Annotated in this window: 38 protein-coding genes and 1 tRNA gene (1 of these 39 running past the window's edge); 11 read left to right on the forward strand and 28 right to left on the reverse strand. The window is 66.4% G+C overall.

The window, feature by feature from the left end; genetic code table 11:
- The 4 genes from proB to rplU form a co-directional block, all read right to left on the reverse strand.
- A protein-coding gene (gene proB / locus NQV17_RS03125; RefSeq protein WP_044844216.1) for a glutamate 5-kinase crosses the window boundary here: on the reverse strand, nt 1–1,089 show its 5' portion. The gene continues 30 nt to the left of window position 1, outside the view; 1,089 of the gene's 1,119 nt are visible here — the first part of the coding sequence; the start codon lies at nt 1,087–1,089; the stop codon falls past the left edge of the window.
- A 90-nt stretch (nt 1,090–1,179) separates the two neighbouring features.
- Nucleotides 1,180–2,292, reverse strand: coding sequence for an Obg family GTPase CgtA (gene cgtA, locus NQV17_RS03130; RefSeq protein WP_044844217.1), 1,113 nt, complete (start codon nt 2,290–2,292; stop codon nt 1,180–1,182).
- 188 nt (nt 2,293–2,480) lie between these two features.
- Nucleotides 2,481–2,744 carry a 50S ribosomal protein L27 gene (gene rpmA / locus NQV17_RS03135; RefSeq protein WP_006476999.1) on the reverse strand — a complete coding sequence of 88 codons (264 nt, stop codon included), beginning with the start codon at nt 2,742–2,744 and terminating at the stop codon, nt 2,481–2,483.
- A 24-nt stretch (nt 2,745–2,768) separates the two neighbouring features.
- Nucleotides 2,769–3,080 carry a 50S ribosomal protein L21 gene (gene rplU, locus NQV17_RS03140; RefSeq protein WP_006025184.1) on the reverse strand — a complete coding sequence of 104 codons (312 nt, stop codon included), beginning with the start codon at nt 3,078–3,080 and terminating at the stop codon, nt 2,769–2,771.
- 210 nt (nt 3,081–3,290) lie between these two features.
- On the opposite strand from rplU, the gene NQV17_RS03145 reads away from it, so the two are divergent.
- The 9 genes from NQV17_RS03145 (at nt 3,291) to NQV17_RS03185 (ending at nt 11,262) form a co-directional block, all read left to right on the forward strand.
- Entirely contained in the window at nt 3,291–4,286 is a 996-nt protein-coding gene (locus tag NQV17_RS03145) for a polyprenyl synthetase family protein (protein WP_044844218.1), read from the forward strand.
- 148 nt (nt 4,287–4,434) lie between these two features.
- A tRNA-Pro gene (locus NQV17_RS03150) sits at nt 4,435–4,511 on the forward strand.
- 149 nt (nt 4,512–4,660) lie between these two features.
- Nucleotides 4,661–5,947 carry an HlyC/CorC family transporter gene (locus NQV17_RS03155; protein WP_257768736.1) on the forward strand — a complete coding sequence of 429 codons (1,287 nt, stop codon included), beginning with the start codon at nt 4,661–4,663 and terminating at the stop codon, nt 5,945–5,947.
- A gap of 82 nt (nt 5,948–6,029) precedes the next feature.
- On the forward strand, nt 6,030–7,307 hold the full coding sequence (locus tag NQV17_RS03160; RefSeq protein ID WP_257768738.1) for a GspE/PulE family protein: 1,278 nt from the start codon (nt 6,030–6,032) through the stop codon (nt 7,305–7,307).
- A 5-nt stretch (nt 7,308–7,312) separates the two neighbouring features.
- A complete protein-coding gene (locus NQV17_RS03165) occupies nt 7,313–8,518 on the forward strand; it encodes a type II secretion system F family protein (RefSeq protein WP_257768740.1) in 1,206 nt (401 codons plus the stop codon).
- Nucleotides 8,519–8,563: 45 nt separating this feature from the next.
- A complete protein-coding gene (locus tag NQV17_RS03170) occupies nt 8,564–9,475 on the forward strand; it encodes an A24 family peptidase (protein ID WP_124488226.1) in 912 nt (303 codons plus the stop codon).
- An 84-nt stretch (nt 9,476–9,559) separates the two neighbouring features.
- Nucleotides 9,560–10,168, forward strand: coding sequence for a dephospho-CoA kinase (coaE, locus tag NQV17_RS03175; protein ID WP_124488225.1), 609 nt, complete (start codon nt 9,560–9,562; stop codon nt 10,166–10,168).
- A gap of 109 nt (nt 10,169–10,277) precedes the next feature.
- Nucleotides 10,278–11,033, forward strand: coding sequence for a cell division protein ZapD (gene zapD, locus NQV17_RS03180; RefSeq protein WP_044844223.1), 756 nt, complete (start codon nt 10,278–10,280; stop codon nt 11,031–11,033).
- 28 nt (nt 11,034–11,061) lie between these two features.
- Complete coding sequence (locus NQV17_RS03185; RefSeq protein WP_039317342.1) at nt 11,062–11,262, forward strand: DNA gyrase inhibitor YacG; 201 nt, start codon at nt 11,062–11,064, stop codon at nt 11,260–11,262.
- 63 nt (nt 11,263–11,325) lie between these two features.
- Here NQV17_RS03185 and NQV17_RS03190 read toward each other — a convergent pair whose 3' ends face one another.
- From NQV17_RS03190 to secA, 4 genes are all read right to left on the reverse strand, one after another.
- Nucleotides 11,326–11,769: an NUDIX domain-containing protein gene (locus NQV17_RS03190; RefSeq protein WP_257768745.1), complete on the reverse strand. Its 444-nt coding sequence runs from the start codon at nt 11,767–11,769 to the stop codon at nt 11,326–11,328.
- Complete coding sequence (locus NQV17_RS03195; RefSeq protein WP_257768747.1) at nt 11,766–12,635, reverse strand: ATP-binding protein; 870 nt, start codon at nt 12,633–12,635, stop codon at nt 11,766–11,768. Before NQV17_RS03195 ends, NQV17_RS03190 begins: the two co-directional genes overlap by 4 nt.
- Nucleotides 12,636–12,654: 19 nt before the next feature.
- Complete coding sequence (gene argJ / locus NQV17_RS03200; RefSeq protein ID WP_257768749.1) at nt 12,655–13,896, reverse strand: bifunctional glutamate N-acetyltransferase/amino-acid acetyltransferase ArgJ; 1,242 nt, start codon at nt 13,894–13,896, stop codon at nt 12,655–12,657.
- A gap of 143 nt (nt 13,897–14,039) precedes the next feature.
- Nucleotides 14,040–16,838, reverse strand: a complete 2,799-nt coding sequence (secA, locus tag NQV17_RS03210; RefSeq protein ID WP_124488223.1) for a preprotein translocase subunit SecA — start codon at nt 16,836–16,838, stop codon at nt 14,040–14,042.
- Between the two features lie 267 nt (nt 16,839–17,105).
- Here secA and NQV17_RS03215 point away from each other — a divergent pair, with 267 nt between their 5' ends.
- On the forward strand, nt 17,106–17,585 hold the full coding sequence (locus tag NQV17_RS03215; protein WP_044844228.1) for a DUF721 domain-containing protein: 480 nt from the start codon (nt 17,106–17,108) through the stop codon (nt 17,583–17,585).
- 92 nt (nt 17,586–17,677) lie between these two features.
- Here the strand turns inward: NQV17_RS03215 and lpxC are convergent, their stop codons facing one another.
- The 18 genes from lpxC to coq7 form a co-directional block, all read right to left on the reverse strand.
- On the reverse strand, nt 17,678–18,595 hold the full coding sequence (gene lpxC / locus NQV17_RS03220) for a UDP-3-O-acyl-N-acetylglucosamine deacetylase (RefSeq protein WP_044844229.1): 918 nt from the start codon (nt 18,593–18,595) through the stop codon (nt 17,678–17,680).
- Nucleotides 18,596–18,836: 241 nt separating this feature from the next.
- Nucleotides 18,837–19,343 (reverse strand): peroxiredoxin, encoded by a 507-nt coding sequence (locus NQV17_RS03225; RefSeq protein WP_044844230.1) that lies wholly within the window; start codon nt 19,341–19,343, stop codon nt 18,837–18,839.
- Nucleotides 19,344–19,532: 189 nt separating this feature from the next.
- Nucleotides 19,533–20,726: a cell division protein FtsZ gene (gene ftsZ / locus NQV17_RS03230; protein ID WP_044844231.1), complete on the reverse strand. Its 1,194-nt coding sequence runs from the start codon at nt 20,724–20,726 to the stop codon at nt 19,533–19,535.
- Nucleotides 20,727–20,837: 111 nt separating this feature from the next.
- On the reverse strand, nt 20,838–22,070 hold the full coding sequence (gene ftsA / locus NQV17_RS03235) for a cell division protein FtsA (RefSeq protein WP_044844232.1): 1,233 nt from the start codon (nt 22,068–22,070) through the stop codon (nt 20,838–20,840).
- Between the two features lie 26 nt (nt 22,071–22,096).
- Complete coding sequence (locus tag NQV17_RS03240) at nt 22,097–22,849, reverse strand: cell division protein FtsQ/DivIB (protein ID WP_257768755.1); 753 nt, start codon at nt 22,847–22,849, stop codon at nt 22,097–22,099.
- 19 nt (nt 22,850–22,868) lie between these two features.
- Nucleotides 22,869–23,810 carry a D-alanine--D-alanine ligase gene (locus NQV17_RS03245; RefSeq protein ID WP_040143319.1) on the reverse strand — a complete coding sequence of 314 codons (942 nt, stop codon included), beginning with the start codon at nt 23,808–23,810 and terminating at the stop codon, nt 22,869–22,871.
- Nucleotide 23,811: 1 nt separating this feature from the next.
- Entirely contained in the window at nt 23,812–25,209 is a 1,398-nt protein-coding gene (gene murC / locus NQV17_RS03250; protein WP_257768759.1) for a UDP-N-acetylmuramate--L-alanine ligase, read from the reverse strand.
- On the reverse strand, nt 25,206–26,309 hold the full coding sequence (gene murG / locus NQV17_RS03255) for an undecaprenyldiphospho-muramoylpentapeptide beta-N-acetylglucosaminyltransferase (RefSeq protein WP_257768761.1): 1,104 nt from the start codon (nt 26,307–26,309) through the stop codon (nt 25,206–25,208). The genes murC and murG overlap by 4 nt, the downstream gene beginning before the upstream one ends.
- Nucleotides 26,306–27,589: a putative lipid II flippase FtsW gene (ftsW, locus tag NQV17_RS03260; protein ID WP_257768763.1), complete on the reverse strand. Its 1,284-nt coding sequence runs from the start codon at nt 27,587–27,589 to the stop codon at nt 26,306–26,308. The genes murG and ftsW overlap by 4 nt, the downstream gene beginning before the upstream one ends.
- Nucleotides 27,586–29,097 (reverse strand): UDP-N-acetylmuramoyl-L-alanine--D-glutamate ligase, encoded by a 1,512-nt coding sequence (gene murD, locus NQV17_RS03265; RefSeq protein ID WP_257768765.1) that lies wholly within the window; start codon nt 29,095–29,097, stop codon nt 27,586–27,588. The genes ftsW and murD overlap by 4 nt, the downstream gene beginning before the upstream one ends.
- A gap of 28 nt (nt 29,098–29,125) precedes the next feature.
- Nucleotides 29,126–30,295 carry a phospho-N-acetylmuramoyl-pentapeptide-transferase gene (mraY, locus tag NQV17_RS03270; protein WP_006752439.1) on the reverse strand — a complete coding sequence of 390 codons (1,170 nt, stop codon included), beginning with the start codon at nt 30,293–30,295 and terminating at the stop codon, nt 29,126–29,128.
- Between the two features lie 16 nt (nt 30,296–30,311).
- Nucleotides 30,312–31,718 (reverse strand): UDP-N-acetylmuramoyl-tripeptide--D-alanyl-D-alanine ligase, encoded by a 1,407-nt coding sequence (murF, locus tag NQV17_RS03275; protein ID WP_257768768.1) that lies wholly within the window; start codon nt 31,716–31,718, stop codon nt 30,312–30,314.
- Entirely contained in the window at nt 31,715–33,253 is a 1,539-nt protein-coding gene (locus tag NQV17_RS03280) for a UDP-N-acetylmuramoyl-L-alanyl-D-glutamate--2,6-diaminopimelate ligase (RefSeq protein WP_257768770.1), read from the reverse strand. Before NQV17_RS03280 ends, murF begins: the two co-directional genes overlap by 4 nt.
- The gene (locus NQV17_RS03285; RefSeq protein ID WP_257768772.1) at nt 33,250–35,097 is read right to left on the reverse strand and encodes a penicillin-binding protein 2; all 1,848 of its coding nucleotides are present in this window, start codon (nt 35,095–35,097) and stop codon (nt 33,250–33,252) included. Before NQV17_RS03285 ends, NQV17_RS03280 begins: the two co-directional genes overlap by 4 nt.
- Entirely contained in the window at nt 35,094–35,435 is a 342-nt protein-coding gene (gene ftsL, locus NQV17_RS03290; protein WP_044844241.1) for a cell division protein FtsL, read from the reverse strand. Before ftsL ends, NQV17_RS03285 begins: the two co-directional genes overlap by 4 nt.
- Complete coding sequence (gene rsmH / locus NQV17_RS03295) at nt 35,432–36,373, reverse strand: 16S rRNA (cytosine(1402)-N(4))-methyltransferase RsmH (RefSeq protein ID WP_044844251.1); 942 nt, start codon at nt 36,371–36,373, stop codon at nt 35,432–35,434. Before rsmH ends, ftsL begins: the two co-directional genes overlap by 4 nt.
- 23 nt (nt 36,374–36,396) lie before the next feature.
- Entirely contained in the window at nt 36,397–36,825 is a 429-nt protein-coding gene (mraZ, locus tag NQV17_RS03300) for a division/cell wall cluster transcriptional repressor MraZ (protein ID WP_006400450.1), read from the reverse strand.
- Nucleotides 36,826–37,213: 388 nt separating this feature from the next.
- A complete protein-coding gene (gene coq7 / locus NQV17_RS03305; RefSeq protein ID WP_124488218.1) occupies nt 37,214–37,840 on the reverse strand; it encodes a 2-polyprenyl-3-methyl-6-methoxy-1,4-benzoquinone monooxygenase in 627 nt (208 codons plus the stop codon).
- A 273-nt stretch (nt 37,841–38,113) separates the two neighbouring features.
- Here coq7 and NQV17_RS03310 point away from each other — a divergent pair, with 273 nt between their 5' ends.
- Nucleotides 38,114–39,271: a porin gene (locus NQV17_RS03310; RefSeq protein WP_257768781.1), complete on the forward strand. Its 1,158-nt coding sequence runs from the start codon at nt 38,114–38,116 to the stop codon at nt 39,269–39,271.
- 464 nt (nt 39,272–39,735) lie between these two features.
- Here NQV17_RS03310 and NQV17_RS03315 read toward each other — a convergent pair whose 3' ends face one another.
- Together NQV17_RS03315 and NQV17_RS03320 are read right to left on the reverse strand one after the other, a co-directional pair.
- A complete protein-coding gene (locus NQV17_RS03315; protein WP_257768783.1) occupies nt 39,736–41,409 on the reverse strand; it encodes a long-chain fatty acid--CoA ligase in 1,674 nt (557 codons plus the stop codon).
- A gap of 136 nt (nt 41,410–41,545) precedes the next feature.
- Complete coding sequence (locus NQV17_RS03320) at nt 41,546–43,621, reverse strand: molybdopterin-dependent oxidoreductase (RefSeq protein WP_257768785.1); 2,076 nt, start codon at nt 43,619–43,621, stop codon at nt 41,546–41,548.
- Between the last annotated feature and the right edge of the window lie 374 nt (nt 43,622–43,995).

Consider the following 43,995-nt stretch of genomic DNA (forward strand, 5'->3'; position numbering starts at 1 on the left):
CAGCTCCGGCTCCAGCATGTAGCCGAGCACCGTCTCGATCTCGCCGCTCGGCTTGCGGTGAATCAGCTTCGTTTCCGCGCTGCTGTAGTTCGTGAGGCCGCGCGCCACTTCACGCCCGTCGGGGCCGACACACGCGATCACCTCGCCGCGTGCGAACGCGCCCTGCACGCCAGTCACGCCGATCGGCAGCAGGCTCTTGCCGCCGGCCGTCAGCTTCTCGACCGCGCCCGCATCGATCACGACGTGCCCGCGCACCTGCAGGTGATCGGCCATCCATTGCTTGCGCGCGGCCATCCGCGCGGTGCGCGCGATCAGCTGCGTGCCGATCGCCTCGCCCGCCGCCAGCCGCACCAGCACGTCGGCTTCGCGGCCGCTCGCGATCACGGTGTTCGCGCCGCTGTGCGCCGCGCGCTTCGCCGCGAGGATCTTCGTCAGCATCCCGCCGCGGCCGAGGCTCGAGCCTGCGCCGCCGGCCATCGCCTCGAGCTCCGGCGCGCCCGCGCTGGCTTCCGCGACCAGCGTCGCATTCGGATCCTTGCGCGGATCGGCGGTGAACAAGCCCGTCTGGTCGGTCAGGATGATCAGCGCATCGCCTTCGATCAGGTTCGCGACGAGCGCGCCGAGCGTGTCGTTGTCGCCGAACTTGATTTCGTCGGTGACGACCGTGTCGTTCTCGTTGATGATCGGCACGACGCCGAGCCGCAGCAGCGTCAGCAGCGTCGAGCGCGCATTCAGGTAGCGCTCGCGATCGGCCAGGTCGGCGTGCGTCAGCAGGATCTGCGCGGTGCGAATATCGTGCTCGGTAAAGCGGCTTTCATAGACTTGCGCGAGCCCCATCTGGCCGACCGCGGCGGCGGCCTGCAGCTCGTCGATCTCGCGCGGACGCTTGCTCCAGCCGAGCCGCTGCATCCCTTCGGCAATCGCGCCCGAGCTGACGAGCACCACTTCCTTGCCCTGCGCGCGCAGCGCGGCGATCTGGGCCGCCCAGCGGCCGATTGCAGCATGATCGAGCCCCTTGCCGTCGTTGGTCACGAGGCTGGAGCCCACCTTCACCACCAATCGCTTCGAATCCGCGATGATCGAACGCATCGTGCGCCGTCTCCTGTATCTGATGCTTGCCCGGCCGGGCGCAATTGAATTCAGGCACCGGACGCGATGCCCGGTGCGTGTCGGGCCCGCTCAGGCGTCGTCGCCGGGCGTCGCGCCGCCATCGGCTTGCGGCGCATCGCGGAACCGCACGTCCGCGGCCAGATCTTCCTCTTCCGCCGCACGATGCGCGTCCGAATGCTCGGCGAGGTAATCGTAGATCGCGTAGCACAGCGCCTCGCAGCCCTGGCCCGTGAGCGCCGAAATCTCGAACACCGGGCCGTCCCAGCCGAAACGGTCGAGGAAATCGGCGACGCGCGCCTCGCGCTCGTCTTCCGGCACCATGTCGAGCTTGTTGAGGACGAGCCAGCGCGGCTTCTCGTACAACGCCTCGTCGTACTTGCGCAGCTCGCCGACGATCGCGGTCGCTTCCGCGACCGGATCGACGCTTTCGTCGAACGGAGCCAGGTCGACGAGATGCAGCAGCACGCCGGTGCGCTGCAGGTGTCGCAGGAACTGGTGGCCGAGGCCCGCGCCTTCGGCGGCGCCCTCGATCAGCCCCGGAATATCGGCGATCACGAAGCTCTTGCTCGGGCCGACCCGCACGACGCCAAGGTTCGGCGCGAGCGTCGTGAACGGATAGTCGGCAATCTTCGGCTTCGCGTTCGACACCGACGAGATGAAGGTCGACTTGCCGGCGTTCGGCATGCCGAGCAGACCGACGTCGGCGAGCACCTTCAGTTCGAGCCGCAGCATGCGCCGTTCGCCGGGCTTGCCGTCGGTTTTCTGGCGCGGCGCGCGGTTCGTGCTCGACTTGAAATGCAGGTTGCCGAGACCGCCTGCGCCGCCCTTCGCGAGCATCACCTGCTGATCGTGCTCGGTCAGGTCGGCGATCAGCTCGCCCGTGTCCATGTCGGTCACGACCGTGCCGACCGGCATGCGCAGCGTGACGTCGTCCCCGCCCTTGCCGTAGCAATCCGAGCCGCGACCGTTTTCGCCGTTGCGCGCCAGGTGCTTCTTCGCGTAACGGTAGTCGATCAGCGTGTTGATGTTGCGGTCGGCGATCGCGTAGACGTTGCCGCCCCGGCCGCCGTCGCCGCCGTCCGGCCCGCCGAACGGAACGAATTTCTCGCGGCGCATCGACGCGCTGCCATCGCCTCCGTCGCCGGCGATGACTTCGATTCGTGCTTCGTCAATGAACTTCATTCGTCACTCCGACCAGTATTTCCGCTATTGTGCCGCGCGCCGGCATGCTTGAACAATCTGCCGTTCGGCCGATTGCCCGCCAGTGTCGCGACAGCCGCCGGCGCGCACATGCGCCCGGCGGCCAAATAAAAAAAGGCCCCGCGAAGACTGCGGGGCCTTTCGGCTACGAAGCCCGTGGGTGCCTGAACTTAGGCAGCCGCCGGGACAACGATGACCAGATGCTTCTTGTCCGCGCCCTTGGTCGCGAACTTGACGTGACCGTCGACCAGCGCGAACAGGGTGTGATCCTTGCCCATGCCGACGTTCTCGCCAGCGTGCATGCGCGTACCGCGCTGACGCACGATGATGCCGCCAGCGTTGATCGCCTGGCCGCCGTACACTTTCACGCCGAGACGTTTCGACTCGGAGTCGCGGCCGTTCCGGGAAGAGCCGCCTGCCTTTTTGTGTGCCATCTGATTGCTCCTTTACCGAGGCGCTTACGCGTTGATCGCGTCGATGCGCAGCTCAGTGTAGTTCTGGCGGTGGCCGCCGTGCTTTTGGTAGTGCTTCCGGCGACGCATCTTGAAGATGGTGACCTTGGCATGACGACCGTGCGACACAACGGTGGCCTTGACGGAAGCCCCACTGACCAGCGGCGTACCGAACTTAATCGATTCGCCTTCGCCCACTGCGAGAACCTGGTCGAGCGTGATTTCAGCGTCAATGTCAGCCGGTATCTGTTCTACTTTGAGTTTTTCGCCAACGGCAACCTTGTACTGCTTGCCGCCGGTTTTTATGACCGCGTACATTGAGAACCTCACTCTGGATCCAATTTTTCCGCACACCACGCGCGGAAAACACGTGATTATACATGGGCTTAGCACCCAAGTCAAAGCCGATCCACGATTGCCGCCCGCAAGCCCTGGCCGGACGGCCAAAATCACCGGGCAGACACGTCCGACAGACCGGCATATCGCGGATTCGACTTATAATCCGCGGCATCACCCATTTCGATCATCATGTCGTCGTCCACCGCCTCCCCCACCCTCAGCGCCGCCCACCTGCTCGCCCCGATCGCCAGCGACATGGAGCAGGTGAATCGCGTTATCCGGCAAAGCCTCGCGTCCGACGTGCTGCTGATCAACCAGATCGCCGAGTACATCATCGGCGCGGGCGGCAAGCGGCTGCGTCCGGCCCTGCTGCTGCTCGTCGCCGGCGCGCTCGGCGAGACGTCGCACCAGCGGCACGTACTGGCCGCCGTCGTCGAGTTCATCCACACGGCCACGCTGCTGCATGACGACGTCGTCGACGAATCCGAACTGCGGCGCGGCCGCCAGACGGCCAACGCGCTGTTCGGCAACGCGGCGAGCGTGCTGGTCGGCGACTACCTCTATTCGCGCTCGTTCGAGATGATGGTCGGCGTCGGCAAGATGCGCGTGATGGAAATCCTGTCGGAAGCGACGACGATCATCTCCGAAGGCGAAGTGCTGCAGCTCCTGAACATGCACGACGCGGACGTCGACGAGACGCGCTACATGCAGGTGATCCGCTACAAGACGGCGAAGCTGTTCGAGGCATCGGCCCGCCTGGGCGCGGTGCTCGCCGGCGCCGATGCGCCGACCGAAGCCGCCGCCGCAGAATACGGCCGCCGGATCGGCACCGCATTCCAGATCATGGACGACTGGCTCGACTACGCGGGCACGGCCGAAGCGATGGGCAAGAATGCCGGCGACGACCTGCGTGAAGGCAAGCCGACGCTGCCGCTCATCTATCTGATCGAACGCGGCACGCCCGAGCAGTCGGCGCTCGCCCGCGAGGCGATCGAACAAGGCGGCACCGATCGCTTCGACACGATCTTCGACGCGATCACGCGTTCGGGCGCGCTCGACCATACGCTCGAATGCGCGCGCCAGGAAGCACAGGCCGCTGCGGCCGCGATCGCCGCGTTCCCGGATTCGATCTACAAGGAAAGCCTGCTCGCGCTGTGCTCGTACTCGACGTCGCGACAGTCGTAAGCGCGCGGCGACCACGACGCGAACCGCTTTTCGAAAAATTTCTTCATCAAGGTATTCCCTTTTCGAAAAAACATCGTTATAGTTACGTTCTTGCTTGTGACGACGCAGCGATCTGAGCGAAAGCGGCGAAGTCGGAAGAGCAAAAAATCGGGGTGTAGCTTAGCCTGGTAGAGCGCTACGTTCGGGACGTAGAGGCCGGAGGTTCGAATCCTCTCACCCCGACCAGATTTTGAAAAAACCGTGCACCGTGTGCACGGTTTTTTTTTGCCTTCTTCTGCCTGGTCTCGCGGGCGCGCGTGTCGCGCACGACACATCCCGGCCGCCGGCCTCTGCTATATTCCCTCCATCCCTGTCCTTCACTGCCCTTCTGACGCGTGGACCAAATTCCCTTATGGGCGCAAATCGGCGCCGTCTTCCTGCTTCTCCTCTGCTCCAGCTTCTTTTCCATTTCCGAGACCGCGATGATGGCGCTCAACCGCCATCGGCTGAAGCATCTCGCCGGCCAGGGCGTGCTCGGCGCGAAAACCACGCAGGGTCTCCTCACGCGCACCGACCTGCTGCTCAGCGTGATCCTGATCGGCAACAACCTGTTCAACACGATCATCCCGGTCCTGACGACGTCGCTCGCGCTGCACACGTTCGGCCGTAACAACCTGGCGCTGTCGATCGCGACCGGCATCGTCGCGTTCCTGATCATCGTGTTCGCGGAAATCGCGCCGAAGATCGTCGGCGCGACCTTTCCCGAACGCATCGCGCTGCCCGCCAGTCTCGTGATCGCGCCGCTGATGCGCGTGTTCAAGCCGGTCGTCTGGTTCGTCAATGCACTGGCGAACGGCGTGCTCTGGATGCTGCGCATCAATACGAAGAAGGGCCGCGACCAGCGAATGTCCGCCGACGAGCTGCGCGCGATCGTGCTCGAGTCGAGCAGCTTCATGCCGACCAAGCACCGCAGCATCCTGCTCAACCTGTTCGACCTCGAGAACATCACGGTCGACGACGTGATGGTGCCGCGCCGCCAGATCGAGTCGCTCAACTTCTACGCGCCGCTCGACGACATCCTGCATCAGCTCGAGACCTGCTATCACAACCGCCTCGTCGTCTACGAAGGCGACATCGACAAGGTGCTCGGCGTGCTGCACGTCCGCAAGACGCTCACCGGGCTGCACAACCAGGATTTCGACCGCGAAACCTTGCGCACGCTGCTCGCCGAGCCGTACTACGTGCCGTCGGGCACGCCGGTCGTCCAGCAGCTCCAGTATTTCCAGGAAAGCCGGCAGCGGACCGCGCTCGTCGTCAACGAGTACGGCGAACTCGAGGGGCTCGTCACGCCCGAGGACATCATCGAGGAATTGATCGGCGAATTCACGACGTCGATGCCGCGCGGCGAACGCGCGGGCGGCTGGAACGAGAACGGCGAATGCATCGTCGCCGCCAGCATGCCGCTGCGCGAACTGAACCGCTGGCTGCACCTGCAACTGCCGACCGACGGACCGAAGACGCTCAACGGCCTGATCCTCGAAATCCTCGAGGAAATCCCCGAAGGCGACGTGTGCCTGAAGATCCGCGACGTGATGCTCGAGGTCATGCGCAGCGACGACCAGGCCGTGCGCACCGTCAAGCTCTTCAAGCCGCGCAGCACGCGCGCACGCGGCGCGCGCTAGCCGAACGGCCGACTGTCGCCGCCGCGCACGATACGCGACCATTTGCCGGTCACGATCAACAGGCGGCCGAGCGCCGGCTCACATGCACTTCCCACTTCCCGGGGCGCCGCTGCGCACGCAGCGGCCGCCTGTTTCCACCGACGCATCGCCCGCTGAAACACCGCGGTCGCTCGATGCGGCACAACTCGACGACTCGCCCGCCGTACGGCTGCTGACCGACACGCTGCACGCCGCCCGCGTGCGCGACGCGTCCGACATCCACGTCGAACCGTTCGAAGCAGGCTGGCGCATCCGCCTGCGCATCGATGGCGTCCTGCATGAACACGCGCGGCCGCCCGCTCATCTGCGCGATGCGCTCGTGACGCGAATCAAGGTGCTCGCCCGCATGGACATCGCCGAGCGCCGGCTTCCGCAGGACGGACGGCTGCGCATCGTGGTCGATGGCGGCACACGCGGCGACTACCGGGTCAGCTCGCTGCCCACGCTGTTCGGCGAGAAGCTCGTGCTGCGCCGCCTCGAAACGCTGCCGCCCGATCTCACGCTCGCGCGTCTCGGCTTCGACGCGCGGCAGGCCGCGGCGATGGAAGCCGCGATACGCGCGCCGCACGGTCTCGTGCTCGTCACCGGACCGACCGGCAGCGGCAAGACGCTGTCGCTCTACTGCGCGCTGCAGATGCTCGACCGCGATGCGCACAACGTATGCACGGTCGAGGATCCGGCCGAGATCCAGCTCGACGGCATCAACCAGGTCGGCGTCGCCGAAAAAGCCGGGCTGACGTTCGCCACTGCGCTGCGCGCGCTGCTGCGTCAGGATCCGGACGTCATCATGGTCGGCGAGATTCGCGATGCGGAGACGGCCGACGTCGCGATCAAGGCCGCACAGACCGGGCACCTCGTGCTGTCCACGCTGCATACGAACGACGCGCCGGCAGCCGTCGCGCGACTGCTCGACATCGGCGTCGCGCCATACAATCTCGCCGCCGCGCTGCGCCTCGTCACCGCGCAACGCCTCGTGCGGCGCCTGTGCCCCACCTGCCGCGTGCGTTCGGACGCGTCGGTGCGCGCGCTGCGCGAAGCAGGCTGCAATCCGGCAGCACTGGAATCCGGGTGGCGCCCGTTCGTCGCGCGCGGCTGTGCCGCCTGTCACGGCATCGGTTATCGAGGCCGCATCGGCCTGCATCAGACGATGCCGGTTTCACCGGAGATGGCGGAACGCATCGTCGCGCGCGCAAGCGTCGGTGCGCTCGCGCAATGCGCGGCAGCCGAGGGCGTACGCAGTCTGCGCGACGCGGCACTCGCGCACGTTCGCGACGGTACGACGAGCATCGCGGAAGCGCTAGCCGCGACGCCCGACGCGTGATCGCGATGCCTGTACCGCCGCACGAGACGCGTTTCGCGTGGCGTGGCCGTCGTCGCGACGGCACGCGATGCCGCGGGAACGTCATCGCCTTCGATGCCGCCGCCGCACGTGCGGCGCTCGCGCGCGACGGCGTCACGGTGCTGTCGCTCGATGTCCGCGGCACGGCCCGGCCGCCGTCGGCCGGCGCGCGGGAGGTCACGCGCTTCACGCGCCAGCTCGCGAGCCTGCTGCAGGCCGGACTGCCGCTCGCACCGTCGCTCGAGATGCTCGCGCGCACCCGCACACGCGACGGGCTGCCGCGCATCGCCGCCGGCCTCGCACGCGAGATCGTCGGCGGGCAGCGCTTCGCCGCCGCGCTCGCACGCTACCCGTCCCAGTTCGGCACGCTGTATCGCCAGTTGATCGAGGTAGGCGAAGCATCGGGCGCGCTCGGCACCGTACTGACCCGCGTCGCGGAGCACCGCGAACGCGCCGACGCGCAATGGCGCAAGCTGCGTGCCGCGCTCGCCTACCCGGTCGCCGTCATCGTGTTCGCGTTCGCGATCTCGGCCGCGCTGATGGTGTGGGTCGTGCCGACGTTCCGGCAGATCTTCGACGGCTTCGGCGCGGCCTTGCCGGCGCCGACCCGCGCGCTGCTCGCCCTGTCGTCCGCGACCTCGGCCTGGGGCGGCGCGTTCGTCGCCGGGGTAGCGGTGGCGGGGCTCGCCGCGCGTCACGCGCTGCGGCGCTCGCCATCGCTGCGCTACACGGCCGCGCGGCACGTGCTGGATGCGCCGCTCGTCGGCGGCGCGCTCACGCGGTTCGCGACTGCGCGCTGGTGCCGCTCGCTCGCAACGCTGCTCGGTGCGGGCGTCCCGCTCGCCGACGCATTCGCCACGCTCGAACGCACCGCCGGCCATCCGGTGTTCGAGCAGGCCACCGCGCAGATCGCGACGCGCGTGCTGCGCGGCGCGCGTCTCGCCGATGCGATGCACGCGGCGGGCTGCTTCCCGGACGACGTCGTGCAGCCGATCGCCGTCGCCGAGGAAACCGGCGCGCTCGACACGATGCTCGCCGATATCGCCGCGCTATGCGAACGTCAGCTCGACGCACGGCTCGATGCGCTCGCCGCGCTCGGCGAGCCGCTGATCGTGATCGTCCTGGGTGCGCTCGTCGGCGGCCTCGTGATCGCGATGTATCTGCCCATCCTTCAGCTGGGCAACGTGGTGTAGCATCGCAACCGATTCTGTCGCCTTTCAAGCCCGAACCCGAGCCCCATGACGCCCGCGCCCCTGACCACCGTTTTCGACTCGCCCGACAGCACGTTGCACGCGCTGGCGATGCTGCCGCTCGCGGTGCAGTATGCGTTCGCCGTCGTGCTCGGCCTGTGCGTCGGCAGCTTCGTGAACGTCGTCGTGCACCGGGTCCCGGTGATGATGCAGCGCGCGTGGCAGGCCGAAATCGCCGAAGCAACCGGCAGCGCAAGCTCGCCGCCGGACGACGGCTATCCGCCGCACTACGATCTGTGGCGCCCGCGCAGCGCCTGTCCGCATTGCGGTCACGTGCTGCGCGCGTGGGAGAACATCCCGCTCGTCAGCTACCTGCTGTTGCGCGGGCGCTGCCGTCAGTGCGGCCATGCGATCGGCGTGCGCTACCCGCTCGTCGAGCTCGCCGGTGCGCTGCTCGCCGCCGGTTCGCTCGCCGCGTTCGGCCCCACCGTTGCCGCACTCGCCGCGTTCGGACTGTGCGCCGCGCTGCTGGCGATGAGCGCGATCGATATCCAGACCGGCTACCTGCCCGATTCGATGACGCTGCCGCTGCTGTGGGCCGGGCTCGCACTGAATCTCGGCGGCACGTTCACGTCGCTGCGTTCGGCCGTGGTCGGCGCGATGGCCGGCTACCTGTTCCTGTGGTCGGTCTACTGGCTGTTCAAGTGGCTGCGCGGCATCGAGGGCATCGGCTTCGGCGACCTGAAGTTGCTCGCCGCACTCGGCGCATGGATGGGCTGGGCCGCGCTGCCGCAGGTCGTGCTGTTCGCCGCGGTGACGGGTGCGCTCGTCGGGCTCGTCGCGACCTGGCGCGGGCGCATGCGCTTCGAGGAGCCGATTCCGTTCGGCCCGTTCCTCGCGGCAGGCGGCGTCGCCACGCTGTTTTTCGGTACCCCTTTCTATTCGGCGCTCGGCGGCTGACATGACACGCTGCCAGCGTCCGCCATGTTCGCTGCGTCGCGGGGAGGCGCCTCGCTTCCGTGCGGCGGCCCGGCGGAGGCTCACATGTTTGCAATAGGACTCACCGGCGGCATCGGCAGCGGCAAGACGACCGTCGCCGACCTGTTCGCCGCACGCGGTGCATCGCTCGTCGACACCGACCTGATCGCGCACCGCATCACCGCACCGGCCGGTCTCGCGATGCCCGCGATCGAACACGCATTCGGACCGGACTTCGTCGCGGCCGACGGCTCGCTCGATCGCGCGAAGATGCGCGCACTCATTTTCAGCGACGACGATGCACGCCGGCGCCTAGAAGCGATCACGCATCCGCTGATCCGCGCCGAGACCGATCGCGAGGCCCGCGCAGCGCAGGGCCCTTACGTGATCTTCGTCGTGCCGCTGCTCGTGGAGTCAGGTAACTGGAAGGCGCGCAGCGATCGTGTGCTCGTGGTCGACTGTCCGGTCGAAACGCAGATCGCACGTGTGATGCGACGCAATGATTTCACGCGCGAACAGGTCGAAGCGATCATCGCGAGACAGGCAACGCGCGAAGCGCGTCTCGCGGCGGCCGACGACGTGATCGTCAACGACGCGACGACACCCGATGCGCTCGCCGCGCAGGTCGATGCACTGCACCAACGCTATCTCGCATTGGCGGCTGCCGCGCACTGACCGCGGCGCGCGATCGTGATGGTGTACGAAATTGGTGCGTTGCTAGGGTAGACAGTGAGCATTAGAATGTCCTGCATTGTTTCAATCCCTACCCTAGAGGCGAGCGCGCTTGATTCTTTACGAGTATCCGTTCAACGAGCGAATTCGCACGCTGTTGCGCCTCGAAGACCTGTTCGAGCGCTTCGCGTTCTTTTTGGCTCAGGAGGACCCGCGTGAGCATCACGTCGCGCTGACGACGCTGTTCGAAATCGCCGAGGTCACGGGCCGCGCGGACCTGAAATCGGATCTGATGAAAGAGCTCGAACGTCAACGCCAGACGCTCGCCCCCTTTCGCGGCAATCCGGGCATCGAACAGAATGCGCTCGAGTCCGTGCTCGGTGAAATCGAGCAGACGCTCGCCAATCTTGCGCAGATGCAGGGCAAGACCGGGCAGCATCTGGTCGACAACGAGTGGCTCGCCAGCATCCGCAGCCGCGCGGTGATTCCCGGCGGCACGTGCAAGTTCGACCTGCCGTCGTACTACGCGTGGCAGCAATGGCCCGCGGAACAGCGGCGCCAGGACATCGCGAAATGGATCCTGCCGCTGCTGCCGCTGCGCGATGCCGCGGCGATCGTGCTGCGGCTCGCTCGCGAATCGGGCCAGGCGTCGAAGGTGATGGCGATGCAGGGCAGCTACCAGCAGATGCTGTCGGGGCGCACCTATCAGCTGATGCAGGTGCGCGTGCCGCCGGAGCTGCGCGTGATTCCCGAAGCGAGCGCCAACAAATACATGTTGTGGGTACGGTTCACCATGCAGGACGGCGATGTGCGGCCGCGCGCGGTCGACATCGACGTGCCGTTCCATCTGACACTGTGCAATCTGTAACGGCCGTGTGCCGGTTCGACGCTTTCGTATGACTACCGTTGTGAAATGTCCTTCGTGCGGCGCAGAAGTGCGCTGGACGCCTGAAAACAAGTTCCGTCCCTTCTGTTCGGCCCGCTGCAAGCAGCTCGACCTCGGCGCATGGGCCGCGGAAAAGTACCGGATCGGCGGGTCCTCCGACGAGGGTCCGTCGTCGGAGGAAGACGGCACCGACGGCCGCCGGGACAGCTGAGCGGCGCACGGCACCGCCCATGGTCGGGGATATGGCCCGCCTTTCAGGCGAGCCGTCACGGCGTCATTGCGACGCCGCTTCCTTCTCGAGCAGTTCCAGCACCGGCAGCGCCGCCGGCAACAGCGGCGCGACCTCGACCGGCAGTTGCTGCCATACGAACGCCTGCCCTTCCTTGCTGTGCGGCTCGCCCGTCCAGCCCGTCACCTTGCAGAAATAGAGCCGCACGTACGCGTGCGGATAATCGTGTTCGAGCGTATGCCAGCGGTGGCTGGCCGTGACTTCGATGCCGAGTTCCTCGTGCAGCTCGCGCGCCAGCGCGTCCTCGACGCTCTCCCCGGCCTCCAGCTTGCCGCCCGGAAACTCCCAATAGCCTTCATACGGCTTGCCCTGCAGCCGCTGCGCGAGCAGGTAGCGGCCGTCTGGCTGCACCATCACGCCGACCGCGACTTCCGTCACCTTGCGGCCGTCGGGCGCGCGCACGGCGCTCGTTCCGGAATTCGTGCTCATGCCTGCTCCTTGCGGCCCGACCAGTCGCGCGCGAACTGCCATGCGACACGCCCCGAACGCGAACCGCGCTCGAGCGCCCAGACGAGCGCATCGCCGCGTGCCGTCTCGATCTCGGCGTCCGCGCAGCCGAAATGGCGCAGCCAGTGCGCGACGATGTCGAGGTAGTCGTCCTGCTTGAACGGGTAGAAGCTGACCCACAGGCCGAAGCGCTCCGACAGCGAGATCTTTTCCTCGACGACTTCACCGGGGTGGATCTCGCCGTCCGGCAGATGCTTGTACGACTCGTTGTCGCTCATGTACTCGGGCAGCAGATGGCGGCGATTCGACGTCGCGTAGATCAGCACGTTGTCGGACTGCGCGGCGATCGAGCCGTCGAGCGCGACCTTCAGCGCCTTGTAGCCCGATTCGCCGTCCTCGAACGACAGGTCGTCGCAGAACACGATGAACCGCTCCGGACACTGCGAGATCACCTCGACGATGTCGCCGAGATCGTGAAGATCGTCCTTGTCGACTTCGATCAGGCGCAGCCCGTCCTTCGCATAGGCGTTCAGGCACGCCTTGATCAACGACGACTTGCCGGTGCCGCGGGCGCCGGTCAGCAGCACGTTGTTCGCCGGCTTGCACTGCACGAACTGTCGCGTGTTCTGCTCGATCAGCCCTTTCTGCCGATCGATGTTGTGCAGGTCGTCGAGCGTGATCGTCGACGCTGCCGGCACCGGCTGCAGATAGCCGCGCCCCTGCCGCTTGCGCCAGCGAAACGCGGTCGCGGCGTTCCAGTCGACGGCCGCCGGCGCCGGCGCCAGCATCCCTTCGAGGCGGCCGAGCAGCGCTTCCGCGCGCGTCAGAAACTGTTCGAGCTTGTCCATGTCGTTCGAGCGCTCCCGATCAGGAGCGGTAGTCCGCGTTGATGCTCACGTAATCGTGCGACAGGTCGCACGTCCAGACCGTTGCCTGCGCGTCGCCTCGGCCGAGCAGCACGCGAATCGTGATTTCGCTCTGCTTCATCACGCGCTGGCCGTCCTCTTCCTGATAAGCCGGGTTACGGCCGCCGGCCTTCGCGACGAGCACGTCGTCGAGATAGAGATCGATCTTGCCGACGTCGAGATCCGTGACGCCCGCGTAGCCGATCGCCGCGAGAATCCGGCCCAGGTTGGGGTCGGATGCATAGAAGGCCGTCTTCACCAGCGGCGAATGCCCGATCGCATACGCGATCTGGCGGCACTCGGCGACGCTCTTGCCGCCCTCGACCTGCACCGTCATGAATTTCGTCGCGCCTTCGCCATCGCGCACGATCAGCTGCGACAGCTGCTGGGCAACCTGCGTGACCGCATCGCGCAGCGCCGCATAGGCCGGCGAGTCGGTCGACGTGATCGCGGGCAGCGTGCTCTTGCCCGACGCGATCAGGATGAACGAGTCGTTCGTCGACGTGTCGCCGTCGATCGTGATGCAGTTGAACGAGCGGTCGGCCACTTCCTTCACGAGCGTGTCGAGCACCGGCTGCGCGACGTTCGCATCGAACGCGAGGAAGCCGAGCATCGTCGCCATGTTCGGCTTGATCATGCCCGCGCCCTTGCTGATGCCCGTCAGCGTGACCGTGTGGCCTTCGATCGTCACCTGGCGCGACGTGGCCTTCGGCAGCGTGTCGGTCGTCATGATCGCCTGCGCGGCGTCGTACCAGTTCGCGGCCTTGCAGTTCGCGAGCGCGGCCGGCAGCCCGGCCTTCAGGCGGTCGATCGGCAGCGGCTCGAGAATCACGCCGGTCGAGAACGGCAGCACCTGCGCGGCGTCGAGGCCCGCGAGGCGCGCGAGTTCCGCGCAGGTTTCGCGGGTGTTCGCGAGGCCCGGCTCGCCGGTGCCCGCATTCGCGTTGCCCGTGTTCACGACGAGCGCGCGGATGCCCGCGCCGCCCGCGCGCACCTTCGCGAGATGCTCGCGGCACACGATCACGGGCGCGGCGCAGAAGCGGTTCTCGGTGAATACGCCGGCGACCGTCGCCCCTTCGTCGACGGAGATGACCAGCACGTCCTTGCGATTCGGCTTGCGGATGTTCGCTTCCGCCCAGCCGAGCGTGACGCCGGCGACGGGATGGAGTTGGGCGGGATCGATCGACGGAAAATTGACAGCCATGGGGCACACCTGCCGGATGGAAAATGCCGGCACGCGCCGGCATCGATTGGAAGAACCGGCGGCCGCACGCGCGGGCCGCCGCAACTCACGTCACTGACTCGAAGCTGCGAACGAAGCGGCACGCGGATGCGCGCCGCCGCCGATCATGACAGCTTCCCGTGACATTGCTTGTACTTCTTGCCGCTGCCGCACGGGCACGGGTCGTTGCGGCCGACCTTCGGCATCTCGCCGCCGGGGCCGCTGTGGGTCATCGCACTGCCGACCATGTCGGCCGTCGCCGTGGCCGCGGTGGCGGCCGCGACGTTCGCGACCGGCGCGCCGGATTCCGCGTAGTCGGCGTGCTGAAACTCGACGTTTTCGAGATGACCGCCGCGCTCCTCGATCTGCTCGGCGGCTTCCTCGAGCTGCTCCGGCGACTGGATCTGCACGTTCATCACGATGCGCGTGACTTCCTGCTTGATCGCGTCGAGCATCGCGGCGAACAGCTCGAACGCTTCGCGCTTGTATTCCTGCTTCGGGTTCTTCTGCGCATAGCCGCGCAGGTGGATGCCCTGGCGCAGGTGGTCGAGCGCCGCGAGGTGCTCGCGCCACAGCCGGTCGACCGTCTGCAGCATCACCGAACGCTCGAACGCGCTGAACGATTCGCGGCCGACCAGCGCGACCTTCGCCTCGTACTGCTCGTCGGCGGCGGTCGTCACGGCTTCGAGAATCTCCTCGGCCGTGATCGACGACGACTCGTTCACCATTTCCTGGATCGCGAGGTCGAGCTGCCAGTCGTTGCGCAGCGCCTCCTCGAGCTCGGGCACGTCCCACTGTTCCTCGATGCTGCCTTCCGGCACGAACTGGCGGACGACTTCGGTGATCACGCCGTGACGCATCGCCGAGATCGTCTCGGTGATGTCGTGCGCTTCGAGCAATTCATTGCGCTGCTGGTAGATCACCTTGCGCTGGTCGTTCGACACGTCGTCGTATTCGAGCAGCTGCTTGCGGATGTCGAAGTTGCGCGCTTCGACCTTGCGCTGCGCCGATTCGATCGAACGCGTGACGATGCCGGCCTCGATCGCCTCGCCTTCCGGCATCTTCAGGCGATCCATGATCGAGCGCACGCGGTCGCCCGCGAAGATGCGCAGCAGCGGATCGTCGAGCGACAGGTAGAAGCGCGACGAGCCCGGATCGCCCTGGCGGCCCGCACGGCCGCGCAGCTGGTTGTCGATCCGGCGCGATTCATGGCGCTCGGTGCCGATGATGTGCAGGCCGCCCGCGGCCTTCACCTGCTCGTGCAGCGTTTCCCACTCGTCGTGCAACTGCTTGATGCGGCGCGCCTTTTCGTCGGCCGGGATCGCTTCGTCGGCTTCGATGAACGCGGCCTGCTTCTCGGCGTTGCCGCCGAGCACGATGTCGGTACCGCGACCGGCCATGTTGGTCGCGATCGTGATGCGCTTCGGACGGCCGGCTTCCGCGACGATCGCCGCTTCACGCTCGTGCTGCTTCGCGTTCAGCACCTCGTGCGGCAGCCCGGCCTGCTTCAGCAGGTGCGACAGCAGTTCCGAGTTCTCGATCGAGGTCGTGCCGACCAGCACCGGCTGGCCGCGCTCGTAGCACTCGCGAATGTCGCGGATCACCGCGTCGTAGCGCTCCTTGGCCGTCTTGTAGATCTGGTCCTGCTTGTCGATCCGCTTCGGCGGACGGTTGGTGGGGATCACGACCGTCTCGAGGCCATAGATCTCGTTGAATTCGTATGCTTCGGTGTCCGCCGTGCCCGTCATGCCCGCGAGCTTCGCGTACATCCGGAAGTAGTTCTGGAACGTGATCGACGCGAGCGTCTGGTTCTCGCTCTGGATCTTCACGTGCTCCTTCGCCTCGACCGCCTGGTGCAGGCCGTCGGACCAGCGGCGGCCCGCCATCAGGCGGCCCGTGAATTCGTCGACGATCACCACTTCGCCGTTCTGCACGACGTAGTGCTGGTCCTTGTGGAACAGCGTGTGGGCGCGCAGCGCCGCGTACACGTGGTGCATCAGCGTGATGTTCTGCGGCGCGTACAGGCTCTCGCCCTCGCCGATCAGGCCCCACTCGGCGAGCAGCCGCTCGGCCTTCTCGTGGCCCGACTCCGTCAGGAACACCTGGCGCGACTTCTCGTCGAGCGTGTAGTCGCCCGGCTTCTCGACGCCCGTGCCATCGGCCTTCTCCTCGCCGATCTGGCGCTCGAGTAGCGGCGGCAGCGCGTTCATCCGCACGTACAGCTCGGTGTGGTCTTCCGCCTGGCCCGAGATGATCAGCGGCGTACGCGCCTCGTCGATCAGGATCGAGTCCACTTCGTCGACGACCGCGAAGTTCAGGGCCCGCTGCACGCGCGCGTCGGTCTCGTAGACCATGTTGTCGCGCAGGTAGTCGAAGCCGAACTCGTTGTTCGTGCCGTAGGTGATGTCAGACGCGTAGGCCTGCTGCTTCTGGTCGTGCTCCATGCCGGACAGGTTGATGCCGACCGACAGACCGAGGAAGTTGTAGAGGCGCGCCATCCATTCGGCGTCGCGCTGCGCGAGGTAGTCGTTGACCGTCACCACGTGCACGCCACGGCCGGCCAGCGCATTCAGGTACACGGGCAGCGTCGCGACGAGCGTCTTGCCCTCGCCGGTGCGCATTTCCGCGATCTTGCCGTAGTGGAGCACCATGCCGCCGATCAGCTGCACGTCGAAATGGCGCATCTTCAGCACACGGCGGCTCGCCTCCCGACAGACTGCGAACGCCTCGGGCAGCAGCTTGTCGAGCGACTCGCCGCCCGCGATCCGCTGGCGGAACTCATCCGTCTTGCCGCGCAACTGGTCGTCCGTCAGCTTCTCGATCTGCGTTTCGAGCGCATTGATCGTCGCGACGGTCTTTTGGTATTGCTTGACGAGCCGCTGGTTGCGACTGCCAAAAATTTTCTGGAGAAAACCGGTTGTCATCGGATCGGATCCTGCGTCGCAGCACCGGCGCCCGGCGCGTGTTGCGCGCCCCGACGCCCGAGCCTCGGCGGCTTAGCGAATTAGTGGAATCAAACGAGGAATTTTAGCACGCGAGAAAGCATGCGCCGGTGTCCCGGCCCGACCCACGCCGCACGCCGAACCCGTGCAGGCAACCGCGCGCACGGCCCGAAAGCCGCCCGTGCGGGAGCCGGCGCGGGTACAATCGGCGTCAACGTCCGCGCCCGTGCGCGCCCGAAGAATGCCTCGATGAACCGATTTTCCAAGCGTTTCGGCCCGCTCCCCGCGTATCGCCCGCAACCCGTGTCCGAAGTGCTCAACCGCACCGACGCGTTCGCGGCGCTGCGCGCCGGCGTCGAACAGGTCGCGTCGCTGCAGCGCGACCTCGCCGCGCTCCTGCCCGACTATCTTGCGAGTCATGTCGAACCGGGCTCCATCAAGGACGGCACCCTGACCCTCTTTGCCGCGCACAATGCGCTCGCGGCCCGCTTGCGGCAGGTCGAGCCGCGCCTGCTCGCCGATCTCCAGAAGCGCGGCTGGCCGGTCTCGGCGCTGCGCGTGCGCGTGCGGCCGAAAGACGCGCCGGAACCGCCGCACGTGAAGCAGGCGCGGATGACGACCGTCGGCGCCGCGGCGTTGCGCGAGCTCGCCGATCACCTCGAGCCGTCGCCGCTGCAGGCCGCGCTCGCGCGGATGGCCGCACGGCACGGCGCGAAGTCGTCGCGCTGAACGCGCACCGCCGCCGCCCGAGCGGGCCGGCCGCCCGATAAAAAAAAGCGACCCGAAGGTCGCTTTTTTTATCGCGGGGCGCCGGACGCCGATCAGGCGAAGGCCGTCTGCGCGTCGAACGCGAAGCCCTTCGGCGCAGCCTGCGGATCGTCGAACGTGACGATCTCGTACGCGTCTTCGTGCGCGAGCAGTTCGCGCAGCAGCGCGTTGTTCAGCCCGTGCCCCGACTTGTATGCGGTGTACGACGCCAGCAGCGGATGGCCGACCACGTACAGGTCGCCGATCGCATCGAGCATCTTGTGCTTCACGAACTCGTCGTCGTAACGCAGCCCGTCGTTGTTCAGGATCCGGTACTCGTCGAGCACGATCGCGTTGTCCATGCTGCCGCCGCGCGCGAGACCCAGCTCGCGCATCATTTCGACTTCATGGGCAAAACCGAACGTGCGCGCACGCGCGATCTCGCGCACGTACGACGTGTTCGCGAAATCGACCTCGAGTTCCTGGCCGGTCTTGTCGACGGCCGGGTGACGAAAGTCGATCGTGAACTTCAGCTTGAAGCCGAAATACGGATCGAGACGCGCGAACTTGTCGCCGTCGCGGATTTCGACCGGCTTCTTCACCTTGATGAAGCGCTTCGGCGCGTTCTGCTCCTCGATGCCCGCGGACTGGATCAGGAACACGAAGGACGCGGCGCTGCCGTCCATGATCGGGATTTCCTCGGCCGTCACGTCGACATAGAGGTTGTCGATGCCGAGCCCGGCGCACGCCGACATCAGGTGCTCGACGGTCGACACGCGCGCACCATCCTTCTGCAGCACCGACGCGAGCCGCGTGTCGCCGATCGACATCGCGGATGCCGGAATGTCGACAGGCGTGGGCAGGTCGACGCGCGAGAATACGATCCCCGTGCCCGGCGCGGCCGGGCGGAGCGTCAGTTCGACCTTGCGGCCCGAGTGGAGACCGATGCCCACGGTCTTCACGATCGATTTGATGGTGCGCTGCTTCAGCATGATGTTCTTCATCTTGATTGAGAATATCAATCAGGAGTTATATTCGATAGACGAGATTATAGCGTAATTCCCTATTCGCCGCTGTTTGAAACTGCGTATCAATCTGTTTCGACTGGTTACCCGCGCCGATACGGGACGGGCCGATGCCCGGAACGGAGGCGTTTCCGGTCATCGGCCCGTGTTACAACTGCCCTGAGGCTGGCGAGCAGCGTTGCCGGCAGGCAACGGCGCACCGGCACGATCAGGACTTCAACGTCGCGAGCACACTCGCCGCATCGCTCACTTCGAACTTGCCCGGCGCTTCGACGGCCAGCGTCTTGACCACACCGTCGTCGACCACCATCGCGTAGCGCAGGGAACGGATTCCCATGCCACGCGCGGACAAATCCTGCGTCAGCCCCAGCGCATGAGTGAAAGCAGCGCTGCCGTCCGCCATCATGCGCACCTTGCCCGCGGTGTGCAGATCACGTCCCCATGCGCCCATCACGAATGCGTCGTTGACGGACACGCACCAGAGCTCGTCGATGCCCGCCGAGCGCAGTTGCTCGGCGTGCTCGACATAGCCCGGCACATGCTGCGCCGAGCAGGTCGGCGTGAAAGCGCCCGGCAATCCGAAGATCACCACCCGCTTTCCCGCAACCTGGTCGCGCACGCTGAAGGCATTCGGCCCCAGCGTGCAGCCTTCGCGCGCGTCGTCGATGAACTCGAACAGTTGCGCGTCGGGCAGCGCGTCGCCCACTTGAATCATGGCTGGTCCCTCATAGCGATACGGTTTTTCAGCGTGTTGCGGACAGCACGGCCCATCCCGCCTCGCTCGAGCGAAGAGGGCACGTTTCCCGGCCCGGCGTCGCATCCGACGCGGCCTGTCGTGGTCCGTGGCATCCGTCACGCCGGCGTTACCGCGGCAAACTTGCCGCGGCTTCGCCTGTGTGCGTCGTCAGTCAGCCTGCTTGCGCAGGAAAGCCGGGATGTCGTACGTGTCGACACCCTTCTCCTGCAGCGCCTGCACGTGCGATGCCGCGGTTTCGCGCGAGTTGCGCCACACCGCCGGCGTATCGAGCGCGCCGTAGTCGGCCGTGCTGACGTGCTGCGGCTGCGCATAGCCGTGCGAGACGTTCACCGGCTGGTTGTCGGTGCCGGTGCGCAGCAGCGTCATCGGAGCCGATTGCTGCTTCTTCGCCGCACGGCCCAGACCCGTCGCCACGACCGTCACGCGCAGCGCATCGCCCATCGCGTCGTCGTACACCGCACCGAAGATCACCGTGGCATCTTCCGCCGCGTAGCTCTTGATCGTGTTCATCACTTCGCGCGTTTCCGACAGGCGCAGCGAACGGCTCGACGTGATGTTGACCAGCACGCCGCGCGCGCCCGACAGATCGACGCCTTCGAGCAGCGGGCTCGCCACGGCCTGTTCCGCCGCGAGGCGTGCGCGATCGACGCCGGCGACCGTCGCCGTGCCCATCATCGCCTTGCCCTGCTCGCCCATCACCGTCTTCACGTCTTCGAAGTCGACGTTCACGAGGCCATCGACATTGATGATTTCGGCAATGCCTGCAACCGCGTTGTTCAGCACGTCGTCCGCGCACTGGAAGCACTTGTCCATCTCGGCGTCATCGCCCATCACGTCGAACAGCTTGTCGTTCAGGACGACGATCAGCGAGTCGACGTGATCCTCCAGTTGCTGCGAACCTGCTTCCGCGACGCGCATGCGCTTGCCGCCTTCGAATTCGAACGGCTTGCTGACGACACCCACCGTCAGGATGCCCATCTCCTTCGCGATCTGCGCGACCACCGGCGCCGCGCCCGTGCCCGTGCCGCCACCCATGCCGGCCGTGATGAACACCATGTGCGCGCCACGCAGTGCGTCGGCGATGCGCTCGCGCGCCTCTTCCGCCGCCGCCTTGCCCATTTCCGGCTTCGCGCCGGCGCCGAGGCCCGTGTTGCCGAGCTGGATCACGGACGGTGCGCGCGCACGCGACAGCGCCTGTGCGTCGGTGTTCATCACGATGAAGTCGACGCCCTGCACGCCACGGTTGATCATGTGCTGAACGGCATTGCCGCCAGCGCCGCCAACGCCGACCACCTTGATGATGGTGCCGTTGGTTTCGGTTTCCAGCATTTCGAATTCCATTGTTGCCTCCGTCAAGAAAATAGAACTACTCGGCCGTTATTCGGCAGGAGATCGGGCAACCCCCTGTCGCGCGCCAGCCGCCGGCACCGGCGCGAATTTCGATTCGGTATGTCAAAAGTTGCTCAGGAACCATTCCTTCATCCGCGAGAAGATCTGCCCCGCGTTGCCGGACTGCACGGCGACCTTGCGGCCGCGCATGCGCTGTGCACTGCCTTCGACGAGCAGCCCCATCGCCGTCGAGTAGCGCGGGTTGCGCACCACGTCGGCGAGGCCGCCTGCGTATTCCGGCGCGCCGATGCGCACCGGTTTCAGGAAAATGTCTTCACCGAGCTCGACCATGCCCGGCATCATCGAAGCCCCGCCGGTAATGACCACGCCGGAGCTCAGCAGTTCTTCGTAACCCGACTCGCGCACGACCTGCTGCACGAGCGAGAACAGTTCCTCGACGCGCGGCTCGATCACGGCGGCAAGCGCCTGGCGCGACAGCGTGCGCGGACCGCGTTCGCCGAGGCCCGGCACTTCGACCATCTCGTCCGGATCGGCGAGCGCCTGCTTCGCGATCCCGTAGCCGACCTTGATGTCTTCCGCGTCCGGCGTGGGCGTGCGCAGCGCCATTGCGATGTCGCTCGTGATCTGGTCGCCGGCGATCGGAATCACCGCGGTGTGGCGGATCGCGCCTTCGGCGAAGATCGCGATGTCGGTCGTGCCGCCGCCGACGTCGACCAGCACCACGCCGAGATCCTTCTCGTCTTCCGTCAGCACGGCCAGCGACGACGCGAGCGGCTGCAGGATCAGGTCGTTCACTTCCAGCCCGCAGCGGCGCACGCACTTGACGATGTTCTGCGCGGCGCTGACCGCACCGGTCACGATGTGCACCTTCACCTCGAGGCGGATCCCGCTCATGCCGATCGGCTCGCGCACGTCTTCCTGGCCGTCGATGATGAATTCCTGCGTGAGGATGTGCAGCACCTGCTGGTCGGTCGGGATGTTGATCGCCTTCGCGGTCTCGATCACGCGCGCGACGTCGGTCTGCGTGACTTCCTTGTCCTTGATTGCGACCATCCCGCTCGAGTTGAAGCTGCGGATGTGGCTGCCGGCAATCCCCGTGAACACGTTGGTGATCTTGCAGTCGGCCATCAGCTCGGCTTCCTCGAGCGCGCGCTGGATCGACTGCACGGTGGCCTCGATGTTGACCACCACGCCCTTCTTCAGACCTTTCGACTCGCTCTGGCCGAGGCCGATCACCTCGTAATGGCCTTCGCCCTTCAGCTCGGCGACGATAGCCACCACCTTCGACGTGCCGATGTCGAGGGAAACCAGCAGATCCTTGTAGTCTTTGCTCATAAAGTGCTCTTGCGTGTGATCTCTCGTTACTTCTTGCGCTTGTCGGTATCGGTCAGGAACCGCATGCCTGCCGCACGAATCGCGAATCCGTTCGGATAACGCAGGTCCGCGTACTCGATGTCGTTGCCCCAACGCTCCGTGACAGCCGGCCACGCGGCGACGAGGCGCTGGCTCCGGTCATGCAGCGACTCGCTGTTGCGTTCCTTGCCCAGCTCGACCTGCATGCCGTTCGACAGCTTCACCGTCCACGCGTAGCGCGCCGACAGCGTCACTTCTTCCGGCGCCGCCTTCAGCGGCGCAAACCAGTTCGCGAAGTCGTGATACCGCGTGACGACTTCCTTCGCACTGCCCTCCGGGCCGTCGAACGCGGGCAGTTCCCGATCCAGTTCGCCCTGGTTCGCGGTGAACAGCTCGCCGTCGACGCTCACGAGCTGCGCGCTGCCCCAGGTCCCGAGCGGTTTGTACTCCTCGAGCGTGACAGCCAGCGCATTCGGCCACACCCGGCGCACGCTCGCGTGGCGCACCCACGGCATCTGCTCGAACGCGGCCCGCGCCGCGTCGAGATCGACCGTGAAGAAATTGCCCTTCAGCCGGCCGACCACGCCCGCACGCACCGTCGGCGAGTTGATGTGCTCGGTGTCGCCATCGATCCGGATTTCGCGCAGCGCGAACGTCGGACGCTGGATCAGCCAGTAGCAGCCGGCCGCCGCCAACACGAGCAGCAACAGCGCATACAGCGCGCTGGCGGCAAGGTTGAGTTGGCGAACGTTGTTCCACATACGTCGTTCCGTTCCTGCGTCAGTCGTTGAGCGTAAGCGACAGCACCTTCACGACCAGCTCCGAATAGCTGATGCCGATCGAGCGCGCGGCCTTCGGCGGCAGCGAGTGGTCGGTCATCCCGGGGGCCGTGTTCACTTCCAGGAAATACGCGTTGCCGGCGGCGTCGAGCATGAAGTCCGCCCGGCCCCAGTCGGTGCAGCCGAGCACGTCGAACGCGCGGCGCGCGATGCGCTTCAGTTCCGCTTCCTGTTCGGCGGGCAGCCCGCACGGGATCAGGTACTGCGTGTCGTCGGCGACATACTTCGCGTGGTAGTCGTAGAACTCGCCGGCCGGCACGATCTTGATCAGCGGCAGGTCGAGATCGCCGGCGATGCACGCGGTGTATTCGCCGCCGCCTTCGATGCTCTTCTCGACGATCACGATCTTGTCGTGCGTCGCCGCTTCCGACAGTGCGGCGGGCAACGCGTCGGCCGTCTTCACCTTCAGCACCGCGACGCTCGAGCCTTCGCTCGCCGGCTTCACGAACAGCGGCAGGCCGAGCTTCGCGACGATGTCCGTCGCGCGCGCCGCGTAGTCGTCGCCGCGCATCACCGTCTCGAACGGCGGCGTCGGCACGCCCGTCTGCTGCCACACGAGCTTCGTGCGGAACTTGTCGAGGCCGAGCGCCGAGCCGAGCACGCCGCTACCCGTGTAGCGGATCCCGTAGAAATCGAGTGCGCCCTGGATCTGGCCGTTCTCGCCGTAGCCGCCGTGCAGCGCGTTGAACGCGCGCACGAAGCCTTCGTCCTTCAGCGCCGACAGCGGCCGCTCGGCCGGGTCGAACGGATGCGCGTCGACGCCCGCATCGCGCAGGCCCTGCAGCACGAGGCGGCCCGAGGTGAGCGACACCTCGCGCTCGGCGGATTCACCGCCGAACAACACCGCCACCTTGCCGAAACGTTTCGGATCGATCCCGCTCATGTCATGCCTTCTGTTGAGTGTGTTGCACGAGCTTCGCCGGCACGCCGCCGATCGAACCCGCGCCCATCGTGATCACCACGTCGCCGTTCTGCGCGACCTTCGCCAATGCATCCGGCACGTCGTCGACCGTCGCGACGAACACCGGGTCAACCTTCCCCACCGCGCGCAGCGCACGCGACAGCGCGTCGCCGTTGGCCGTCGCGATCGCCGCTTCGCCCGCGGCATAGACTTCCGTCAGCACCAGCGCGTCGACCGTCGACAGCACGTTGACGAAATCGTCGAAGCAGTCGCGCGTGCGCGTGTAGCGGTGCGGCTGGAATGCCAGCACGAGGCGGCGGCCCGGGAACGCGCCGCGCGCGGCCGCGATCGTCGCGGCCATCTCGACCGGGTGGTGACCGTAGTCGTCGATCAGCGTGTACTGGCCGCCGTCCGCGCTCGGCACCTCGCCGTAGCGCTGGAAGCGCCGGCCGACGCCGTTGAATTCCGCGAGCGCCAGCTGGATCGCGTCGTCCGCCACGCCGAGATCGGTCGCGATCGCGATCGCCGCGAGCGCGTTCTGCACGTTGTGCAGGCCCGGCAGGTTCAGCACCACCGCGAGCGGCGCACGGCCTTCGCGGATCACCGTGAAGTGCATGCGGCCGTCGCGCGCGTCGATGTCCTCCGCGCGCACCTGCGCGTCCGGCGACAGCCCGTAGCGCACGACCGGCTTCGAGATGAACGGGATGATCTGCCGCACGTTCGGATCGTCGACGCACACCACCGCGCTGCCGTAGAACGGCAGGCGCTGCGTGAACTCGATGAACGCCTGCTTGAGCCGCGCGAAATCGTGGCCGTAGGTGTCCATGTGATCGGCGTCGATGTTCGTGATGACTTCGATCACCGGATACAGGTTCAGGAACGACGCGTCCGACTCGTCGGCCTCGGCGACGATGAAGTCGCCCGTGCCGAGCCGCGCGTTCGCGCCGGCGCTGATCAGCCGGCCGCCGATCACGAAGGTCGGGTCCAGCCCGCCTGCCGCGAGCACGCTCGCGACGAGGCTCGTCGTCGTGGTCTTGCCGTGCGTGCCGGCGATCGCGATGCCCTGCTTCAGGCGCATCAGTTCCGCGAGCATCACCGCGCGCTGCACGATCGGCACGCGCTGGCTACGCGCGGCCAGCACCTCGGGGTTGTCCGAGCGCACGGCCGTCGATACGACGACCGCGTTCGCGCCCTCGATGTTCGCCGCGTCGTGGCCAATCGCGATCCGCGCGCCGAGCGCCGCGAGACGGTCGGTCACCGCGTTGCGCGACAGGTCGGAGCCGCTGACCTCGTAGCCGAGGTTGACGAGCACTTCGGCGATGCCGCTCATGCCCGCGCCGCCGATCCCGACGAAATGAATGTGTTTGACGATGTGTTTCATTGCAGTTTTTCCAGGTTCGCGCCGGCCGCCTTCGCGCAGACACGCGCGACTTCGTCGGTGGCCTCGGGCTTCGCCAGCGAGCGCGAACGCTCCGCCATGTCCGCGAGCGACGCCCGCGACTGGCCGTGCAGCCAGTCGGCGAGCAGTTCCGCCGACAGGTCGCGTTGTTGCACCAGCACCGCCGCGCCCGCATCGGCGAGGAACGCGGCGTTGGTCGTCTGGTGGTCGTCGACCGCGTACGGGAACGGCACGAACAGCGCCGCCACGCCCACCGCCGCGATCTCCGACACCGTCATCGCGCCGGATCGGCAGATCACCAGATCCGCCGCCGCGTACGCGCTCGCCATGTCGTCGATGAACGGCACGAGCCGCACGTCTTCGCCGGCCGCGAAACCGGCCGCTTCGTAATTCGCCTTCAGCGCGTCGATGTGCTTCGCGCCGGCCTGGTGCACGACGCGCGGACGCTCGTCCGGCGTCAGCAGCGCCAGCGCGCGCGGCACGACTTCGTTCAGCGCGGCCGCACCGAGGCTGCCGCCGACGACCAGCACGTTCAGCGGGCCGCGGCGCGACGCATAGCGTGCTTTGGGCGGTTCCGTGTGCGCAAGTTCCGCACGAATCGGGTTGCCCGTCCATTCCGCGTGCGGCAGCGCGCCGGGAAACGCGACGAGCACGCGCTTGGCCAGCTTCGCGAGCACCTTGTTGGTCAGGCCCGCGATCGAATTCTGTTCGTGCAGCACGAGCGGACGGCCCGACAGCGCGGCCATCACACCCGCCGGAAACGTGATGTAGCCGCCCATCCCGAGCACGACGTCGGGCCGCACGCGGCGCAGCGCGCCGAGGCTCTGCCAGCATGCGCGCAGCAGGTTGAACGGCAGCGTCAGCTTGGTCTTCAGGCCCTTGCCGCGCAGTCCGCCGAAGCGCACGTATTCCATCGGAATGCCGTGCTTCGGCACGAGCGTCGCTTCCATCCCGGCCGGATTGCCGAGCCACACGACGCGCCAGCCCGCCGCTTCCATCCGGTGCGCGACCGCGAGCCCCGGGAACACGTGGCCCCCGGTGCCGCCTGCCATCACCATCAGCGTGCGTCGCGACGCGGTCATACCTTCCCTCCCCGCATCAGGACGCGATTTTCATAGTCGACCCGCAGCAGCACCGCGAGCGCGACACAGTTCAGCAGGATGCCCGAACCGCCATAGCTCACGAGCGGCAGCGTCAGGCCCTTGGTCGGCAGCAGGCCGAGGTTCACGCCCATGTTGATGAACGTCTGCGCGCCGAACCAGATACCGATGCCCTTCGCCATCAGTCCCGCGAACGTGCGATCGAGCGCGAGCGCCTGGCGGCCGATCTCGAACGCGCGGCGCACGATCCAGTAGAACAGCAGGATCACGACCATCACGCCGACGAAGCCGAGTTCCTCGCCGATCACCGCGAGGATGAAGTCGGTATGCGCTTCGGGCAGGTAGTTCAGCTTCTCGACGCTGCCGCCGAGCCCGACGCCGAACCACTCGCCGCGGCCGAACGCGATCAGCGAATGCGTGAGCTGGTACGCCTTGCCCTGCGCATAGCGTTCGTCCCACGGATCGAGATACGCGAAGATCCGCTCGCGACGCCACGGCGACAGCCACACGAGCATCGTGAAGGTGCCGACCGCCGTCGCGACCAGGCCGCCGAACAGCTTGCCGTTCACGCCGCCGAGGAACAGCACGCCCATCGCGATCGCGGCGACCACCATGAACGCGCCCATGTCCGGCTCGAGCAGCAGCAGCGCGCCGACGAGACCGACCGCGAACGCCATCGGCAGGAAGCCTTTCGCGAAGCTCTGCATGTACTCCTGCTTGCGCACCGTGTAGTTCGCCGCGTAGATCGTCACCGCGAGCTTCATGATTTCCGACGGCTGCATGTTCGTGATGCCGAGCGGAATCCAGCGGCGCGCGCCGTTCACGCCCTTGCCGACGTGCGGGATCAGCACGATCACGAGGCCGACCAGCGCGATCAGGAAGAGATGCGGCGCGTATTTGTCCCAGGTCGACACCGGCACGCGGAACGCGATCACCGCCGCGATGAACGCGACGACGAGCGACACGCAGTGGCGCATCAGGAACGCGTAATCGTGATACGACGCGTATTTCGGCGAATCGGGCATCGCGATCGACGCCGAATACACCATCACGACGCCGAGCCCGAGCAGCGCGATCGCGACCCACAGCAGCGAGTAGTCGAAGTCGAGCATCCGGGAGCGGCTCGGCCGCACGCCGTTGACGACGCTCGCGAGGCCGCCGGTCGCGGCGCGCGTGGCGGACGCGACGCGGCCGCCGGCGGCATTGCCGCCGGTGTCGCGCCGGTCGTTGAAACGGGAGACGAGGCGATCGGACCAGCTCATGGCGTCGCTCCTTTGTCGATGGCGACTTCATCCACCGCCGCGCGGAACACCTCCGCGCGATGGGCGTAGTTCCGGAACATGTCGAGGCTCGCGCACGCGGGCGACAGCAGCACCGCATCGCCCGGCTCGGCGAGCTCGGCGGCGGCACGCACCGCGCCTTCGAGCGTCGCGTGGTCCGCGAGCGGCACGCCGGTTTCGGCGAGCGTGTCGCGGATCGCCGGCGCGTCGCGGCCGATCAGCATCACCGCACGACACCAGCGCGCGACCGGCGCGACCAGCGGCGCGAAATCCTGCCCCTTGCCGTCGCCGCCGGCGATCAGCACGATCTTCTGCGCGAGCCCGTCGAGCGCGGCCACCGTCGCGCCGACGTTCGTTCCCTTGCTGTCGTCGACGTAGTCCACGTCGTCGATCGTCGCGATCACTTCGACGCGATGCGCCTCGCCGCGGTATTCGCGCAGCGCGTGCAGCAGCGGCGCTGCGGCCAAGTCGATCGCACGCGCGAGCGCGAACGCGGCCAGCGCGTTCGCCGCGTTGTGCAGCCCGCGGATGCGCAGCGCGTCGACCGGCATCAGGCGCTTCTGCGCGATGTCGGGCGTATGCGCGCCGTCGCGCTTGCGCCGGCGGGTCGTCGTCGTTTCGTCCGGCGCGTCGCGGTCGACCGCTTCGACCAGCCACGCGATACCGTTATCGCGCGACAGCCCGTAGTCGCCGTCCTGCACCGGTTCGTTCAGCCCGAACGTGACCGTGCGCGCCGCATCGGCCGCGCCGGCAGCCGGCGCGAACTTCATCACGGCCGCATCGTCGCGGTTGAGCACGCGCGTCGTCGTCGCGCCGAAGATCCGGCCCTTCGCGGCCGCATACGCGTCGAAGCTGCCGTGCCAGTCGAGGTGATCCTGCGTGATGTTGAGAATCGCAGCCGCGTCGGGCGCGAACGTGCGCGCCGTCTCGAGCTGGAAGCTCGACAGTTCGAGCACCCAGACGTCGGGCAGCGCCGTCTCGTCGATCGCGCCCGCGAGCCGGTCGAGCATCGCCGGGCTGATGTTGCCGGCGACGGCGACCTTCTTGCCCGAACGCCGGCACAGCAGGCCCGTGAGGCTCGTCGTCGTGGTCTTGCCGTTGGTGCCGGTGATCGCGAGCACCTTCGGCTGGTAGCCGCTCGTGCCGAGCGCGCGCAGCGCCTGCGCGAAGAATTCCAGTTCGCCCCATACCGCGATCGCGCGCTCGTTCGCGGCCGCGATCAGCGATGCCAGCGCCGGTTCGAGCGGCGACAGGCCGGGGCTCAGCCCGACGATCTCGACGCCGCCGTCGAGCAGCGCGGGCGTGAACGGCCCGCCGACGAACTCCGCATCGATGCCTTCGGCCTGCAGCGCGGCAAGGTTCGGCGGCGCCTCGCGGGTATCGGCAATACGCAGCCGGCACCCGTGCCTCGCGCACCACCGCGCGATCGCGAGACCCGATTCACCGAGCCCCAGTACGAGCACCATCGGCCGCTGCCGATCTCCAAACATCTCGCCAGACATCCTTGTTACCTTTCCTTTACCGCAGCTTGAGGGTGGACAGACCGAACAGGCACAGCATCAGCGTGATGATCCAGAAACGCACTACCACCTGCGTTTCCTTCCAGCCGGACAATTCGAAATGGTGATGCAGCGGCGCCATCTTCAGCAGGCGCCGCCCTTCGCCGTAGCGCTTCTTCGTGTACTTGAACCACGACACCTGCAGCATCACCGACAGCGTTTCCGCGACGAAGATGCCGCCCATGATGAACAGCACGATTTCCTGGCGCACGATCACCGCGACCGTGCCGAGCGCGCCGCCGAGCGCCAGCGCGCCGACGTCGCCCATGAACACCTGCGCGGGGTGCGTGTTGTACCAGAGGAACGCGAGCCCTGCCCCGCCCATCGCGGAACAGAAGATCAGCAGTTCACCGGCGCCCGGGATGTGCGGGAACAGCAGGTATTTCGAATACACCGAGCTGCCCATCACGTACGCGAACACGCCGAGCGACCCGCCGACCAGCACGACCGGCATGATCACGAGCCCGTCGAGGCCGTCGGTCAGGTTCACCGCGTTGCTCGCGCCGACGATCACGAAATACGTCAGCACGATGAAGCCCCAGACGCCCAGCGGATAGCTGATCGACTTCAGGAACGGCAGCATCAGGTCGGCCCGCGCCGGCAGCCCCATCGACAGGCCGCTCCTCACCCACGCCATGAACAGGTCGAACACGCGCACGTTGTTCGCCTCGGACACGCTGAATGCGAGATAGACCGCCGCGAACAGCCCGATCACCGACTGCCAGAAATACTTTTCGCGCGACGACATCCCGCGCGGGTCCTTGTAGACGACCTTGCGGTAGTCGTCGACCCAGCCGATCACGCCGAAGCCGAACGTGACGAGCATGACGATCCAGATGAAACGGTTCGTCAGGTCGCCCCACAGCAGCGTCGCGACCGCGATGCCGATCAGGATCAGCACGCCGCCCATCGTCGGCGTGCCGGACTTGACGAGATGGCTTTGCGGGCCGTCCTTGCGCACGGCCTGCCCGACCTTCATTTGCGTCAGCTTGCGGATCACCCACGGTCCGCACACGAGCCCGATACCGAGCGCGGTGATGGTAGCCATCACCGCACGGAACGTCAGGTACGTGAACAAGCGCAAAAAGCTTGCGTCTCCCTGCAGCCATTGCGCCAGCGCCAGCAGCATGCTTCCTTCCTTCTACTCAGTGTGCGGCGGGCACCGTGCCCGCCGCGGGTTGGTTCGTCAGCGCGTCGACCACGCGCTCCATCTTCATGTACCGCGAGCCCTTCACGAGCACCGTCGCCTGCGCGCCGTAACCGGCCGCGAGCAGCGCCGTCACCAGCGCGCCGACGTCGCCGAAATGGCGGGCCGTGTCGCCGTACGCCGTGCACGCATCGCGCGACGCATCGCCGAGCGCGAACAGCGCATCGATGCCGCGCTCGCGCGCATACGCACCGACCTCCCGGTGGAATGCCGGGCCTTCGTCGCCGACCTCGCCCATGTCGCCGATCACCAGCACGCGCGGCGCCGAATGGGCAGCAAGCACGTCGATCGCCGCGCGCATCGAATCGGGGTTCGCGTTGTACGTATCGTCGACGACCGTCGCGCCCGCGAGGCTGCCGGCGATCGCCTGCTTCACCTGGAGCCGGCCCTTGACCGGTTCGAACGACTCGAGGCCCTGCTTGATCGCCGAGAGTTCGACACCCGCGCCCAGCGCCGCGGCCGTCGCGGCCAGCGCGTTGCGCGCGTTGTGCTCGCCGAGCGCACGCAACCGCACCGTGACGGCGCCCGCCGGCGTGTCGATCGCGAGTTCGCCGCCGTGAAGGCGACCGACGACCTGCGCATCGTTCTGCCGTTCGGCGTCGTGCAGCGCGAAATCGAGGATCCGGTTGCCGGTCGCCGCGACGCGCCAGATGCCCGCGTACGCATCGTCGGCCGGGAACACCGCGACGCCGTCCGGCGGCAGCGCGTGGATCACGGCCGCGTGTTCGAGCGCGACGGCTTCGACCGTCGCCATGAATTCCTGGTGTTCGCGCTGCGCGTTGTTGACGAGCGCGACCGTCGGCGCGGCGAGGCGCGCCAGAACTTCGGTCTCGCCCGGGTGGTTCATGCCGATCTCGATCACCGCGAGGCGATGCGCGGTCGACAGGCGCAGCAACGTCAGCGGCAGCCCGACGTCGTTGTTCAGGTTGCCGGCCGTCGCGAGCCGCGCGTCGGTACCGACCGCCGCGGCGAAGATCGACGCGATCATTTCCTTGACGGTCGTCTTGCCGTTGCTGCCCGTCACCGCGACGAGCGGCAGCGCGAATCGGTTGCGCCAGCCGTGCGCGAGCGCGCCGAGCGCGGCACGCGTTTCGCCGCCTTCGATCGCCGGCATCGCGAGACCCGCCGGCACGCGTGCGACGAGCGCCGCCGACGCGCCGCGCGCGGCCACGTCGCCGAGGAAGTCGTGCGCGTCGAAGCGCTCGCCCTTCAGCGCGACGAACAGGTCGCCGGGGCCGACCGTGCGGCTGTCCGTCGACACGCGCTCGAACATGGTGCCCGGATCGCCGTGGACGGTTGCGCCGGGAATCAGGCGGGCGGCTTCGCCGAGACTGAGCATCGTCATTCGCCACCTCCCTTGCCATGCGTCGCGCGTGCCGCGAGCGCGAGCCGCGCGTGATCCTGATCGGAGAACGTGCGCTTCTTGCCCATGATTTCCTGCGTTGCCTCGTGCCCCTTGCCGGCCAGCACGACGACATCCTCCCGGGCGGCGCCGCGCACGGCCTGCAGGATCGCGCTCGCGCGATCCTCGATGCGGCGTGCGCGATCGGGCGCGGTCATGCCCGCGATGACCTGGTCGATGATGCGCTGCGGATCCTCGCTGCGCGGGTTGTCGCTCGTGACGACGACTTCGTCGGCGAGCCGCTCGGCGATCGCGCCCATCAGCGGACGCTTGGTCGCATCGCGATCGCCGCCGCAGCCGAACATGCAGACGAGCCGGCCGCCGCGCGCCGCCGCGATCGGGCGCAACGCGTCGAGCGTCTTCTCGAGCGCGTCGGGCGTATGTGCATAGTCGATCACGACCAGCGGTTCGTCGTTCGCCAGCCGGCCGCCAAGGCGCTGCATGCGGCCGTTGACGGACTCGAGCCGCGCAATCTCAGCGACCGCCGCGTCGAACGGCAGGTCGGCCGCGAGCAGCGAGCCGAGCACCGCGAGCAGATTGCTGACGTTGAACGTGCCGAGCGTGCCGACCTCGATGTCCGCGTCGCCCCACGACGAGCGCAGGCGGAATGCCGTGCCCGTGGCGGTCGCGCGCACGTCGAGCGCGACCAGCTCGCGATCGGCGTCGGCCGCGTGCACGTCGCCGATTCCGTAGGCAATCGTGCGCACGCGGCCGGCCAGCTTCTCGAGCAGGCGGCGCCCGGCTGCGTCGTCACGATTGACGACCGCCGCGCGCAGGCCGCGCCATGCGAACAGCTTCGACTTCGAGGCTTCGTACTCGTCGAACGTGCCGTGATAGTCGAGGTGATCCTGCGTGAGGTTCGTGAACACGGCGATGTCGAACGCCGTGCCGTTCACGCGGCCCTGGTGCAGCGCGTGCGACGACACTTCCATCGCGACGGCCTTTGCGCCCGCGTCGTGCAGTTGCGCGAGGCTGCGCTGCAGCTGCGGCGCGTCCGGCGTCGTGAAGCCGGTCGGCACCAGCTGCCCCTGCATGCCGCTGCCGAGCGTGCCGATCAGCGCGCACGGCTGGTGCAGCGCCGTCAGCGCGGCCGCGATCCAGTGCGTGCACGACGTCTTGCCGTTGGTGCCGGTCACGCCGATGGCGAGCAGGCGGTCGCTCGGGTCACCGTACCAGCCGCTGGCGATCTCGCCGGCCAGCTGGTCGAGCGCCGGCACCGCGAGTGCGACGGGTGCGGCCGGCGCGGCTGCGAGGCCTTCCGGCTGATACAGCACGGCGGCCGCACCGCGGGAAACGGCCTCGGCAATAAAGGCGCGATTGTCTGCCCCGTCGACCGCATAGCCGAGAAACACGTCGCCTGCCTGCAGGCTGCGCGTGTCGGCATGCAGTTGCGCCGCGGGGGCCACATGCTGGCGCAGCCACGCAAGCGCGGCCGCGATCTGCTGATGCGCCGGATGGGAACTGCGAGCGGCGCTCATCGAACAACTCCTGGTGAATTACGTGTCGTGCTGGATACGATCATATGCTTCGCACCGCCGCCGGCGGCGAGCTTTTGCGGGCCCGTCTTGGCGGGCGTGCCCGGCGTGTCGTCGGACACGACCAGTTGCTTGATCGGCATGTTCGGCGGCACGTTCAGCGCACGCATCGTATCGCCCGCGATCGCCGAGAATACGGGGCCCGACACCTGGCCGCCGAAGTGGCTGCCGGCGGTCGGCTCGTCGACCGACACCGCGATCACGACGCGCGGATTCGGCATCGGCGCCATCCCGACGAACGACGCGCGGTACTTGCGCGTGTAGCCGTGACCTTCATGCTTGTACGCGGTACCGCTCTTGCCGCCGACCCGATAACCCGGCACGGCCGCATCCGGCGACGTGCCGCCCGGCGCGACCACCGTCTCGAGCATCGCGCGCACTTCGCGCGCGGTGGTCGGGTTGAACACCTGCGTGCCCACGATCGGCTGATTGGGGTCGGTCTTGAAAATGGTCACGGGCATCAGCTCGCCGTCGTGCGCGATCGCCGTGTAGGCGCGTGCGAGCTGGAACAGCGACACCGACAGGCCGTAGCCGTACGACATCGTCGCCTGTTCGATGCGCCGCCAGTTCTTCCACGGACGCAGGCGGCCGGCCACCGCGCCGGGGAACCCGACCTTCGGCGCCTGGCCGAGGCCGATGCTCGTATACATATTCCACATTTCCTCGGGCCGCATCGTCATCGCGATCTTCGTCGCGCCGATGTTGCTCGACTTCTGGATCACGCCGCCGACCGTCAGCGTGCCGAAACCCGCGTCGTCGGTGATCGGCGCGCCGTCGAGCACGAAATGCCCGTTGCCCGTTTCGACGAGCGTGTTCGGCGTCACGCGGTGCAGGTCGAGCGCGAGCGACACCGTAAACGGCTTCATGATCGAGCCCGGCTCGAACACGTCGGTCATGATCCGGTTGCGCAACTGCTCGCCCGTCATGCGCGAACGGTCGTTCGGGTTGTACGTCGGATAGTTGACGAGCGCGAGCACCTCGCCGGTACGCACGTCGACCACCATCGCCGCGCCGGCCTTCGCCTTGAACTTCTCGACGGCGGCCTTCAGGTTCGCATACGCGATGTACTGGATCTTGCTGTCGATCGACAGGTCGACGTCCGTCCCGTTGTGCGGCGGAATCTGTTCGGCGACGTCCTCGACAATGTGCCCCAGCCGGTCCTTGATCACGCGGCGCACGCCGGACGTGCCGGACAGCATCTTCTGGTCGCCGAGCTCGACGCCTTCCTGCCCTTCGTCCTCGACGTTCGTGAAGCCGATCAGGTGAGCGGTGATCTCGCCTTCCGGATAGAAACGCTTGTATTCGTTGCGCTGATAGACGCCGGGGATGTCGAGCGCGGCGACCTTGTCCGCGATGTCGATCGGCACCTGGCGCTTCACGTAGACGAAACCCTTGTCTTCCGACAGCTTCACGCGCAACTCCTTCGGCGTCATGCCGAGGAGCTTGCTGAGCTGATTGACCTTGTCCGCGCCGAGATCGTCCGGCACGGCATCCGGAATCGCCCAGATCGCGCGCACGGGCAGGCTCGTCGCGAGCACGAGCCCGTTACGGTCGAGGATCTTGCCGCGCGTGGCCGGCAGCTCGATCGTGCGCTGGTAGCGGCTTTCGCCCTGCTTCTGGTAGAACGCGTTGCCGGGGCCCTGGATCCAGAACGCCCGCGCGGCCAGCGCGACGAACGCCATGAACAGCAGGAACACGACGAATTTCGAGCGCCACATCGGCAGGTGCACGCCGAGCACGGGGCTCGACGAGAATTTCACGTCCTGGCGCTTTTGTGACGGCTTCATCGCGCGCCTCCGCCGCCCTTGGCGGCCGTCTCGGCCGAAGCCGGAATCGGTGCGTCGATCGCCTTCACGGCGCCCGGCGGCAGCGTCAGGTATTGGGTGCGACCCGTCGTGATCGCCTGCATCTTCAGCGAATCGTTCGCGAGTTGCTCGATACGCGACGTCTTCGACAGCGCGCTCTGCTGATATTGAAGCTGCGCGTAGTCCTGCTGGAGCTGACGCTCCTGCGACTGCGCACGCTGCAGCTGGATGAAGATCTGGCGCTGCTGGTTCGTCGAGTTGACGACCGACAGCGCGCAGCCCATCACGATGATCAGCAGGAAGATATTGAAGCGGCTCATGGCGTGACGCGCTCCGCGATGCGCATCACGGCCGACCGGGCGCGCGGGTTCGCGGCGACTTCCGCTTCGCTCGGAAACTGACGGCTGATGATCTTGAGCGGCGGGCTCGGGAGGTCGACGGCACGGATCGGCAGGCGACGATCGACCGCAGGCGCGCTCGCGTGCGCCTGCATGAATCGCTTGACGATCCGGTCCTCGAGTGAATGAAAGCTGATGACCACCAGCCGCCCCCCTTGCTCCAGCAACGACAATGCCGCGTCTAGTACGACTTGCAGGTCCGCAAGCTCTTGATTGACGTGAATCCGTATAGCCTGAAAGGTGCGGGTTGCCGGATCCTTGCCCTTCTCACGGGTTTTGACGACGTTACCCACGATTTGGGCAAGCTCGCCCGTGGTGTCGAGAGGCCCAAGACGGTCGGACTCTGCCCGGCGAGCAACAAGCGCCTTTGCAATCTGAAAAGCAAACCGTTCTTCCCCATAATCCCGTATCACCTCCGTCAATTCCTGCACCGAAGCCCGCGCGAGCCACTCGGCCGCCGACTCGCCGCGCGTCGGATCCATTCGCATGTCCAGCGGGCCATCCGCGCGAAAGCTGAAGCCGCGCGCCGGATCGTCCACCTGCGGCGAGGACACGCCCAGGTCCAGCAACACACCCGACACCTTCTCGACGCCGCGCGCCGCAAGCGCGTCGCGCATCGATGCAAAGCTGTCATGCACGATCGAGAAGCGCGCATCCTCGATGCGCTGCGCCGTCTCGATCGCCCTCGGATCCTTGTCGAACGCGATCAGCCGGCCGGCCGCCGCCAGCCGCGCGAGCACCGCGCGGCTATGACCGCCGCGCCCGAACGTGCCGTCGACATAAATGCCGTCCGGCCGCGTCACGAGCGAATCGACCGCTTCGTCCAGAAGCACGGTCCGATGCTGCAATTCGTTTCCCATCGCGGGCGTCTCCGTCACCGCAATCAGAACGTGAAATTCTTCAGCGCGTCGGGCATGCCCTGCGCCATCGCTGCCTGCTCCTTCGCGATGTAGGTCTGCGAATCCCACAGCTCGAAGTGACTACCCATTCCCAACAACATGACTTCCTTTTCCAGTCCGGCCGCCATCCGCAGCTCGGGCGATACGAGAATCCGGCCCGCGCTGTCGAGATCGACATCCATTGCATTGCCGAGAAAGATCCGCCGCCACCAATGTGCATCCATCGGCAGCGCGGCGATCTTGGCGCGGAATACCTCCCATTCGGGGCGCGGAAACAGCAACAGGCAGCCGTCCGGGTGCTTGGTCACAGTCACCCGTCCTTCTGCCTGTCCTTGCAGCGCTTCGCGATAGCGAGCCGGCACCGACATCCGCCCTTTCGCATCGAGCGTCAGCGCCGACGCCCCTTGGAACACGTTCCGCTCTCCCGTTCAGGGCACCGAAGCACCCGCTCAACGCTCAAGAATTTAGCCCGAATAGCCCGCCAAATCACACAAAAATACACTTTCTCACACTGTCTCCCACTTTAGAGGAAGGGTTTGGCACGGTCAAGGGAGCGGCCCGGTTTTTTGACGAATTTTGTTAGTTAGAACAAGGACTTACGCGCACATGCTCATGCGACCCCTCATACCAAAAACCGTTATAAATGAATGAGCTAGTGCAACTTGTGAAGGTGATACGTGAGAAAGGCGGGCCAGACTGGCGTGCGGACGGGGCTTTCGGGGGCGGGAAAACGCGGAAAAAACGGGCGGTATCGACGGGTGACGACGGTGGGCGGCGTCATGCGCGGCCCACCTCCGAATGTCACAGATAGTATGCAGTGCGTGTCATGACTTTCGACGCGGCGCGCATCAGCATCCGCGCGGGCAGCGGCAGTTCGATCCCGCCGGCATCGGTCGCGGCCTTGCCGTGCTTCACCTCGTCGAGCCGCATCTGCTCGACGATCGCGCGCGACGCCGTGTCGGTCGCCGGCAGCTCGGACAGGTGCCCGTCGAGGTGGCTCTCGACCTGGCGCTCCGTCTCCGCCATGAAGCCGAGGCTGACCTTGTCGCCCAGCGTGCCGGCGACGACGCCGATCGCGAGCGCGCCGGCGTACCACAGCGGGTTGAGCAGGCTCGGACGCGAATCGAGTTCCTTCAGCCGATGCGCGGTCCACGCGAGATGATCCTCCTCCTCGCGCGCGGCTTCCTCGAACATCGCCTTCGACGACGACGAGCGCGCGGTCAGCTTCTGCGCCTGATAAAGCGCCTGCGCACAAACCTCGCCGACGTGATTCACGCGCATCAGCCCGGCGGCATGCGTGCGCTCCGCGGGCGTCAGTTCGCCGGCCGGCGGCTCCGCCGGCGCGGGCACCGGGCGGCTCATCCGGCTAATGCCGGTCAGCGATCGCAGGCCGCGATCGAATTCGCTGATCAGTTCGTCCAACACCATCCTGTTCTCCTGGCTGTGCTGCCGCGGGCGGCAACGGCACGTGCTCCGCTACGTAACCGACTTGATTATTCAGCGGAAATTGCGGTTAACCCGTGATTTTAACCATTGTTGCATAAAGGAAACATGGCAACCTTGAGCCACGGCATTTCGCTTTGTCGGAAAAATCGGCTTTGCTACATTACGTGCGACTTCTTGCGAAGTTGATGGGGCCCGTCAACACACCATAACTATCCGCCCCGCCAAAAAAATTCAGTGATTCTTGGAGATCCGTTAATGAAAAAGTCGCTTCTCGCGCTCGTCGCGCTGGGCGCGTTTGCTGGCGCTGCCCATGCGCAAAGCAGCGTGACGCTTTACGGCATCATCGATGAAGGCTTCATCTTCAACAACAACGCCAAAGGCGGCCACCTGTACGGTCTGGCAAGCGGCGTGATGCAAGGCAGCCGCTTCGGCCTGCGCGGCACCGAAGATCTGGGCAGCGGCCTGAAGGCGATCTTCGTGCTCGAGAACGGTTTTGACGTCAACTCCGGCAGGCTCGGCCAGGGCGGCCTGATGTTCGGCCGCCAGGCTTACGTCGGCCTGTCGAGCCAGTACGGTACGGTCACGCTGGGTCGCCAGTACGACTCCGTCGTCGACTTCGTCGGCCCGCTCGAGGCAGGCGACCAGTGGGGCGGCTACATCGCTGCTCACCCGGGCGACCTCGACAACTTCAACAACGCTTACCGCGTGAACAACGCGGTCAAGTACACGAGCCCGACCTATGGCGGCTTCTCGTTCGGCGGCCTGTACAGCTTCGGCGGTCAAGCCGGCCAGTTCTCGAAGAACCAGGTCTGGTCGCTCGGCGCCGGTTACAACAACGGCCCGCTGGTGTTGGGTGTCGGCTACTTGAACGCACGTACGCCGGCGAACTTCGGCGGCATGTTCAACACGGGCGCGTCGGCTGCGACGACGGCCGTGTCGTCGCCGGTGTACGGCGCGTATGCGAACAGCGCGAACACGTACCAGGTCATCGGTGCGGGCGGCGCATACACGTTCGGCGCAGCGACGATCGGCGCGACTTACTCGAACACGAAGTTCAAGGGCTTCTCGGTCGGGCCGTTCGTGAACCAGACCGCGACCTTCAACAACGGCGAAATCAACTTCAAGTATCAGCTGACCCCGGCGTTGATCGTCGGCGCGGCGTATGACTACACGCAAGGCAGCAAGATCGACGGCAACTCGGCAGCCAAGTACCACCAGGGCTCGCTGGGCGTCGACTACTTCCTGTCGAAGCGCACGGACGTCTACGTGATCGGCGTGTACCAGCATGCATCGGGCAACACGCTCAACTCGGCAGGCAACGTCGTTCAGGCACATGCTTCGATCAACGGTCTCGATCCGTCGACGACCAGCAACCAGGTCGCAGCGCGTGTCGGTATCCGTCACAAGTTCTAATCAGCTTGCCTGACAAGCCGAAGCATCTTGAAGGCGCCTTCGGGCGCCTTTTCTTTTGGGGCTGCGAAGCGGTGTGCGGTGTGCGGTGTGCGGTGTGCGGTGTGCGGTGTGCGGTGTGCGGTGTGCGGTGTGCGGCGGGCGGCGGGCGGCGGGCGGCGGGCGGCGGGCGGCGGGCGGTGTGCGGCGGGCGGTGTGCGCGGAATGATCGCCGGGTACCGCGCTCTTGGCGACGAATCGTTCGCGATGCTGACTCGACACGAACGCCACCATTTGCCGACTCCGGCGTGCAGCGAAGTGCCGCCCCGTTCGAATCGAATCGGCCGCGGGCGGCCCGACCGGGGCGCTCCGCCCGCCGCGGCGCGCCCGGACCAACGCGCGCCGTTCCGATATGGCGCGGCAGCCTGATGCCGCACCACAAACAAAAGAGCCCGGCACAGACCGGGCTCCTTCGTTCGACTTGAGTGTTACGCGCGTCCGTCGCGCAGCTCGCGCCGCAGGATCTTGCCGACGTTCGTCTTCGGCAGCTCCGTGCGGAACTCGACGAGTTTCGGCCGCTTGTAACCGGTGAGCCGCTCCTTGCAGTACGCGAGGATGTCCTTGTCGGTCAACGCCGGATCCTTCTTCACGACGAACAGCTTCACGGCTTCGCCCGAGTGCTCGTCCGGCACGCCGACCGCCGCCACCTCGAACACGCCCGGGTGGGACGCCACCACGTCCTCGACCTCGTTCGGATACACGTTGAAACCGGATACCAGGATCATGTCCTTCTTCCGGTCGACGATCTTCACGTAACCGCGCGCGTCCATCACGCCGACGTCACCGGTCTTGAAGAAACCGTCCGCGAACATGACCTTCGCGGTTTCTTCCGGGCGGTTCCAGTAGCCGGCCATGACCTGCGGCCCGCGGATGCAGATCTCGCCCGGCTCGCCGAGCGCGACGTCGTTGCCGGCGTCGTCGCGGATGGCAATTTCAGTCGACGGCAGCGGCAGGCCGATCGTCCCGCTGTACTCGGTCGCCGTCACGGGGTTGCAGGTCGCGACCGGCGACGTTTCGGACAGGCCGTACCCTTCGATGATCGCCGTTTGGGTCTTCTCGTACCAGCGCTTCGCGACGCCTTCCTGGATCGCCATGCCACCGCCGTTGGCGATCACGAGCTTCGACAGGTCGAGCTGGTTGAATTCGGGATGGTTCAGCAGTGCGTTGTACAGCGTGTTGACGGCGGGAATCGTCGAGATCTGGTATCCCTTCAGTTCCTTGATCATGCCGCCGATGTCGCGCGGATTCGGAATCAGGATGCCCATGCCGCCCGTGCGCATCGTCAGGAAGCCGCAGACCGTCAGCGCGAACACGTGATAGAGCGGCAGCGCGACAACCGTCACGAATTGCTTCACCTCCGGGTACTTCGCGTGCGCGGGATGGTGCCAGGCGCCGGCCTGCAGCACGTTCGACACGATGTTCCGGTGCAGCAGCGTCGCGCCCTTCGCGACACCCGTCGTACCGCCCGTGTACTGGAGGAACGCGACGTCGTCGGGGCCGAGCTTCGGCGGCTTGAAGGTCTGCCGCGCCCCTTCCGACAACGCGGCCTTGAAACGCGTGAACGACGGAAGCTGCCAGGCCGGCACCATCTTCTTCACGTTGCGCACGACGTAATTGACGAGCCAGCCCTTGATGCCCAGCAGGTCGCCCATCGACGCGACCACCACATGCTTGACGGCGGTATTGGCGATGACGGCCTGCAACGTCGACGCGAAATTCTCGAGGATGACGATCGCCTCCGCCCCGCTGTCCTTCAGCTGATGTTCGAGCTCGCGCGGCGTATAGAGCGGGTTGACGTTGACGACGGTGTAGCCCGCGCGGAGCACCGCAACGATCGCCACCGGGTACTGCAGCACGTTCGGCATCATGAGCGCGACGCGCGCGCCGCGCTTCAGGCCACGCGACTGCAGCCACGCGCCGAACCGGCGCGACAGTGCATCGAGTTCGCCGTACGTGATGCTCTTGCCCATGCAGACGAACGCCTTGCGGTCGCGATACTGCCTGAAGCTCTCGTCGAGGAGATCCGGGACGGAAGGATACGGAGACGCGTCGATTTCGGCTGGAACGCCGGGTGGGTACGATTTCAGCCAAATTTTATCCATACCGCGCGTCTCCTCACTGATTTTCGAATGGTCGTGCTAAAACGCATCGTAGCGGCTCGCCCGTCTTGAGACAACAGGGTTAGATGTCCACTTCGAACTTTCGAACAAATTCGTCTGATCATATCTGGAAGTTCGCTCAAATCCGCTCAACTTCCACCAGACAATCGTAAAAGGTCGCCGAGTTGCCGAGGTCGGTCAGCGCCTGGCTCGTCACTTCGTTCGCGTTCCGACCGTCGGCCGACAATTTCTTCCACCAGATCGACAGCCCGACGACGAGCCCCGCCCGCGCGCGATCGGTCACTCTTGCGACCGCCTGCATCGATCCGCGGTCGTTGAATATGCGTACGACGTCGCCCTCCGCGATGCCGCGCGCATCGGCGTCGGCCGGGTGAATATCGAGATGCGGCTGGCCTTCCGTGCTGCGCAGGCTGTCCACGTTCACGAACGTGCTGTTCAGGAAGTGCCGGGCCGGCGGCGAAATCATCGCGAGCGGGTAGCGGGCGGCAAGCTCTGGCGCCGCCTCCGCCGATTCGAACGGCGGCAGGTAATCGGGCACCGGGTCCATGCCCATCTGCTCGAGTCGCGCGCTGTAGAACTCGCATTTGCCGGACGGTGTGCGAAAGCCGCCATTCGCGAAAGGCGCGTCCGCTACCTTGAGCTTCAGCCAGCCGGCACGCTTCAACGTCTCCCAGTCGCTGTCGAGCGCCGGATCGTCCCAGCGAAGCGCCGCCTGCGCGACCTCTTCGTCGCTGTGATAAAGGGCGGGCTCGTCCAGCCCCATGCTGCGCGCGATGCCGCGAAAGATTTCGGTGTTCGGTCGTGCGTCGCCGACCGGCGGAATCGCCGGCAGATTCGCCATCACATAGGTGTGGCCGTACGACTTGTGGACGTCGAGATGCTCGAGCTGCGTCGTGGCCGGCAACACAATGTCGGCGAAGTCGACGGTATCTGTCTTGAAGTGCTCGAGAACGACCGTGAACAGGTCTTCGCGTGCGAACCCCGCAGCGACTTTCGACGAGTCGGGTGCAACCGCAACCGGATTCGAGTTGTAGACGATCACTGCTTCGACCTGCGGCCCGAAAGTCGCGTCGCCCGGATGCAGCAGTGCATCGCCGATGGCATTCATGTTGATGATGCGCGGCAGTTTCTGCGGCCAGCCGGGCATCAGATCGGGGCGCAGCAGCGCCGCCTGATTGACCGGTGCAGATTCCGACGACGACAGCAGCAGCCCGCCGGCCCGGTCGCGCCACGCGCCCGTCAGCGCAGGCAGGCTCGCAATCGCGCGCACGGCGTTGCCGCCCCCGCGCACGCGCTGCATGCCGTAATTGAGGCGGATCGATGCCTTGCGGGTCGCGCCGTAACGACGTGCGAGCTCGATCAGTTCCGACGCCTCGATGCCGCAGATTTGCGCGACACGCGCCGGCGGATAGGACAGGGCTCGCGCCTTGAGCGCATCGAAACCGAGCGTATGGCGTGCGATGTAGTCGTGATCGAGCAGATCCTCGGTGATCAGCACATGCATCATGCCGAGCGCGAACGCCCCGTCGGTGCCCGGTTTCAATGCGATGTGCTGATGGCATTTCTCTGCCGTCAGCGAACGGTAGGGATCGATTGCGACGAGACGGGCGCCGCGACGTTTGGCTTCTTGCGCACGGGTCCAGAAATGCAGGCTGGAGGCGATCGGGTTGGCGCCCCAGATCAGGATCAGCTCGCTTTCCTCGAAATGCTCGAGATGCATGCCGACGCTTCCACCATACGTATAGCGCAACCCTGCTGCGCCGGCCGCCGCGCAGATGGCCCGCTCGAGCCGGGACGCACCGAGTTTATGGAAGAACCGCTGGGCGATGCCTTCGCCCTGCACGAGCCCCATCGTTCCCGCGTAGCTGTACGGCAGGATCGCCTCCGGCGCGCGCGCGGCGATTTCGCTGAGACGGCGACCGATCTCGTCGAATGCTTCGCTCCAGCTGATCGGCACGAAGCGCCCCTCCCCCTTCGCGCCCACGCGTTTGAGGGGCACAGTGAGTCGGTCGGGATGATGAACGCGGTCGGCGTATCGGCTGACTTTCGTACACAGCACGCCTTGCGTCGGCGGATGGTCGGGATCGCCCGCGACCTTGATCGCCCGACCGTTTTCGACGGTCACACGCATTGCGCACGTGTCCGGACAATCGTGCGGGCATACGGCCCGAGCTATCTGAGTGGCGGCGTTCATCGTTCTGGATGCTACTGGGGTGGAGATTCGCAAATTCTACGTGGCCGCGCCGAATAAGGCGTTATTTCGCACGAATTTCCGGCCTATTTGGCTAAAAGGCGGAGGCGGTGGATGGCGAATATCGATACGGGACGAACTTTGAAAAGCCGGTGCGACGATACAGATGTGGAGCAGGTATGAAGGGCGCCAGGCCAGCGGCTTCGCCGAGTTCGCGCGAGTCGATCATTGACCGAAGATAGAAGCGAACAGGCGGGCGAATGGTCCTGGGCGATGGAAAGGGGATATGCGTTGCGCGGCTTGAGCAACAAACGGGAGAGACTCGACGGCCTGAGATCGCGAATTTCTGCGCTGCAAATGCAAAAACCCCCGCCTTG

It is taken from the genome of Burkholderia sp. SCN-KJ, assembly GCF_024656005.1.
Classification (GTDB): Bacteria; Pseudomonadota; Gammaproteobacteria; order Burkholderiales; family Burkholderiaceae; genus Burkholderia.

Bases quoted from the DNA above. Each gene is read 5' to 3' on its own strand.
- cgtA (WP_044844217.1), bottom strand. From the start codon at position 2,292: ATGAAGTTCATTGACGAAGCACGAATCGAAGTCATCGCCGGCGACGGA.
- rpmA (WP_006476999.1), bottom strand. From the start codon at position 2,744: ATGGCACACAAAAAGGCAGGCGGCTCTTCCCGGAACGGCCGCGACTCC.
- rplU (WP_006025184.1), bottom strand. From the start codon at position 3,080: ATGTACGCGGTCATAAAAACCGGCGGCAAGCAGTACAAGGTTGCCGTT.
- NQV17_RS03145 (WP_044844218.1), top strand. From the start codon at position 3,291: ATGTCGTCGTCCACCGCCTCCCCCACCCTCAGCGCCGCCCACCTGCTC.
- NQV17_RS03160 (WP_257768738.1), top strand. From the start codon at position 6,030: ATGCACTTCCCACTTCCCGGGGCGCCGCTGCGCACGCAGCGGCCGCCT.
- NQV17_RS03165 (WP_257768740.1), top strand. From the start codon at position 7,313: ATGCCTGTACCGCCGCACGAGACGCGTTTCGCGTGGCGTGGCCGTCGT.
- NQV17_RS03170 (WP_124488226.1), top strand. From the start codon at position 8,564: ATGACGCCCGCGCCCCTGACCACCGTTTTCGACTCGCCCGACAGCACG.
- coaE (WP_124488225.1), top strand. From the start codon at position 9,560: ATGTTTGCAATAGGACTCACCGGCGGCATCGGCAGCGGCAAGACGACC.
- NQV17_RS03185 (WP_039317342.1), top strand. From the start codon at position 11,062: ATGACTACCGTTGTGAAATGTCCTTCGTGCGGCGCAGAAGTGCGCTGG.
- NQV17_RS03190 (WP_257768745.1), bottom strand. From the start codon at position 11,769: ATGAGCACGAATTCCGGAACGAGCGCCGTGCGCGCGCCCGACGGCCGC.
- NQV17_RS03195 (WP_257768747.1), bottom strand. From the start codon at position 12,635: ATGGACAAGCTCGAACAGTTTCTGACGCGCGCGGAAGCGCTGCTCGGC.
- argJ (WP_257768749.1), bottom strand. From the start codon at position 13,896: ATGGCTGTCAATTTTCCGTCGATCGATCCCGCCCAACTCCATCCCGTC.
- secA (WP_124488223.1), bottom strand. From the start codon at position 16,838: ATGACAACCGGTTTTCTCCAGAAAATTTTTGGCAGTCGCAACCAGCGG.
- NQV17_RS03215 (WP_044844228.1), top strand. From the start codon at position 17,106: ATGAACCGATTTTCCAAGCGTTTCGGCCCGCTCCCCGCGTATCGCCCG.
- lpxC (WP_044844229.1), bottom strand. From the start codon at position 18,595: ATGCTGAAGCAGCGCACCATCAAATCGATCGTGAAGACCGTGGGCATC.
- NQV17_RS03225 (WP_044844230.1), bottom strand. From the start codon at position 19,343: ATGATTCAAGTGGGCGACGCGCTGCCCGACGCGCAACTGTTCGAGTTC.
- ftsZ (WP_044844231.1), bottom strand. From the start codon at position 20,726: ATGGAATTCGAAATGCTGGAAACCGAAACCAACGGCACCATCATCAAG.
- ftsA (WP_044844232.1), bottom strand. From the start codon at position 22,070: ATGAGCAAAGACTACAAGGATCTGCTGGTTTCCCTCGACATCGGCACG.
- NQV17_RS03240 (WP_257768755.1), bottom strand. From the start codon at position 22,849: ATGTGGAACAACGTTCGCCAACTCAACCTTGCCGCCAGCGCGCTGTAT.
- NQV17_RS03245 (WP_040143319.1), bottom strand. From the start codon at position 23,810: ATGAGCGGGATCGATCCGAAACGTTTCGGCAAGGTGGCGGTGTTGTTC.
- murC (WP_257768759.1), bottom strand. From the start codon at position 25,209: ATGAAACACATCGTCAAACACATTCATTTCGTCGGGATCGGCGGCGCG.
- murG (WP_257768761.1), bottom strand. From the start codon at position 26,309: ATGACCGCGTCGCGACGCACGCTGATGGTGATGGCAGGCGGCACCGGG.
- ftsW (WP_257768763.1), bottom strand. From the start codon at position 27,589: ATGAGCTGGTCCGATCGCCTCGTCTCCCGTTTCAACGACCGGCGCGAC.
- murD (WP_257768765.1), bottom strand. From the start codon at position 29,097: ATGTTTGGAGATCGGCAGCGGCCGATGGTGCTCGTACTGGGGCTCGGT.
- mraY (WP_006752439.1), bottom strand. From the start codon at position 30,295: ATGCTGCTGGCGCTGGCGCAATGGCTGCAGGGAGACGCAAGCTTTTTG.
- murF (WP_257768768.1), bottom strand. From the start codon at position 31,718: ATGACGATGCTCAGTCTCGGCGAAGCCGCCCGCCTGATTCCCGGCGCA.
- NQV17_RS03280 (WP_257768770.1), bottom strand. From the start codon at position 33,253: ATGAGCGCCGCTCGCAGTTCCCATCCGGCGCATCAGCAGATCGCGGCC.
- NQV17_RS03285 (WP_257768772.1), bottom strand. From the start codon at position 35,097: ATGAAGCCGTCACAAAAGCGCCAGGACGTGAAATTCTCGTCGAGCCCC.
- ftsL (WP_044844241.1), bottom strand. From the start codon at position 35,435: ATGAGCCGCTTCAATATCTTCCTGCTGATCATCGTGATGGGCTGCGCG.
- rsmH (WP_044844251.1), bottom strand. From the start codon at position 36,373: ATGGGAAACGAATTGCAGCATCGGACCGTGCTTCTGGACGAAGCGGTC.
- coq7 (WP_124488218.1), bottom strand. From the start codon at position 37,840: ATGGTGTTGGACGAACTGATCAGCGAATTCGATCGCGGCCTGCGATCG.
- NQV17_RS03310 (WP_257768781.1), top strand. From the start codon at position 38,114: ATGAAAAAGTCGCTTCTCGCGCTCGTCGCGCTGGGCGCGTTTGCTGGC.
- NQV17_RS03315 (WP_257768783.1), bottom strand. From the start codon at position 41,409: ATGGATAAAATTTGGCTGAAATCGTACCCACCCGGCGTTCCAGCCGAA.
- NQV17_RS03320 (WP_257768785.1), bottom strand. From the start codon at position 43,621: ATGAACGCCGCCACTCAGATAGCTCGGGCCGTATGCCCGCACGATTGT.